Origin of the sequence: Staphylococcus sp. MI 10-1553, from assembly GCF_010365305.1 — a bacterium.
GTDB lineage: Bacteria > Bacillota > Bacilli > Staphylococcales > Staphylococcaceae > Staphylococcus.
Window position 1 is genome coordinate 2,768,227 of sequence record NZ_CP048279.1, and the last position, 57,671, is coordinate 2,825,897.

Sequence of the window (57,671 nt, forward strand, 5' to 3'; positions counted from 1 at the left end):
TTAATCAACTCATTTCTAACCAAGCCCATCATGGTAGTTTGTATGATGATTATGTTAATGTGTTGGCGTTAAATCTTGCCTTAGATCGGATGTCAGGTCATTAGATTTGAGGTGCTTATGTAGATAGAATTGAAATAGCATATGCCCAGCTCTGAAAAAGTCCTCAAAATTCATTTAATCGAATATTGAGGGCTTTTTTAGAGTGTTGCGCATTAATAATAGCTTAGAAAATGCCATTGTTCACCCCTTATTAAAGGATTGACTGGACTCGAATTGAAAACGATTCATTATTCTTTTGTTATTCCTTTGCCTTTACTTTTTCAATCTCTTTAACAAACTTTTCAAATAGTATCGCTTATCTAAAATTAAACATACTAAGATTAGCATTTCTATTCATTTTTTGAAACTTAAATCCCTTATTCCCATCCTATCTCCATTGATGAGGACAAGTTACGTCTTACAGTGACATTGAATCAGTCCTCGTTCACATCACCAAACCGCTATTTTTGTAAAATCTTTTCAATATAAAATGCGGATTCTTCAATGGAGCGATATTCTGTATTAATGACTGTCGCATTAAGCTGCTTAAAAACTTCTTCAGCGTAGGCAAGTTCTGCTTTAATGCGCTGTAAATCATTGTAATAGGCTTGTTTCCCTTTCATGCCGAGCACTTTAACACGCTCTGTTCGAATGCTCATAATGTATTCGGGGCTTGCGGTGAGACCGATGACTTTCATTTTTTTGTCTTTTATGATGTCATAAGAGATACCGATTTCAGGTACTAACGGAATATTGGCGACCCTATACCCCTTGTTCGCTAAATACATACTTAATGGTGTTTTAGACGTTCTGGAAACGCCGACGATGAGGACGTCCGCTTCTTCAATATCCGTGAAATGTTTGCCGTCATCATATTTGACTGCATATTCTATCGCATCAATCCGTTTGAAATAGTCTTCATCTAATTCACGGATTTTCCCTTTTTCCTTCACAGGCACGTGTCCTGTTGTGGCTTGAACATGCTGCATGAGCGGTGACATATAATCAATGTATGGAATTTGATGTTCTGCTGCGTACGCTTGCCCCAATGCATTGAAATGATCCGTCACTAACGTTGTCACGACAATCGCTTGCCGTTCTTTGGCGAGTTTTAACACGTTAAGAAGGGCTTCCTTGCTTTCAATCAATGAAAATTTCTTCATTTCTATCTGTGTCAGCTTCGGAAATTGACTCATCACCGCGTGCACCATACGTTGTGCGGTCTCACCTAATGAATCTGAAATGATATAAATGGTCAATTGCGGTGTTGCCATATTATCCCTCACTTTCAACGACACTTTGTGCTGCCGCTAACTTGGCACCTGGTACACGGAATGGCGAACATGACACATAATCAATCGCCATACGGTTAAAGTGATGGATTGATTTCGGATCCCCACCGAGCTCGCCACAGACACCAATTTTAATATTAGGGTTTGCGGCTTTTGCTTGTTCTGACGCATTTCGAACGAGTGCCCCCACACCGTCAACATCTAAAGTTTGGAATGGATCGGCTGCTAAAATATGTTGGTTCAAATAGTCATTAATAAATTTTCCGGCATCATCACGAGAAAAGCCGAAAGTGAGCTGTGTTAAATCATTCGTACCAAAGCTGAAAAAGTCGCATTCTTTCGCAAGGTCACCCGCAATAACACAAGCACGTGGTGTTTCAATCATCGTCCCTACTAAATAATGGAGTGATTGGTTCGTGTCTGTCTCAATTTGCTGAATCGCTTCAAGAATTTGTGCTTTTAACACTTTGAATTCTGCCACAGTAGAAACGAGAGGCACCATAATTTCTGGATGACATGCAATACCCTCAGTTTTCAATTGTGCCACACTCTTCATCATCGCCTCGACTTGCATAACATACAATTCTGGATATGTGATCGCGAGTCGGCAACCGCGGTGACCTAACATAGGGTTCGTTTCATGCAATTCTGCCATGCGTTGCTTCAGCTGTGCAGTAGAAATGTTTAACTGCTGTGCGACACTTTCAATTTCTTCTTCAGATTTAGGTAAAAACTCATGAAGAGGTGGATCGAGTAAACGCACAATCGTTGGACACTCTCCTGATAAACGGAAAATTTGTTCAAAGTCTTCTGTTTGATATGTGCGAATACGATTTAAAGCTTGTGTTCTCGTCTCATCGTCTGAGGATAAGATGAAACGACGCATTTCTACTAATCGTTCTGCACCGAAAAACATATGCTCTGTACGGACAAGGCCAATACCTTGCGCATTGAACTGATAACCTGCTTCAATATCAGGCGTTGTTTCGGCATTCATACGAACATCTAGACGCGCAATCTCTTCCGTCCACTGCATAAATTGTTCAAACGCCTCGCTATGTTCGGCACTTGTCGTCTCCACGATACCTGCATAAATATCCCCTTGTGCACCATCGACAGAAATTTCATCACCTTCAAATAACTGACCATCGGCATATGTCACTGTTTTCTCGCGTGTATTAATTTCAAGGTCCGCACAGCCTGTCACACAACATTTTCCCATACCACGCGCGACTACAGCGGCATGAGACGTCATTCCACCATGTGTTGTCACAATTGCTTCACTCGCAATCATCCCTTCAATATCTTCCGGTGACGTTTCTGGACGCATTAAAATGACTTTTTCGCCTGCCTCAGCTTGACGTTTCGCTTCTTCTGCAGAAAACACAATTTTACCCGTCGCTGCACCTGGACTCGCTGGTAAACCTGCCTTTGAAATGACTGTCGCCGCTTCTAACGCTTGTGCTTCAAACGTTGGATGTAATAACGTGTCGATTGATTTCACGTCCACTTTGGTCATCGCATCTTTTTTCAAAATGACACCCTCTTCTACTAAATCAACAGCAATTTGCATCGCCGCTGTCGCTGTACGTTTACCGTTACGCGTTTGTAGAATATAAAGCTTTTCATTTTCAATCGTAAATTCAATATCTTGCATATCTTGATAATGTTGTTCGAGTTGTTCTGCAACAGAGACAAATTGTTCATGGACATGCGGCATTTGCTCATGTAATGTCGCAATATCTTGAGGCGTGCGAATCCCTGCCACCACATCTTCACCTTGTGCATTTAACAAATATTCACCAAACAATTTTGCTTCACCTGTGACAGGATTACGTGTAAAGGCAACCCCCGTTCCACTTTGCGACCCACTATTACCGAACACCATTTCTTGTACATTCACAGCTGTTCCAATGTTGTGTGGAATGTCATTCAGGTCACGATACACGCGTGCACGGTCATTATCCCAAGATTTAAATACCGCCTCAATCGCTTCTAATAACTGATCAAGTGGATTTTGTGGGAAGGGTTTGTACACTTCTTCAATATAAACCGTTTTAAAGTGCTCACATATCTCTTTCAAACCTTCTGCTGGGATATCTGCATCATTTTGATAATCGTGCGTCTCTTTGTAATTATCGAAGTATGTATCGAAAGCAGACATCGGAATGTGATATACAACTTCACCAAACATTTGTAATAGACGACGATAACAATCGTATGAAAAACGTGCATCATTCGTTTTACGTGCGAGCTTTTCAACATTCTCATCGTTCAACCCCAAATTTAAAATCGTATCCATCATACCCGGCATCGAGATTTTAGCCCCACTCCGCACTGAAACGAGCAGCAGATTTTCATCCGAAGAGAACGCCTTATTCGTGCGCGCTGAAAATGCCTCTAACTGTGCTTGTAATTGGGTTTTCACTTCATCAGACAACTGCTCACCACGCTCTAAATATTCAATACATGCCGCTGTCGTTAATGTGAAACCATCAGGAACAGGCAAACCTAAACGCTTCATTTCTGATAAATTGGCCCCTTTTCCGCCAAGTAAATCTTTCATATTTTTCTGACCTTCATCAAATGCATAAACATATTTTGTCATACTGCGCACCTCTTTCTTTTTAATATGTCATACTAATTAAATAAAAGTATGTCATAATAATTCGAAATTGACAATTAAAAATAGGTTCGTCCATTAATTTTTTTATTTATTGTCAATAATTCGTCATAAAAAATTGCAGTTGTTCCATTTGATGTCAGTTTGACAGAGGAACATGAGAAAGATTCTGAAGTAAAAAATAAACTTAGAGAAGATGCTAAAAAGGCTAAAGAAGACAAAAAATTAAGACACCCTAGAGCATTGAAACAACAGTACATACACCAATGACTGCTGCATCACAAATGACAGAGGAAACAACATTCGAAGTATTTCAAGGGCGTAACACTAAACCTTCAGTAACTGGCAATGATGAACAAACACCTGAAACAGTGACAGCACCAAAGGAAAATGTCCAGGAGAAACCTGAACAAGTCGAGGCACGTGTTTTACAACAAGAACAGTCAGCGTCACACTCGTCAGAGGCACCTCAACAAGTAGCTGAAGAAACTTAAACGATCTGCACAGAAAGCCTTGTTATTGATATTGATGAATCGACAACTTTCCAAAAGTCAGGCTATTTGTATGGTTTAAGTAAAAGTGATACATCTAGTTACACAGAAAGAGAAAAACGGGCTATTCGACGTAATCATGTCAGAGAAGCCGAATCATTAGTGAACCCATATGTTGACACGCATCGTTATCAAGACCGAGTTGCGGCTCAACAAACTCAAGTTCAACTTTCATTAGTAGGAAGCGACTTATCTATATATACGGAGAAAGAAAAACCGTATTCAAATTTAGACCTTTTTGTAGTGCCAGAGGAAACAGATAGAAGCGCCGTGACGAAATCAATTGGTGGCGCTACAAAAACGAATTGACTTACATACCACGATGATGTGAAAAGACCTAACATCGTAATTAATAGAAACAGTGGTGAGTTAAACTTCAAGTATTCACACAAACGACCTTTCTATAAACAAAGAAGAAGTGTCTTTAAAAGACTTAGACTTTAAACTTCGAAAAATGCTTATCAAAGATTATGGCTTATACCAAAACGACTCAAATAACGGTAAAATTGTCATCAAAATAGGCGATAGTGATAAAGACATCATGACTTTAGAGTTAAATAAAAAACTACAAGAACACCGTATGAGCGACACGGCAGATGTCAATAAAATTCAACAAATTACGATAGATCTATAAAAAGTTCTATTTGATATAGATATACGAGATAATCCTATGCGGTTGCCTCTTTTTATGTAATATCATCCAATAAAACAGGCTAGGAATAACGTTATCCTAGCCCTGTTTCTTGCTTTATATTTAAAGAATGATTGTATCTTCTTTTTCTTGAATCATTTCTACAATTTCATTATGCGCATTCATCACTGCCACTTTAGGGGAATGTGATTTTAACTCAGTCTCATCCAACTGCGCATACGTCATAATAATCACGACATCGCCTACTTGGACGAGACGCGCTGCTGCACCGTTCAAACAAATTTTGCCACTGCCGCGTTCACCCGCAATGACATATGTTTCTAAACGTGCACCGTTATTATTGTTAACAATCGCTACTTTTTCGTTCGGCAAAATATCAACTGCATCTAAAATGTCTTGATCAATCGTAATACTACCGACATAGTTCAAATTGGCTTCTGTGACACGTGCACGATGAATTTTCGCGTTCATCATGGTTCTTATCATTTCTCTGTTTCATCTCCAATAATAATGTTATCGATTAACCGTGCTTGGCTAAACTTCACTGCTAATGATATAAAAATACGTCCTTCTATGTGTGCTTGCTCTCTTAATTCGGGGTAACTGTAAACTGCAACTTCTTGAACTTGACCGCTTGTATGGGTCTCTAAATATTGTGTCACTTTATTAATAATGACGCTACTTTCGCGCTCACCCTCATCATATAACGATTGTGCGAGTGCTAAACTTTGACGTAAATGGACTGCTTCTTGTCGTTCTTCAGCTGTCAGATAAACATTTCTTGAGCTTTTCGCCAATCCATCCGCTTCACGCACAATATCGACACCGACAATTTTAACGAGGTGATTAAAATCGCGGACCATTTGTTCTACGATTGCGAGTTGTTGGGCGTCTTTTTTGCCAAAGTATGCGACATCAGGTTGAACAATGTTAAATAACTTATTCACTACTGTCACAACACCATCAAAATGACCTGGACGTAGCGCGCCTTCTAATACTTCTGCTAAACGTCCAACTGTTACATGAATACCGATTTCACCTGGATACATTTCTTCTACTGTTGGATAAAAGACATAATCCACACCGATTTGACTGACCATCGCCTCATCTTCATCAATTTGACGTGGATAGGCATCAAAATCTTCATTTGGACCGAATTGTAATGGGTTGACAAAGACACTGATCACGGTGATGTCATTGTCTTCAGTCGATTGACGCATCATCGTTAAATGACCATCATGTAACGCCCCCATCGTCGGCACAAAACCGATTGACTTGCCTTCACGATGAAATTGTCTTGCGAGTTGTTGCATTTCTTGAATTGATGTTATACGTTGTGTCATGCGTCTACCTCATCCATAATTTGCTTTTTATATGTGAATTCTTCAGACGGAAATACACCTGTTTTAACTTCTTCATTATATTTTTCTAACGCAGCGATACCAATTGAGAGGTCACAGTACTGTTTCACGAATTTCGCATGACGATCCACGCCATAATTCAGCATATCGTGATATACCAACACTTGGCCATCTGTCCCTTTACCTGCGCCGATACCAATCACTGGAATTGTTAATTTTTTTGAAATGACTTGGGCGAGATCACTCGGAATCGCTTCAAGTACTAATGCAATCGCGCCTGCACGTTCAACTGCTTGAGCATCTTCAATCAGCTGTTGTGCCGCTTCTTTCGTTGTGCCTTGCATTTTATAACCTAACACACCAACACTTTGAGGTGTCAAACCGAGATGTGCGACAATCGGAATCCCTATTTGTGTTGCTTGTGTCATAAAGTCAGTCAAATGTGCACCTTCTACTTTTAAAGCATTTCCGCGACTTTCTCTATAAAGACGAATCGCATTTTCAATATCTGTTTTGGCATCGATACCTACTGAACCAAATGGCATATCGACGACAACAAATGTATTGGGCGCACCACGACGAACAGCACGGCTATGATGCAACATATCTTCAAGTGTCACATCGACTGTGCTTTCATATCCTAATACCGTCATGCCTAGTGAATCTCCTACTAGAATCATATCGATATTGGCCTCTTCAACTTGTTTCGCACTTGGGTAATCATAAGCGGTCACCATTGAAATTTTTTCACCGTCACGCTTCATTTGTTGAATATGATTTAAAGTTTTCAATTCTTTCACCCTTTATTTTTATTATATCAATAGTAAATCAAGTCACCTGAATTTTCCATTGATTTTTTGATTTTTATAGAATAGTTCTCATGATTATGAATAGTCTTTGACAAAACTTCACTGAATCATTCGTAATTCTAAATCATTCCACATTACATACTTTACAACTTTTCTAAAACATAATAAATTAAAGCTTATTCATATGTGAAACAAAAATTCTTAAATTAAAAACAGAAGAAAGGTGATATCCAATGACTCGAATTGCTGTTATCGGCCCTGGTGCAGTGGGTACTTCTATCGCGGTTGCCTTATCTCATCAATACGAAGTCACACTACTCGGACGTCGTCATCAAACTTTAACATTTGAAGATTATGCTGATCAGACAACTCGCACACTCATCGTGAATGCACTCCAAGAAGCAACACAACCGTTTGATTTAGTTTTTATCGCCGTGAAGACACATCAATTGGCGAGTGTTATTTCCAAACTACCCGAACTCACACACGACAAAACAACCCTCATTCTTGCACAAAATGGCTATGGTATGCTCGAGCAATTGAAAGATTATCGCGCCTATCAAGCAGTCGTTTATGTAAGTGGTCAGAAAAAAGACAACCATGTGACACACTTTAGAGATTACAAGCTTCACCTCCAATCTGATGCGGTCACAGAGCAACTCGCACAAGCATTCTCAGCGACAAAATTAGAACTCGTGTTGGAGCCTCATATTCAACAAGCGATTTGGTATAAATTAATTGTCAATCTTGGCATCAATACTGTCACTGCACTCGGACGCGATACTGCCCGTGTACTTAAAGATGAACAGATGGCTGAACTTTGCCGTCAATTGTTATTAGAGGGAGAACAAGTAGCACGTGCGGAAGGGATACATTTCGATGCAGATTTCGTCACATCAATCATGAATATTTATGCAGGTTATCCTGATGAAATGGGGACAAGTATGTATTACGATACGATGAATCAATACCCTTTAGAAGTAGAAGCGATACAAGGTTACATTTATCGACGTGCCGAAGCTCATCAGTTGGACACACCGCATTTGGAGACCATTTACACCTTGCTCGCCTATCAAAATCAAAGCAGGCTTAGTGAAATGTAGGTAGTTACAACACTTGGATTGGAATATTTGAATGAGGAAGTCTGAGAAAATTGACGCTCCCAGACTTCCTTATTTTTGCTTATTTCAATTCTGGCCAGTAGGCTTTGTTCGCTTCAATTAAATCATCTAAAATCGCTTTCGCTACTGCCGCATTTGGTACTGTTTTTGATAATGTGATTGCTTGCCATAGTTTTTGATACGATGCTTCTTCATATGCTTCTACAACGAGTTTTTCAACACCGACTTGTTGTTCCATTAACGCTTTTTGGAAACGTGGAATTTCGCCAACGACTAACTTTTCTGGACCATTGCTACCTACAATACAAGGCACTTCTACCATTGCGGTCGGATCAAAGTTAATAATTGCACCTTGGTTTTCAACGATCATTAACATACGTTCTTTCGTATTGTATGCGATCGCTTTTGCAAGATCTACAATGTATGACGCGTGCTCATCAACCGTTAATTCCGTATCTTTCGCTGTGCCTTTGTCGATGATATTTTGACATTGCGTAAAGATAAACTTTTCACGTCCATCCATGACTTCATTCGCACGTGTATATTCTGGATTCGAATGTTCTACTTCTTGTGTTGGGAAGAAGTAATATTTCAAATACGTATTCGGTACTGTTTGTGCATCTAACGCTTGGACGTCACGCGCTTTTTTAAGTGTATTGTTCCAGCTCTCTTGCTTTTCTAATTCAGAACTACCATCTGTTGCATAACCATGCTCACTGACATGACGAATCACTTCAGACATTAAAGAATTGCCTTTTTTATCGCGAATGTCTGTCCACCATCCAAAGTGGTTTAAACCATAATAATTCACTTCAAATGCTTTACGTGATTCAAGTCCTAAATTTTTCCATCTCGCATTCGATATGATTTTGAGAAAATACAGCACTTGGAAGTTAAAGCAACCACATTAATTTAAATGCTGCAGTAGCCAAACCTATGCTATCATTTGCGATTTTAACAATGTTAGTGCTGTTTGAATTCATTTAAAAACAAGGGTATGCCGCCACAGAGGACGCATTACCCTTGCACATATCAAACTATTCTTTTGTATTTAAATTTTCTGGTTGGATAAATTGTAATTCATAAACGGAGCTTTCATCGTAACGGTTGAAGCTATCAATATGTCCTTGTAAGTAAAGCGTTTGTACTTTACGGCTCACGTTATGTTGATATTGTATTTTAATTTGGAGATTGGATTCGTAGCCATTATTCTCAATGGTGCTGTCTAATTCGTCAAATACGTCCTTGTTAATAGGGAGAAGATAACTTTCTTTGCTCGGTAAAATACTGACATACTTACGCTGTAACACGTCTTCTTCGTCCAAGTACACTTCTATCTTGATTTGTTTAGCCGCACCCGCACCAAGGTTAAATAATTTCAAATAATCATCGCCCCACTGGTCATTTTCTTTCTCATGTGATGATGTATTTCTAAGTTTTAGCTTTTCTCCATCACGTGTCATCAAAATTTGGTTAAATCCGAGTGCAGGCAAAAAGCTCATTTTCATTTGATACAATTGCACGGTGACGGAAATAAAATAGAACAGCGCCATAATAAACGTACCAATCGAACCTATCGCAGAAATGATATTGATCATCTCGATACTCCTTTCTCTTTATCATCGTTTTAATCTTGTCTCTTTTCCACTTCTGTATGCTAATTAAACGCACATGTTATGTTTGATTGGCTCGACACGACAAAAGTCCAGTAACATGAGGTCACATTTTTCAATAACTGCTTTCTCAAATTGATTTCCCTGTTGCATTACTTTTCGACTTACCGAAACTAATTATATTAAAACTTGTTGCAAATGGGTTGTATTGGCAAAATGGCATGTGTATAATCACCGTTATGAAAATAAATGAAAACAGGAGGGATCCATTATGAAGAAATATCCTATTGCAATTTGGATGTTAGCGATTGGGGCATTTGCGATTGGAATGACTGAATTCGTCATCATGGGCTTACTTCCTAACGTGGCTAATGATTTAAATGTGTCTGTGAGCCAGGCAGGACAATTGATTACTGGTTACGCTTTAGGTGTCGCGATTGGAGGCCCTATCGTCGTGATGCTCACTTTCCGTCTTAACCGTAAAGCGTTATTGATGTTACTGATGGTCATTTTTATTCTAGGTAACATTCTCGGCGGTCTTAGTCCGAATTACACAACACTCATGCTCAGTCGTATCGTCACATCACTTGCGCATGGCTCATTTTTCGGCATTGGCTCTATTTTAGCTGCAAGTATGGTCGCAAGCCAATATCGTGCAAGTGCGATGGCATTAATGTTTATGGGTCTCAGCCTGAGCAATATTCTCGGCGTGCCATTCGGTACATTAATCGGACAAAAATTCGGTTGGCACATGACATTTTTAATCATTGCTATCATTGGCGTCATTGCACTCATCGGCATTATGATTTTTGTCCCGATGCAAAAAGAAACTCGTACCGCTTCAATTAAAGATGAACTACGCATTTTAAAAGAAAAAAGACTATGGTTAACTCTCGGTGTGACATTGTTCGGTTTTAGTAGTGTGTTCGCCTACTTTACTTATATTTCATCTGTACTCATTGATGTGACCCACATTCCTGAACAATTCATTTCATCTATTCTGATTGTATTTGGTGTCGGCGTGACAATTGGTAATATTGTAGGTGGAAAGCTTGCAGATTGGAATTTAAACAAAGCTTTAATGAGCATTTTTATTATTTTTGCTGTTTACTTTGGACTGCTCTACTTCATTCAGTTCCATCCATTAATCATGGTGATCGGCGTCTTTCTTTTCGGTTTTATTGGCTTTAGCATGAGCCCTTCATTACAATACAAAAGTACGCTCATTTCCCAAGAAGCACCGACACTTTCCAGTACACTCAATCAATCTGCCTTTAATATCGGTAATGCATTAGGTGCCTTTATCGGTGGACTTGTTGTCAGCACACTCCCAATCGCCAGTCTAAGTTTAATTGCGCCATTGCTCACATTAATTGGACTCGTTTTTCTATTATGGAGTATTGCTGTCGAACGAAAAGAACAGACAAGTGCGCATTCAAATTAAAGATTAGCTCATAAAATGTGACATTTAAAAAATTTTTTAATCATATGCCATCTCCTTATACTTTTCATATGATGTTGATTCACCGCTACATGCCGGCATGTAGCGGTTTTAATTTAATATTTGTTTTTTAAATTTTACATTTAATTTAGAAAATTGTAAAATTTAATTTTCGATAAATTTAATTTATGCAATTAAAATGTGAAATAACGGGTATTTGTTAATATGTATAAGGAGGTATAAAGCATGATACTCTCTCATAAAGATCTTCTTTATCAAATTGAAGAAGATGGGACGACAGTGACCATATATAAAAATAATGATGCCAAAACATATACTGCTATAGAAGCAACAGGCGAACTGACACCGCATCATTTTTGTGTCTTAAATTATATTAAAGTAAATCTGAATCAAAGTGAAATATTTGAGGAACACTTTCTAAGTCGCACAGCTTATTTGAATGATGTACATGGCTTCATATCGCTACGTGTTTTGAGACCCTTGGACCCACAAAATCATTATGTCGTGATTTCATTATGGGATGACCGTGAAAGTTTTGAAGTGTGGCAAGCTTCTGAGCAACCATTGAATTACCATAATCAATGGAATGGCGCACTGGATAAAGATATCGTGGATTCTGAGTTATCTTATAATATTAAATTTGATACACAGTAATACTTGCAGAGAATTTTTCGAATTTTCGATAACTGATTAGGTGTATTTCTGAAAAATAAAAAACAGGCCAGGGAAACTTGAAATGCTCCCTCCAAAGTTTTCATTTTTTCAATGTCCACTTTGGAGGGAGCATATCATGACATCCTAGCCTGTTTATTTTTTGCATTATTTTTCTATAAACTGCGGTCTTCTTTCAATACTCATAAGTGTAATGAATGCCATCAAAATACCACAAATGAGATACATATTCGCATAGCCGACCATATCTGCTATAGGACCCATTAATGCAGCCCCGAGTGAGACACCTAAGTCAGCTGTTGCGATAAAGAGACCGAGTAACATATTCCGTCCAACTTTCGGTAATTTAAAGCTTAAAAATGACGTTAACGTCGGATAAACCATCGCTTGTGTCAGGCCAATCATGACTGCACTTATATAAAGTATCCATGCGCCAACATAAGGACCTACTGCAATGAATAACAGCGCTACAGTTAATAATCCGAGGACACCTGACATAAAACGAACGTGCCAGCGTCCATCTGAAGGAATGTATTGACGTAAAAAGAAACGTGCAAATACGACCGTAATCGCTTGTACAGCTAGAAATAGACTCGCGTGACCGACTTGATACGTATTAACGTACAACACGATAAACGTCGCCACTGCGCCAAATCCGATTGAGGCAACGAGCATAATCGTCCCTGCTTTCAATAAAAACGGATTTTTAAATAACTGTAAGAACACTGTCATCGCACCATATGGCATCTTTTCTTGTTGCGCAGGCGTCGTGTCTGTATCATCTTGTCCATGAAGCGTCGCACTAAAACCGACCACACCTGTCGTAATCGCGATAATGATCATCGTCAATGCGAAGTAGCTCAAGTTATCCAATTGCCATATCCCGACTGCAATCATTGGTCCGATAATGCCTGGTATGTAAGAAAAGAGTGAGTATAAGGAAATACCTTGTGAACGATCTTCTTCAGGTAACGCATCGATAATCCCGATTTGTAATGACATGGAGAAAAAGGCTGTACATATCCCTTGCATCACACGTGCAACAAAGTACCCTTCTAAACCTGTAAAACCATATAAAATCAGTGCAAAACCGTTTATGATTAAAATCCATCTTAATATTTTGATTGGACCGACTTTGGCGATGACCTGCCCTGCCCATGGACGAAAAAGCATGGCAGTCAACATGTAGGCACCCATGACGATACCGATTGTCGCATTGGTTGCACCTAAATCATGTCCGCGCAACGGAATCATGACGTTCAAAATAGCATTGGCACTAAAGAAAAAAAGTGCGAGAATATACAATCTCAAAAAAGGCCAAGCGAGTGCACCTTTCATACGATAGCCTCCTAGTTCATAAATTGTTTTTCAAAAAGTTCACGCGTATAGTCATTTTGAAGGTCTTTCAGCTGGTGTCTATTTAAACGTTCTTGAATTTGACCGTCATTAAAAATCATCAAATCTTCACATAAATAGACCGCCGCTTGAATATCATGTGTAATAAATATTAAACTGAGCTGATATTTATCTCTCAGTGTCGTTAATAAATCTAGAATTTGCGACTGAATCGACATGTCGAGCGCACTAATCGCTTCATCTAATACAATATAGTCTGGATTCGTGATGACTGCTCTTGCAATGGCGACACGTTGCGCTTCTCCTCCTGACATCATTTGAGGGTATTTATTTAAAAAGGCTGCACTTAACCCAACACGTTCGAGTAACGCAGTCATGTGCGCCTCTTTATCGTCAATAGGTGTATCGCATTGACTAAGTGCTTCGTTTAGAATTTGACGCACATTGAAATAGGGATGCAGTGAGGATTTGTAATCTTGAAACACGACGCTCATTTTGCCAAGACGGGCGTGACGTTGATAGACCGGTTGACCATCCAACATCACTGTCCCTGAATCTGGCTTTTCAATACCTAATATCATGCGCGCCAATGTGGATTTACCACTCCCACTTTCTCCAATAATCGCAATACTTTGTCCTTTACTACATTGAAAACTGACTTGTTTCACGATTTGTCGTTTTTGCCTTTTTACACCACTACGATAGGATTTCGTGACGTTTTGGATTTCTAACATGACGCATCACCTCGCAATGATTTGTAATAACGCGTCACACGATCTCGTGCTGCAATCAAAAATTGTGTATACGCATGTTGTGGTTGTATAAACAATTGATGCGCTGAGCCTGACTCCACGACATCACCATTGCGCATCACTATGACTTGGTCCGCAATCGACTTCACTACCGCTAAGTCATGTGAGACAAACAGCATGGCACAACCGATTTTTTCTTTTACCTCACGCAATTCTTCAATCACTTCATACTGAGTAATTGCATCGAGCGCGGTGGTCGGCTCATCCGCAATAATGATGTCCGGTTGGAGTGCTAGTGCTAATATAATCATTAACCGTTGCAACATCCCCCCTGACAATTGATGTGGATATGACTTTAAAATACGCTCAAAATCTCGTAAACCGAGCATGTCAAAATAATGTTGTAACGTCGCTTTCTGTTGTTGTGACGACATGGGACGGTGTTGCTTCAACATCATCGTCAACTGTGCGCCAACTGTAAACGAAGGGTTAAAAGCTGTCGCACCTTGTTGCATAATCATCGCAATACGTCGTCCTCTAATTTTTCGAAAGTCCGCTTCAGACGCATCATGAAGTGCTTTTCCTTGGAACCAAATTTCACCGCTCATCTGAATATTACGGTCGTTCAGTCCCAGTAATGCTTTACACGTCATCGATTTACCGCTGCCACTTTCACCGATAATCGCAATGACCTCACCACGATGTAACGTTAAATTAAAGTGATGGACGAGGACATGATTCGTATGACCGTCAATGAGCGTTAAATCTTCCACACGCATGACTTGTTCTGCCATTATATCCACCCTTTCTTAATACGTTGTTTCATTTGTTGTTGCGACAATTTCGGATCGATTGCAATTTGGAGAGCATCGGATAAAAAGTTCACCGCTAAAACAATGACGATAATCGCTATACCTGGCGCAAACATCAACTCAGGGTGACTGAACATCACTTTACGTGCTTCATTCATCATCATCCCCCATTCTGCTGTCGGTGCTTTAACGCCTAATCCTAAAAATGAAAAGCCTGAAATTTGTAAAATCATCGACACCATTGAACTCGTTGAAATAATCGCAATATCCGCTAAAGTTCGCGGCAAAATGTGTGTCATAATAATCCGTGCATGTGACAGGCCTATCGTACGTGCAAATTTCACATCATCTGAGTTGCGATATTGCATCACACTTGTGCGGATAATTCGGCAAAACCATGCCCAGCGCGTAATGATGAGTGCAACGATAATACTTTTTAGCCCAATGCCGAGTACACCGATTAAAGCTAGCGTCATCACATATGTAGGAAAAGATAACATCACATCGCAAATACGCATCACAAGTGCATCGACCCAGCGTCCAAAGTAGCCAGAAATAAAGCCTAATAGCGTCCCAATCAACACTGAACATGCCAATGCGAATAAAATGAGTAAAAAGCTCGGCCGTAACGCAAAAATTAAGCGTGTTAAAATATCTCGTCCTAAATGATCCGTCCCGAACCAGTGTGCAAATGACATGCCGGCAAATTTGTCATCGATATTCACAGCATTTGGATCATAAGGCGTCACAATTGGTGCACAAATACCGAGTAAAATATAAACAGCAATGATTGCCAATGCCCATTTTGCGCCTGTATCTTTTAATAACCTTTGAAAGACAATCATATTAGCCTTCCTCCCTTAATTTCAGGTTCAGCCACATATTAATGACGTCTGCCAACGTATTAAACAAAATAAACAACACCGAAACGATGAGTACGTACGCTTGAATCATTGGAAAATCTTGTTCTAACACTGCTTTAACACTCAGTTGACCCATACCCGGCCACGCAAATACGTTTTCGATGACGACAGAACCACCTAAAATAATAGGAATCGACATACAAAAAATCGAAACGACGACTTGCATCGCATTACGCGCGACATAAATGAGAAGTTGCGACATCGGAACGCCCATCGCACGCATATACAGCACATAATCTTGATCAAGTTGCTGAATGACTGCACTTCTAACATTTCTAAAATAAATACCCGTATAACCGAGTGTAATGACCGCAACAGGTAAAATATAACTTTCAGGACCTGTTAAGCCAGACGTCGGTAATGCATTCAATTTAACCGATAGAAAAATAATTAATATCGCCGCAAGCCAATAAGATGGTATAGCGGTTAATACGAAAGCAGTCGTCCGTGTCATACGATCAAACCACGTTCCACGCAACAATGCCGTCAAAATACCGAACAATAACGACAACACAATAATCGCCACACTTGAAACCAGCGTTAACTTCAATGTGTTAAAAAATGCTGGCCATAGTCTTAAGCCGACATCTTCGCCGGTTACGAAACTATGTCCAAATTGTAGTTGTACCGCGGATTGCAGCCATTCCCAGTATTGTACGAGGAATGGCGCATCCAAATGGTACTTAGCACGCGTTTGTTCGATTAAACTTTGCGTAATGTCAGGAACTTCTTGTGCATGTAGAATGACGACAGCCGGATCTTCACTGGATAAATGCGTTAATGCAAAAGTCAAAAAACTAATGACAATCAACAACGGTATCATCAGTAACAAACGTTTCATCACACTATATGCCATCGATGAACCACCCTATTTGTAATCCATTTGTTCGAATGGCAATTCGTATTGTGATTGTTTAAACGAAATGTGTTCTAAATCTTTCGGCGCGACAACTGTCATACCCCCATGAGAAATCGGGATAAAGATCGCTTCATCATGTACTGTTGTTAAAATGTCTTTATATTTTTGTTCTTGCTCTTTTGCGTCTTGTGTTTGTAAAGCGGTATCGATATCATCAAACAGTTGGTCTTTTTCTTTGATACCTGAAACGGCCGCTTTATAACCTGTATCTGCTTTAAATCCAGAAATCGTACTTTGTGGGTCGTATTGAAGGCCCCATGTTTGGTTGAACAGTAAATCATAGTCACCAGATGTACGACGTTCTGCCACTTTATCAGATGTTTCGCCTACAATTTTCAACGCCATGCCCACTTCTTTCGCTTTCGCTTGAATAAATTCGGCTTCTTGCTTTTGCGAGCTTGAATGGTTGTCATAATATAACGTCATTTCAAGCTTTTGACCATCTTTTTCACGCACTTCACCTTTGTCAGTTTGCTTCCATCCCGCTTCGTCTAATAACGCCGCTGCTTTTTTCAAATCAAAATCACGTTTCGGTAAATCAATGTTCGCATGTGGAACGTTTTTCGAGAACAATTGTGACGCTGGCTTTTCAGTACCGTCTAAAATTTTGTCCGCAATACGTTTTTGATCGACACTATGCCATAATGCTTCACGCACCGCTTTATCTTGTGCAGGACTGTCTTTTTTACCAGAGTTTGCGACAATCATTTTGGTATTCATCGGCTGACTGCGCTTCAATTGGAAATCGCCATTGTCCGTTAATTTTTTCATCGCTTCATTGTCGATATTGTCTGTACCACGGTCATCCGTAAATGCAAAGTTCACTTCACCTTTTTGTAATGCTAAAAATGATGTTTCACCTGCAGGCAATACTTTAGCAACAATCGTTTTTAAATGTGGTTCGCCACCCCAGTAGTCCGTATTGCGTTCAAATGTCGCTTGCTCATCCTTGTCGTGAGATTTCAATTTGTATGGACCTGTACCGACATAAGATTTCAAGCCATCTTTCGTACCGCCATCTTTAAATGATTTTGGTGAGACAAAGACGTAAGGACGTGTCATTGCCAGTTCTTCCAATGTTGCGTTATAAGGTGCTTTCAACGTCATCACAAATGTATAATCGTCTTTCGCTTCTGTGCGATCGATTAATGTTGATAATTTAATCCATGAATGTAACTTTTGGTTCGCTTGAATCGCATCAAAGTTCTTTTTCACTGCATCTGCATTAAAAGGCGTCCCGTCTTGGAATTTCACACCTTTTCTCAAATGGAACGTATAAGTTTTACCATCTTCTGAAACATCCCATGACTCAGCTAATAACGGTTCAATCCCTTTTTGCGTATGGTCGACAAGTGACTCATAGACCATGCCTTGCGCTGACATCGAGCCACCATATACGTGTGGGTTCATATCTCCAATATCTTTAGATGTGGCATATGTAAGGTTTTTGTCTTCTTTTTTCTGTTCTAATGCTTTAGAGTTGCCACAAGCTGCGAGTACGAGTATAAAAACAACACAGATGGCAATCCACTTTAAATTTTTCATAATCATTCATATCCTCTCTTTATCTCATTTCAATTCGTCGTGCTGGCGTTTTGGTACAAATGAAAGCTTTTAGGGCAAGTGTTGCTGAACTTGCCCTCGTTTCTTACTTAGGACTCATCCTCATGAATCGCACCCATTTTCGAAATTTAATATGAAAGACTATATTTCAATGAGGGCGAGCCTTTGAAATGTAGAAAGTTCAAATTTTTTAGAACCCTTTAGATTGCAAGAACCACCCGAGACTCCCGAGGGAATAAAGTGAAGTCGAAAATCCGCCAATGCTACCTTGGTGTAACAGTCAAATCAAGCGTTGGCTAATTGAGACGAAACCCCTGGGAACGCGAGGGCAAGTTCAGCAATCTAAAAGTACGTTCTAAAATTTGAAGTTTCAGTACACACTTTACTCATCTTGGTTCAATAATACGGCAATGCGAGCGACATCTTCCTCAAACGACTGGATTTTGAATTGCGATGATAACGCGTCACCAGAATGCGTCTGTTGAAAAGCAGTCAGTTGCGCTTCATAACGTTCTATCAATGCATCCATCATCGGCGTGGCAATATCGAGTGTGCGTGCCATACCGCGCATCATTTGTGTCCGGTAATAATCTTCACTCGGCATCCTTGGAATGTGCCAAACCCCTTGCTCATTTTGAAATACGGGTTTGAAAGGCACTGCCGAAAAGTCGAAGTATTTTCCGCTTTCATCAGGTTCTGAAAATGGATCAATCAAAATGCCGGTATAACGGACGTATAATAAATATTCTTGTTCAATGGGTGACAACGTTTCAAACCCTTCAATGCGCGCTTCATCCATCGTTTCAGGACGAAGTGGGTAGTTTTCTTTCACCATAAATTTCAATAAATTCAACGTATCGATATTCAAACGTTTCAATATCGCCATGACTTCTTGCCACATTTGACGCATTTCCGTTATGAGACGCATCGTTATCGGTCCTTCTGGAAATAATTTGTATACGTAAAATGGTATGGTCATCCCTTCAAACACAGCTTTCAATGCATGTTCATTCATAAATAACGCTGGATGAACATACAATGAACTGTTGCGTGACTCAGCCATAAGCGGGTGTGATACGGATGTCACAGGGATTTGAACTTCAGACATAAGTGTTACTATTTCCCGGGAAAAGTCCGATTGCGCATGTGTCGTTCCTAAATACAAATGTTTCTTTACACCTTTCGTCAGTACACGATGCGGTGTTTCTGGATTTAGCACACACGTATCGCCTAAATACGTCGAAAATGACACGACTTCGATTTGCGGTTGGTCGACACTCAATTGTTGTTGCACAATCATATGCGAACCGAACGTTGGCGAGACGAGAACGACATGTTTAAGACGTTGACGTACGGCTGATGACAATTGTTGAATGACTTGACTATACGCATCCGCTGTACAAGCCAACACTAACACATCGTATAGTGGCAAGACCGCTTCATAACTGTCATACAACTGTCCAAGCGATGCTGTGCCTGCTAAAGAAGCATGCATCTCATTTTGTACGCGGACTTCCAATTCAGGTGCCGCTTGATACGCTGTCCAAAACTGTCGCGAGTTCTCTGTCTCGCGCCCTCGCCCGACCATATCGACATTGTGTGGTGTATGGCGTTTGAATAATACCGCGAGTTGTACCGCTACAGGGCCCGTGCCCGCAATCAATACAGATTTTGCCATATTACGCACGCCCTTCTGATCGTTTTTGGTAAAGTGCAATATCAAAAATTTGGTCCGAACGCGTAATATCATCGACACACGTCCAATATTGTGGATGCGTTTCTTGTTTTGGATAATTGAAAATCGACTTCAAGCCATCACCGTAACGCATTGACACGACAATATCATGATCCGTTAAATCATACAGTTCTGCTAAAATGTCATATTTCATTTCCACCGTCGAACTGAAAATCACGTGCGTCACTTCTCGAATCGCTTCTAGTTCTGCCACTGTTTTTTGATGAATTTCAATCTGGGCGTCTGGCGCTAAAATGTCAATCACTTGTCGGCCATAACGCACCGCTTCTTCATCAATATCAATACCAATCACACGTGCACCTGTTTCTTGAGCAATTTGAACAAGGGTCATCGGATACGCACCTGAACCTACAAGAAGCACCGTATCTTCTGGCGTAATCTCGAACTGTCCAAATTCCTCTGAAATGCAATGCTCGATATTATCAAAGTATCCCGTCGAACCGAGTTGTCCGTGAATCAATCGACGTGCACGTGTCGACTCCATTAGCTTTACACAACGCGCCGTAATATCTGCTAATGGCTTGATGAGCAGTTGCTGTTCAGAAGTAGATGTACGCCAATGCTCATATTGTTGCGTCGGCTGGTCGTCAAGGATGTAGCCACTGTATTCATCAATCAATTGCTCTAAATCATCCAGTGCACGCTCTCCTTGCTGAATCGTCTCGTATAAATGCTCAAACTGTTGCTGATAATGCTTCAAACGTGTTTCAAATTCGTTCGTATTCTGTTGCATTTTAATCATCCCGAGCTCCTATTCTATGTATGCTAAACCTGTGGCCACCGTTGAAACTTGTCCTTTAATCGCAATCGTATAACCTGTTTCTTTTCGATCGACAATGACAGACAATGCGCCTCCAGGTTGTGCAAATTCTTTTTCTACGTGATCTAGCTGATGGCGATACGCTTCATAAATGCCTACCGATCCTGTGCCCGAACCACAACTTTGTTCCCAAATGATACTGTCGACTTGTGGTACGTAAATAAGCGGATACAAACGTTGATGCAACGTATCATAGAGCATCATGCCCACTGCCGTCAGATGTTCAGGCCATGGTTGTGTTCTTACAAACGCCTCAACTGACGTCGCGAGTTTGTCTGACCAAACAGTAATCGGACAAACAAAATGTTGGTATGTATCATATTGAATTTCTAAACCTTCAAACAAAACATCATCAATCACATAATGTTGCGCTTCAATCGCATGTGGCTCTGGCAAAGTCGTTTCGTACAGGTGACGTTCTTCATCCACTGCACACGCCACAGGTTCATCCAATCCTGACACCTTCAAATGAAAAGAGGACTCCGAAAGTAATTTTCTGTCCTTTAAATAATGGATAAATGACAACGTGCCATTACCACAAAATTCTTGTCCGCTCATTACAAGTTGATGTGACATGTCACCTTCACTATGTACAATAAAGCCTACTTGTTCACATCCTACATGCGATGTTTGCATCAGTTGTTGTGCAATCCTCGCATAATCGGCAGGATCGTGTTGTGAGTCGACTAATACGGTCATATTTCCAGATGGATTAAATTTTGAAAAATGCACAATTTCCAATGTTATTCCATCTCCTTTAAAAATAAATATTAATTTTTGCAAATCGTAATCATACCGATTTAAAAATATCCTACTCCCTAATTTTTGAATTGTCAACAATGATAATCATTATCAACTTTATGATTTTCCTTTTTCAAGCTGTTGTTATCTTATTTCATTCATTTTTATTTCTTATATTTAATAAATGCGAGTTCAAAAAACATATTTTGCTCACAAAAAAACAGACACTGTTGTCACATTTACAGCATCTGCTTTTAAATATTTCTATTTATACTTGCTCAATGATTTGAATCAAGTTGCCACATGTATCATCAAAGACGGCTAATTTCACTTCTCCCATAGTCGTTGGTGTTTGCGTAAACTTGATTCCTTTCGCGGTTAAATCTTGATAAATTGCGTCAAGATCATCAACCCCGAACATCGTCGCTGGTATACCACTGTCAAATAGACGTGTTTGGTAATCTTGCGCAATCGGATTTTGATTCGGCTCGAGCACAACTTCAACAGGATTGTCTGAGTCACGTTCCACTACCGTTAACCAGCGTGCTCCACCTAAATCAATGTCATGTTTTAATTCAAAACCAAGTTGTGTTGTATAAAACTGCTTTGCTTTCTCTTGGTCATTTACAAATAAGCTTGTCGCAATAATTTTCATTATTTTTTCCTCTCTTTTTAAAGTTATGATGATTTCGTTTGTTTATATGCATATACACGTTAACTTATTCCCTCGATATACGAGCCTCACGCATAAAGAATGGCGCATCCTTACTGAGACACGCCATGATATGCTATTAGTTTGTAATTTGAATTTTATTCGAAATCGTTGTTAACGCCGGGTCATTTTTGTGCGCTTGATATAAACTTTGTGCGTTCATCTCTTTACCCGTTGTTAATAGTTTTTGATAATCCACGAGTGCACCTTGCGTACCACCGACAAACACTTTGTTGTCATTCACACCGATAATTGTCGCAAAGTTTCCTTTAGCAGGCATAACAGTATAAAACTTCATCCCTTGTGGTGCGTTAGGTATCGCTGGCATACGTTTCAACGTTAATTGGTTGACCTGTCTTGTCGATGTCATACCCGGGCCTTGATATTCGTACACACCTTTCATAATTTCAGACTGCGTTAAGCTGTAATGGTCGATGTCATTGCCGAAAAATGCCAATGCAATTTTAGACGTTTCGCCCACATCTTGGTGTGCTGGAAATTGTTGAGTGTTGACAGTAGCTTGATTTCCACTTTTTTGATTTTGTGCCTGATTGCCTTGCTGTTGTGTCTGCTGCTGACTGTTCATCTCATCTTTGTTGTTATCTGTATCTGCTGCTTGCTCCGACTGTTTCTCTTTTTCTGATGTTGCTTTTTCTTTCTGATCTTTTTCTGATTGGTTGTCTTTCTGATCTGCTGTTTTTTCTGTCTTGTTGTTTTGAGTCGATGCTTGTTCTTCTTTTTTAGAGTCTTTGTCACCGCATCCAGCTAACAAAAGCAATAAGGCAAAAAGTGTAAAAGCTATTCTTTTCATGTTCAACACCTCACTGGCGTATATTTGGTACTATCTACTTATAAATATATCAAATAAATTTAGATATACAATAGGACTGAAGTATGAGCCGCACATTTTTTTATTCATTTTCATAAAAAAAAGAGAGAACGAATCTCTTACACTCATCCTTTCCTTTATTTATATGAAACTGCTTGTGATTAAGACTGGCGACGACGTCTATACCCTAACAATGCTGCCCCTGAAGCAAGCATCAATACTGACCATAACGATACATTTGTCTTGAACCTCTCATGACTAAAGTCGCGCGTATTCTCGGCTTTTGATAAAACCAGTACTTGGCAATTATTCTGCTTTTGCTACTTTTACTGTCGTTGGTTTCACTACTTTTTCTTGTGCCACAACTTTATTTACATCTGCCATTCATTGCAACAACGTACGATTCAAACCATCGCAGCACATTTCTCTTTGAATACAACGCTTTGAACAGATACAATCATCATAGAGGGACAAATTAACGAAAGTAGGCGATGCGCGATGTATTTATTAGAATTACAACAATATGACACACGGCAAGTCGTAGGTATTTTCAAAACGGAAGAAGAAGTCAAATCATGGTTAGAGGCAGTCGACAGCATGAAGTTACATAAAGAAACAGTAGAAGAGGCCCAGTTCGAAACGTATTATCTAGAATATGCGGACTTACCTGATTATCAAGAGGTGCACTGGCAAAACAGTCAATATATTTTAAGTCGCTATTCATTCTCGCCTGATGAAGGAGACATTATTGCCGTTTACAATCCAGTAGCGGTCCTTCCTGATACAACAGGCCTCGTCCCTGGTCAAACGAAAGTCAGTTCCTACAGCATTACAAACGAAGAGGCCCACGATTACATTACCGCATTCAATGAGATGAAGTCCTTTTTGCGCAATCACTTTAAGGAAGCGCATCAAGACGTCGCGATACTCGGTCAAGGTTCCGAAGACGGCGAATATTTAATGGTCGACGGTCGCTTCATTTGTCACGTCGAAGGTGCATTAGTCGATCAATGGCTAGAAAAAAGTTCATCCGAGGCCTTTCTCAAAGCAAATCCCTTTCTATCATTGTAAGTATACTTTTAATGAAACCTGTCATATTCGACTTCACGTGTTCATTTGTCACTTTTTTAAACTTACGGTATATCCACTTATTTTACGCCAATTTATCAGACAAATTAATGAAATCCACTCGTACGTCTTTGCTCATTTATCATTATTCTTTGTTAGATATTTGCAGAGCACTTATAAAGAGCGAATATAGGAATTATGTGTTCAACTCATAAACTAAATAGTTTTTCTAAAATTTTGATTCTATATTTACTCACTTAAGTAATCAGATAATATATAAAAATAATTAATTTTATAAATTTTTTAACCTCTAGTTCAAAAGACCACAGACTCTCACAACTACATTAACGATTAAATTATGTTTCATTTTTAATATTGTTGTTGACATCATTGATGCTTTTTATTATTTTATAGCTATAAGGAGGTGAAAAATATGAATTTTCTTAAGCATTTGTTCTCATTTAATGAAATCAACATTTGGATCTTCAAATTCGGCAGAAGAGGCAAACATTGGTATTTCTAGAGATTTTTAACTATTTAATTTCAGTAAAAATTAAGGTATGATTAGTTTTTATTATTTCCTTAGTTTTTACTGAAATAAATTTTGAGGTATACAATGAAAAAGTTTGAATGTATATTGCTATCATGTGCAATAATCATAGTCGCTAGTTTTTTCTTTAATATTGGAATTATGCTAATGTCTCTTTTAAATGACAATAGCTTTTTACATTTTTATTTATATTTGTTTTCTATAAATTTCATAATATCTTTTGTAATAATACCAACAATTTTTATGAAATTAATACTTGATACCAGTTTAGTTTCTTTATTCCAGGACGTTTTCGAATTTAAAAGGTTAGGGGTACTTTTTACAATCACCTCCTTTATATCTTTATATCTAGTTAAATTAGATGCCACAGTAGAATATGCTGTTGTTGCTTTGGGAGAAGAATTTTTATTTCGTCATTTAATATTCATTTTATTAATGAAGTCTTTCAATAATAAAGAATCTATTATAATAGGATCTTTATTATTTGCCTTGATACTGCATCTAAATGGCAATTTATTTATTAATTTACTAACAAAATTTCCTTTCAGCATCTTTTTGTATTGCCTAACAAATAAATATAGACTACAGGATGCTGTTATAGTTCATTGGTTATACAATGTATTAGTCTATAAATTTTCTTAAATATCTTTTTATTGGGGTTGTTTTTATTGTTTTCAAAACGAAAAGTTCTCTTACTTTCTCTCATATCGAATATTTTGTTATCTATTCTGATGTCTGTCATCAACGTAAACTTAGGCATTATTACAATGATTTTTGGAATTATTCTTATTCCTGTATTACTCAACTTTACACTTTTATGCTTTAGCAACAAAGTTTATAATATAGCAAGTATTCTTTGTATGAGCTTCTTTAACTTGATTTATTACATAATTTCCGCTAAATCTATACAGAACAATCCAAATTTTTTTAAGCTTGCCTCTACATATACACATCAAAGCAACGGTTTTTATGTTGAAATGAATACCAATCTATTATCATTTACTCAAATTGTTTTTATAATTCTTTTCTATTTTACGTTAACTTTTCTATCTATGATATTTTTTAAGAAGAGAGTTGATCGCCATGCTAAAACTAAATAATATTTATAAAATATATAAAAAGAGTGATAAAATAATATTAAATGATATTAATTTAACCGTTTCAGAAGGGGAAATAGTTGGTTTACTAGGTAAGAATGGTGCTGGTAAAACAACACTTATGAAAATAATTGCAAAATCCAAAAAACCCACTTCTGGCACAGTATATATTAACAATATTAATATCTTTAATGAATCTAATATTCTCGATAATGTTGGAATTATGATTGACACCGTTTATTATGACCACTTATCTGCAGAAAAAAACTTACGCTACTTCTTGAATGTTAATAATAAAACAGAGTATATAAAGAATATCAATCAAGTACTTGATATGGTTGGACTGTTAAGTGCAAGTAATAAAAAAGTTAAACATTTCTCGTTTGGAATGAAACAAAGATTATCTTTAGCAATGTGTCTTATTATTGAACCAAAATTAGCAATAATGGATGAACCTTTTGTTGGATTGGATCCTAACGGTGTCCAAAGCTTAATATTATCACTTAAGAAATGGGTGAAAATTAAAAACATCTCTCTTTTAATATCTAGTCACCAACTCAACGAGCTAGAAGCTGTTTGTGATCGATTTGTTTTTTTGAAAGAAGGCCAGTTGCATGAAATTCAATTGGATGAATTTCAATTTCTCAAGATTATAGTTGATAAAGAAATCGAAAATGAGCACATACTTTTATTCAAAAGAGAGTTCCCAATAATTAGTAAAATAGAAAAAAATGTTATATACATTCCAAATGACGCTCGTCATTACAATGCATTATTAAAATCTGTACTTTCACACTATAATCTTGTTCATATTGATACACCAAAACAAGGATTATATAGTGCATTCGATTACTTTGAAAGAAATGAGGAATAATATGTTACAAAAAAGTATATTTAACAATATGCTATCACTTACTTCATCTAAAATTTTCCTTGCACTTTCTTTATATCCTTTTCTTTACCTAATCACTTTATTCCTTCCAACTAATTTCATGCAAATTGGTGGTATTGACAATGGTCTATCTGGATTAGATTTTTATTATGGTATAGTAATTGCACAATCACAATTTGCAATACCACTAATAATGATGTCTTACTTTGTTAGTAAGCTTTTTTATGAGGAACACAATACTGGTAAACTCATTATTTATAAAGATATCAAGAGATCTCGTTTATTGAACGCAAAATTGCATACTTTACTTTCATTTTATGGTTTATATTTAATCTTATTATTTATTTCATCTGAAATTCTATATTTTAGTTTTATCAAAAATTTTAATTACGCGTCAGGGAATTTCTTACCCGCAGATAAAATTATAATTTATAATGATTTACTAAATATAATTGGACTTTTTGAAATTTCATTTATCGCTATTTTTTTTGCTATATTGTTATCTATGAGATTTTCATCTGGATTTACCATTTTAGGTGTCATCCTCTTGTTTATGATTATCTCTATCGCTCCATTAATAAAGGGGATGCAGTATATTTTTCCAAACGGCTATAACAACGCTGTTGATTTAAACGATTTTTTTATTAAACTATTTTTTTCATTTCTTATAACTTCCTTTTACTCGTTTTTGTTTTACATTTTGAGTTTGCGAATTTTTAATAATCTAGAATATTGAATTGAAAACGAATAATTGGAACTAAATGATTGTAGAAAAATACTATCTATCAATATAAAGTGGCTGAAAAAGCTACTTTATATTGACACATCTAAACTAATATTTAATCATCAACTAAAATTTGAAGATTGTCTCATCTAAATTTTTAGGTGTATATGCAACACATTAATATGAGTCTAGTGCCCTATTTTTCTTTAATGCCAAATAAGCACCGAAACAAGCTAAAACAATGCCTAAAACTAAACTGATACTCAATTGGGATTCACCCAATAATACACTCGCGATTCCCCCAATAGCCGGAAACATCGCCACCATGTAACTACTCTCCGAAGCGCCGATATTTTTAATCAATTTCAAATAAAATAGCCACGCAAGAAAAGAGGCTAAAACTGATAAATAGAGAAGACCTATCCAAAAATTCACGTCTGTAGGTAAAGTATAATGGCGATCTTGGATTAACGTGAAAAGCAGTAAAAATAGAACAGCTCCCACCATACCAAGCGCATTTGCAAGAACCGGGTGCGTCCCTCTGTTACTATTGAACAAGGATAAAACATCCCCTACAGAAGTGGTGATGGTTCCAAAAATTGCCATCACAATACCTATAATGAACTCGCTGGACAAATGGTTCAAATCAGGATACAAAATCACCATGACGCTGAGAATCCCTAACAAACCTCCGATATAAATTTTAGGAGCGATAGATTTTTTAAATACAACGCTGATGAGAATAGGCGTCAAAATAGACTTCATTGAAAATATGAGTGTGACTATTGCCGCTGTACTATAAAATGTCCCGTAATAGAGCAACAAATAACTCACGGTAAAATTGCAAAGACCGAAGCCTATTACTGTTAACCATTTTACATTATTTAATGCAACACGTTGACGTAGTCCCCATAGCAACACACCAATTGAACCTCTCATGACTAAAGTCACGAGATTCTTGGGAATAGAGCATACTTGTAAGTATATTTCTTTACTAACAGCGGTGTCTCTTATTTACCAAGCTATCCCCGTAGTTCCTACGGTTATTGTTTATTTAATTTAAGCTAGTCTCATAGAATGTAGTCTTAAACCTTCGTTCAAAATATTAATACTAGCATTGATGTCTCGATCATGATGAGTATGACAAATAGGACATGTCCATTCTCGAATTTCGAGTGGTTTCTTACCATCATTGTGTCCACATTCCGAACAAATTTGACTAGATGGAAACCATTTATCTATTTTGATAATTTCTTTGCCATACCAATCAGCCTTATACTCTAATTTCGTTACAAAATTAGACCAAGAAACATCAGAAATACTTTTTGCTAGTTTATGATTGCGCAACATGCCTTTTATATTTAAGTCTTCAATACAAATCATATCGTGGTTTTTGATAATTTCTGTACTCATCTTATTTAAAAAATCTTCACGTTGGTTCATAACTTTCTCATATAATCTAGCAACTTTAATCTTCTGTTTTTGATAATTTTTAGCGTCAAGGAGTTTGGTACCTTTCTGTTTAGCTCGTAATCGTCTCCTTGACAATTTTCTTTGCTCACGTTTAAGTTTCTGTTCCATTTTGTAAGTAAATTTGTTGTTATTATAAATAACTCCATTGTCTAAAATAGCAAAGTTATTAATTCCCAAGTCAATCCCAACACTACTATTAGTCTTAGGTAAAATATTAATTTCTTCTTCAACTAACACTGAAACAAAAAATTTACCACTAGGTCGCTTACTGATTGTGGCTCGTAATATTCTACCTTTAACTTCTCTACTGTTAGCAAACCTTACCCATCTTAATTTAGGCAACTTAATTTTATTATCAATGATTTGAATACCCTTACTTACATTCTTAGTAGTATAGCTTTGATTAGGATTTTTCTTACTTTTAAATTTAGGCTTCATATTTTGTTTTTTAAAGAAGCGTTTAAAACTCTCTTCTAAATTTTTAATACTTGATTGTAAAGCAATACTATCGACTTCTTTTAGCCACGAATATTCTTCAGACTTTTTCATGTGTGGTAACATGGCAGAGCAAGAATTATAAGATAATCCTTTCCCAGTAGTCATATATTCTTGATTCCACAAACTCAAAAAATGATTATAGACAAATCTTGAACAACCTATAGTTTTGATAATTAAGATTTCTTGTTCTTGATTGGGATAGATTCTAAATTTATAGGATTTATGTTGCAGTATGGGGATTCACCTCATTTCTTTTTCTGATTTTGTATATATTTTCTAATTTGTTCTTCTGTATTATTATCCATAGCAATTTGTTTCAATAACTGTTTAACATCAATATCGACATGACCATACAAAATATCACATCGATATTTTACACACCAAACAAGATGATAATGAATAGAGTAGACGTATCCACGTCCATAATGGATTTCTGACATACAAAAAATACCGCTCAATAATTTTAACACACGTCTATGTTAAAAAGCGTATTTATAGGTGTTTTAAATATAGATTTAACATATGTCACTTGATTAGTATAGTTAAAGCTATATCTCAAGCGAAACCGATTCATCTACACGGCTAAAGTCGCGAGTATTCTCGGCTTTTGATAAAGGGGTGCTGAAATCATAGGTTTTTATTTTTGTAAAGAAGACACATCATAAAAATGGACCTTCATTTAACGCCCAAAATAAATATTCTTTCAAAAGAAAAAAATCATTCCTATTTTCTCTTATTTTGTGGAAAATCATCTTAATTTGCATTAAAGTTTCTTCATCTACTGAAGGATCGGATATTTTTATTCCAGTTAAAATCCATTCCTCATGTTTACTTAAATATTCCATTATCCCAATCATTAGAAATGAGTTAATAATGATTTGTGTAAAGCCCTTTTTCATACTTTTCTTTCATGAGGTTTGGATATGAACCAAATTGACTTAAATCCGATAATTCAAATGCTTCAATATGATAAACTCCATTTTCAAAAGACTTCATTAACTATGAATGATTTGACATAACATACCTTCCTTACATTTATAATTAAATATAATATACATCATCAAAACTACTGAAGGCAACATAATATATTTCCAAACGTAATTCATCCTGTAAACGCTATGCTTGAGTTATGATATAAAAATCACTATAGAATCAAAAGGTTGCATATTTTCTAAATTGATGAAGGAATAAGTTGATAAACTTTACATTTGTAATTCCTAATATTTTTAACCGCTTCAAAACACTCTACATTCTCCTCAAATTGTAAGATTATAGACTTATTAAAATACCACTCTTTGCTCTCCCCTCATTCGAACTTTAGCCAATTTTTAATTTTCCGAGCAAAATACATAATATTATATCAAAAAATGTTTACACAAACATAATTTCTCATCATAATAAAAAGAAAAGGGAAAGGATGAGGGAAAAGGTGTTAGGAAATATTGTTATGTTTCTATTATTGCTCGTTTGGATTTATAATGTTTATTTGTTTGTCAAAATGATTGTGAATTACTTTAAAAAGCTGCCTGTAAAACCTGTCGCAAAGAGATACGCAATCAGTTTCATTCCACTTCTGATTCTTTTTATTTTAGTTGGTTTAACTAATGATACGACTAAAGATAAAAATGCATCCCATGATACGAAAACCCATCAAGTAGATAAAGATAAAAAAGAGACAGATAAGAAAGATAAAAACAAGGAAGAGAAAGACAAAAAGGATGCGGAAACTCATAAAAAAGCTGAAGAAAAGCAATCAAAAAGTGAGAATAACTCTGACAATGATGAAAATCAACATAAAACGTCAGAGAATCTAGTTGCTGCAATATTTATTAAACATATTGATGGGGATACGTCCAAGTTTAATATTGAAGGCAAAGAAAAAACAGTTCGTTATTTATTAATTGATACACCTGAAACGAAGCATCCACGATTAGGTGTTCAACCTTTTGGCAGAGAAGCATCTGAACGAACGAGATCTCTGCTGAGTAGTGCACAAAAGATTGAAATTGAATATGATGTCGGTCCTAAAACAGATAAATACGGTAGAGATTTAGCTTATGTATTTGTAGATGGTAAAATGGTCAATGAAATCTTGGTTAGAGAAGGATTGGCAAAGGTGGCTTATGTATACCCGCCTAATACTAAATATTTAGATCGATTGAAAGCGGCTGAAGCGTTGGCAAAACAAGAAAAGTTAGGCATATGGTCTGAACAAACGGATTCTGTTGCACAAGATGCGGCACCGGTTCAAACACCTGCTAACAATACAGTCAACACACCGTCAAATCAAAATAGTGCGCCTCAACAAACATCGTTCAGAAACTGTGATGAACTCACTAAAGTTTATCCTGCCGGTGTTCCAGCTAGCCACCCTGCCTATCAACTCCGATTAGATAGAGACCGTGATGGAAAAGCATGTGAAGCGCATTAATACATTACACATATACATGATATATAAAATTAGATTTTAATTACAAAAGCGACTACAACAGCTTTGTATCATTTCAGAGTACAAGCTGTAGTCGCTTTTTACATTTCCCTATATCTCTTTTATTAATTTAATACCTAATAACTGCATCGCTTCTTCAATATTTTTAGAAACAACCTCTAGTAACATCATTTTTGACGCTTCATTTGCACTGCCTAATATTCTTTCAACATTGTAATAGCTATTGAAATGGCGACATAACTGCAATGTATATCGACAAATTGAAGATGGTGTATAGTTAACCGCAGCAATCTCTAGAACTTCATTATAAGATTTCAAATGCTTCAAAATCGCCCACATGTTCTCTTCAAATCGAAAACTATCCTTGCCGTTATTCGCATATCCACTCTTTCTTAAAATAGATTGCATTCTTGCATACGTATACATAATATATAGCGCTGTGTCACCCTCGAACGCTAACATCTCATCAATTTTAAAATCATAGATACTCAAACGATCATTTTTCAAATCGTAAAACTTAACAGATGCAATGGCAATTTCACTCGCTGTTTCTTGTTTATTCGTTAATTGAGATTGCTTTTCTTCTAAAGTTTTGAGAACTGCCGCTTCCACTTCAGCAATGATGTCTTCAAGCAATACAACCTTCCCTTGTCTTGTGGACATTTTTTTGCCACCTTTTAAAATCAAACCGAACGGAACATGCTCTATGACAGTTTTTAATCCCAACAAATGCGTCACTTGTTCGAGCTGCTTAAAATGAATAGATTGCTCTTGGCCAACGACATATAAAATACGTGATGGGTCAAAAGTTGCTGTACGATATAAAACAGCAGATAAATCACGTGTAATATAGAGGGAAGCGCCATCACTCTTTTTGATCAGTGCTGGTGGCAAATCCTCTAATTCCACAATATAGGCACCGTCATCACGCTTTAATAAATCTTTTTGCTCCAATAATGTGACAGTATCTTTTAATTTGTCATTATAAAAAGCTTCACCTTGTATGTAATCAAAATGAATATCCAAAAGTTTGTAGAGTGCATTAAAGGACGTCATTGACACTTCACGGAACCAATACCATAACGCTTCGTACTCATCGTTCCCACTTTCAAGAAGTCTAAAAACTTCTCTCGCCTCTGCATCAATTTGTGGATTATCTTCACTCACTCCTTGAAAACAATAATAATAAAAAGTCAGAGCATAATAAAAATTTAGAGTTTAATTATAATCTTAAATTTAAAAAGTATCTAGCTACATGGCCAATGCGAAAATCAGAGTATTTCAATCTTAATCGAGAAGAAAAAGAGGATATATTATTTATCAGAAAAGAAAATGACAAAGTAATAGCCATTACCAATGTTTTATGAATAAGTGCAGTCCATTCAGATTAACGATGGACTATATTGACAACAACTTACATCCTTACTGCTTTAACAATGAATTGATATAGCGCTTACTATTTAAAAACTTTAACTAAATAATTGAAAGCAATGATGATTTTAAAAATACCCACTACTAAGGTAATTGTAGGTGGCGTTTAGCTCTTCAATTTGTTATCTCACGCTAGTCGTACTTATGCCTAAAAACCTAATAACATTTTCAAATCACTATTTCTATAACATTCTAAAATATCAATCACTTGTTGATGTGGAAGTTGTGGGGCCTCCCTAATCTCGCATAACTTTTATTTAAATTCTTTCAATGTTACAGTCAAATCATTCACTGTGAGTTCAAACAAATTTTGGTCTTACTTTTTAATCTCATTAACTCGGTAGCCTTAGTACAGTAAAGACAAATCTTTAGTTTATAAATTTGGTGCCAACTCTTCTAAAAAGCATCAATTGACTGCTTAATTAATAAAAGTTGCGATTCTAATTCTTTGTTATCCAACAAAATCCACTTCTTTTTATATCATCTACTTATAAAAACGTAATATAAAATTTTCATAGAATTCAATGATTTCGATATTAATCAACAATATCTAGATACAAAAAGAGGCTTTCTATACGTCATTATGCGTATATCAAACCTCCACTGTTGACCGCTATTATTGCCTATTAACGATTTAAGGGGCAATGTTGATTATCATTTCCCATCACTAATACTCAACCTATTTTTTTGAAGTCTCGGCCGAATCGATTAATTTATTTGCTTTTATCCACAATATAGTTTTGCATATTTCTAATATCGTGTTCTAAACTTGCTATCAGTTCACTTCCGTCTCTCTGTATACCATATCTCGTTGATCTACTATCTCCGTATTTTGATACTATTCTTTTTTCTATCAATTTTTTTATTCTCGTTTTCGCAATATGTTCAGTTAATCCTTCTAAAGATTGTAACTCTTTCATCGTAACAAGACCATTTTTTTCTATATAACTAATAATTGTTTTTTCTTCCTTACTTAAATCCACATAGCTATCAATCAAATCTATTTTCCAAATTTTTAAAATTGTTTTCCCTTCATTACTTTGTACCTCAGGCATCCTGAATTTATTCTGTGTTGCTACCTGAAATATTTTCATTCCACCTGAGCCTGCTCGTTCACTATACCCCGCTTTTCTAAACAACGTAACTATAGTGGTGTTCCTTGCTTTGGTCTCTCCACCTCTTGCAAATTCTTCTTTTGTAACCAACATTTCTCCCGGATTACTAAACACATAATGATTTTTAAATGCCTCTATTTTAATTGTTACATTATCTTCATAATCTGCATGAATCAACGCATTAGCTAAAGCTTCCCTTAATGAAATCTCTACATCTCTTTTTGCGCTTTCTCTTCTTTTGGTATCTTCATTAAGTTGAAAATTTTCAAGCACAGTATTCACTAATTTCTCTAAAACAACATTATAAAAATTGAATAAATTCAGTTCTATATTATTTAATTCTCCAGAAGAAACCCGGTCAATCCATCTCGTATCTAATGTTTCTTGTATTCTATTTCTATAATCTAAATGATAGTTAGGATATAGAGCTAATATTGACTCTTCTTTCCCAAAGAATAATAGGGCACCCTTTTTTAATTTGTATTCTCCCGTATTTTTGTCCATACCGATAGCCCCATATTTCTTTAAAAACTCCCAATTGTCCATCTCTAGGATATTCAGTTCTTCGTTACGGTCTTGAATTAATTCTTTATATTTTCTTATCGTTTTAACATCTAAATGTTCTATGTTAAAAAAGTCAATTAATTCTGCGTCGTTATTTGGATTGGCATCTCTTAAATATCTCCTAATTTCTTCCCCAGTCATTTTCTGGTCACTATCATTTCTTCTTATAAATGAATTATTTATATTACCTCTAACATGCACTGGCTTACTAAACGTAGGAGCTTCAGGAATGTATACTTCTACATATTCAACTTCTCCATCCTTTAGAATTCTAATATTGTCTTCCTTAATATTGTTATAATTAGTGTAATCGCGATCATTAGCTTGATTTGTTAAATCTTTTAAAATCTTATCAATATTTTTTACTCCTGTTATTTTTAAGGCTTCTTTTTCTTCACTAATTCCTAAATAGATGTATCCACCTTTAGAATTTGAGAATGATGAATAAGTTTCCCAAAAAGATTTAGGTAATTTATCCTCTGATTTTTTATATTCAATTTCAATCCCTTCTCTCTTCAGTTCTTGTCTCATTGAATCAACTCCTTTGTATTTTCTAGAGGTTTTCTAGAGGTTTTCGCTTAACTTCTTGATTATATCCCAATATTTCTAGAGGTTTTCTAGAGGTTTTCTAGAGGTTTTCGCTTAACTTCTTGATTATATCCCAATATTTCTAGAGGTTTTCTGGAGGTTAGAAAATTGGAAAAACATATTCTTTAAGCTTGTAGCAACCTACATTCTCAATCTTATTAATAGTCATTTGGTTGTTATTACTTATTATACCTCTATCAATAAGCAAATCAGCTTGTTGCTGTAAGTTAAGATGTTTGGGTTCCTTTGCATTGCCTAATTATGTAGAAAATAACCTCACATCAGAACGTATCTGCCTAAAAAGAAGTGAGGGCGTTGTCGTTTGTAATCGAATAATAGTTTATAACAAAAATCATGTCAATTCTTCTTGAGCATATCCTTGTACACCTCTATTACTTTTCTAGTATACATTCATACAAAAGGAAGTGAGAATTGTGTTCCAGACTCTTGAGTTATTAAAATTAGAGAACGACCTCAACATTTACAGCATAAAGATGTCACTTTACGGTCGTTCTTTCATTTTTCTTCTGCTTTTCACACCCCCATAACACACTGTAATTTGCATTGAGACATACAACTATAAGCAATTGCTATTGTATGGTTCTCAATGTAAAGCAAGGTATAATATAAACATCTTTCACAGGCTCTTAGTTATTAGTTTTGAAAAACCTAACGTTCCATTATTATAGCCGTTACGCTTGTAAAAATTATGGGCACTTTTCCTGTCCATTGTGATACCACTATTCAGTGTTATCGCCTTACAATTTAAACTTGAAGCTAATTCTTCTGATTTATTTAACAATAATTTACCATATCCTCGTTTTCTATATTTTGAACTAACTACAAATGCTAATATTCTCATGTATTCTCCATCATATTCATAAAAATACATTTTACACATACCACTGAATCCAATAATTTTATCATCCTTGATGAGTAGGAGTATGTAATAATCATTATGCCTATAAATTGAATTCAATCGATTTTCTAACTTGTCTTCAATGACTGGATAACCTAAATCACTATATAACTCTTTTAATTGACTTAATTTTTCGAAGTCACTTTTATCAAACTTGAACATTAAGTTTAAAGCAACTAGAGATGAAACTTCGTCAAAAAACTCAACCATTTTATACAAGGATTTTTTAATTTCTATTTCGTTTAATCTATAAGTATCATTATGATTAATGTAGCTGATATATGTCAAACTAACTTCCCACAGCATTCTCCTACCATACACAAAAAGGGGCTGGGACATAGACTTCAGCTCCTTTAAGAAAAAGACGTCAAAATTCATTTTTTTAGAATTTGACGGCTTTTTTCTTATTAACGAACGAAAACGAACACTTATTTTAGCTAGTTTTCGTATATTCACTGCCATGAGTGCGATGCCAAGTTCACACTCAACCTTTGATTTTGTGCGAACCGATAATCTTTGGAAACCCAAATTAGCCTTCAGATTTCCAAAAGTTGATTCAACATCTATCTTTCTCTTTTGATAAATGTGTTTCGTCTTTGGATCTGAAAGCTGTTGATTTGTGAAGGCTTTAAAATAGTCCCAAGTTAAATTTTTAAATAAGCGTTTATTTGTGTTGGGGTTCGTACTTTGCTTCATACATTGACTTCGTAATGGACAGCCCACACACGCTTCACATGCATATAATTTAAAATCTCTTTGAATACCGTATCCGTCTCTTTTCTTTCTGTAACTTTGGAAATGTAATTCCTTTTTGTTAGGACATATATAGTAATCATCTATCTCACGGTATTCCCAGTTAGCAGTAATAAATGGATTGTTTTTATATTTGCGTTGCTTCTCTTTGAGATACATACTATAAGTGATTAAAGGTGTTTTCTCAAATTCATCGAGTATCATGGTATAGTTGTATTCACTTCCGTAACCCGCATCTGCCACAATATACTCTGGAATGTCACCATATAAATTGTGGATGGATTTTAAAAATGGTTCGAGCGTTCTTGTATCACCTGGATAACTGTAAACACCAAAAGCTAAAACGAATTGATTATGGGTTGCGATTTGTAGGTTATAACCCGGTTTCAATTGGCCGTTTCTCATATGATCATCTTTCATTCTCATGAAGGTCGCATCGTGGTCGGTCTTTGAATAACTTTTTCTGTCACCATAAATTTCCATTTGCTTGTCATATTTGATTTTACGGTCTTTAAAATCTTGGATGGCTTTCTTACTTTGTCTCACCTTACTTCTTTCTTTTCTAAGGGTTTTTCTTGTCTCTACATCTTGAGTCGTTTCAATTTCAGACGTGAGCGCATCATTTTTATGACCTAAATGCGTCTCTATTTGATTCAGTTCTTCACTTGTTAATTCATGCCCAGATTCACGTTTGATTTCAGGAATAATCTCTTCAGAAACGAGTTGCTCATATAAAGCCGTTGATTTTTCAATGACAGACTGACTAAAACGCTTCGTATTAGCCAGCCACTGGAATGTGTACTTATTCGCATTTGCTTCTATTTTTGTGCCATCAATATAAATGACATCCTCTGTAATGAGTTTATCTTCTAATAATTGGGCTCTTAAACCGACAAATAAAATATGTAGAAATTCCATCATGTGGGGATTCACTCTAAAGCGATTGATGGTTCTATAAGTTGGCGTTTGACCTTGCGCAAGCCACATCATTCGACAACTATCTTTTAACAGATGCTCGATTCTTCGTCCTGAAAAAACAGAATGGGCATAACTATACAGTATGATTTTTAACATCATTTTTGGGTGATAAGATGAAGGACCTCTTTGGCTATAATATGGATTAAAAGCTTCTTGGGGAACAGATTCTACAAGTTTGTTAATAATGAATACAATATCATTTTCAGGAAAAGACATCTCAGTTTCTATTGGAAGTGTAAGTTGAAACATGTTATAATTTTTATACATATAAAGTTCCTCCGTATTTATGTTTGTGGTTATTCAATATTATACGCGAGGACTTTATTTTTTTTAAATAATATCTAAAAAAGAATCGATTAAGTAAATGATTTCTTACTTAGTCGATTCTTTATTTGAGCCGGGATTTATGTCCCAGCCCCTTTCCTACGATTTGTCAAGGGTTCAATAAGTGAAATTGACATTACTGAACTAGACCGTCCAATTTTTACTTTTTTGAATAAGGTGTTATGATGTATATGATTATGTGGTTTCGTTAGTGTGGTGCTTTCTGATAATCATATAATTTATCATTGACTATCAAGTAGTGAATGGTCTTTAATAAGCGATTGATACTCGCTATTACGGCAGTCTTGTGGGGTTTCCCATGAGGCTGCTCTCTTAATTTATAATAATAATCCACAATATGGCTTTGATAATGATTTCTTCCCCTAAGAATGTTCATAGTGATTAAATACAATAAACGCCTTGCTTTTTTATTTCCTCTTTTATTAATCGTATCTCGACTCTTTGAAGTTCCTGATTGGTAACGTTTAATATCAATGCCTACAAATGCATTCAGTTGTTTATTTGTTTTGAATTCTCTAATATCTCCAAGTTCCCCAATAAGCAATGTAGCTGTGAGTTCTCCGATGCCAGGAATTGAAATAATATTTTCAAACTCAGTTGTATTTTTAGCTAAATCAATCATTTCCTGATTAAATGCTTTCATTTCTTCTATCCCAATAAGCAGTTTGTCGCATAAGTATTGGACTTTTTGTAGGAGGAAAGAAGACTTGCGCACATTCGGAAAACTATTATTCTTTATTTCAATTAATTTTTTGGCATACTTGTGCGCTTTTTTAATTGAAATGCCTTTATCAGTTGAATGAAGTACTTTTTCCACCAATTCATCATGAGTCAAAATACTTACATAATCAGGATGAGGAAATGCTTTAGCTATATTTAATGCGATTTTTGAATATCTGTTAGTAAATAACTTTTCTAACCCTGGAAATGTTTGATGTAGTGTTTCGACTAACTCAACTTTGAGACAATTTTGGTTGATCTCCATTTCTAAGTGAAAGCGCGCACGTTCTCTCAGTTCAAAGTAGATCTCTTCAGGATGACGTTGTACCTTTGAATCTTTCATTCTAAAGGCAAGAAGTGCGAGTTTATGTGCGTCTGACTTATCTGTTTTCCATGATCTTAACGAATTTGTTTTAAACTTGGCTTCTAGGGGGTTCATTTCTAAGTAATTTATTTTGTGAATTTCACAAAAGTGTTTCATACCTCTTGAATAAACACCTGTTGATTCAAAGAGGATAAACAGGGAATCAAGATGCTTGATATAATTTTTAAGATAACGATAGCCATTTTGATTATTTTGAATGACCAATTCTTTAACGAAAACTTCATCCTTATAATGTGCGACCACACTTTCTGACTTACTGATATCAATACCAAAACAGTTAATAAAAATCATACCTTTCTCTATTGAATTGAGAAGATTTTAACTTTACTTAGCCTTTTTCATTTCATTTTCCTATACACGGTTTCTAAAACCCAACATACTTCAATCGAATTTCAAAAGGAGAGTAAAGCTGATCAGTTTACATTACGGATTCAAAGATCCAAGGGACTGCGCGATCTACTTCTCTCTACAACTATAAAAAATAGCTGTGAAGAAATCTATCGTCATAAATTTCTTCACAGCTAATCTTAGTATGTTTTTTTCTACACGATTACTCCCACTCGATGAAATGAGTGTTTTTCGTTAATTTGCATTAACCTATAATAATTGATATATCAGTGTTTTGATATGTGTGTACTTCCTATCAATTTACATTACTTATTAAATAACGTATTCAAATACGTATTCAATGCCTGCATGCGTGAGATTATAATCTGTTACTTTCATCAAGAAATATATTTTAAATATAAATAATACATACACAAAAACTCAGCCCTACATCTTACGACGCAGGGCCTACAAACATATAGTTTATTTCCTTAATAACAATAATAGAGTAAAAATTAGTAATTAGCAAGTGCTTCACTAAAAAAATTATATACTGACTTAAAGCGTTCATCGTATATATGTTTATTCTTTCGAGCATACTCCATGAAGGCATTGAGTTCATCAATTCTACGTGCTCTCATATTTTTGTTCACAACTATTTTATCGTAAACATAAAGCATTGCTAAAATATCATGAATATTGTAATTACTAAGCCTTTTATCTAAAGATTGTTTACGAATACCTAAACTTTTCGCATATTGTGTTATTAACACGCTTTTATTATTGCCAATAATTTGGTTTTTCAAAACAATATTATTTAATATAGGGGTATTATGTGCAGCTTTATTTCTGATATTTTTTACAAATCGTACCGTTTTGCTCAATTCTTTAAACTCATCGATTTTATACGTATTATAATAAAATTCAATGAACCAACACAAGTTGCCAAACTGTATATGCTCAATTAAAAACCATATAGGCGTGTTTTGTTCATACTTATCATAATCTAGCTTTCTATATGTATCATAGCTCAAATATTCCATCATTTTTTTATATGGATCTTTTATTTTTGACGTCTGTCTCACATAACTAAAAAAGCGTTGTACAACCTTATAGCCATCTTCGTTTTCTAAATATGTAATTGATCTCATAATATTTAACTTGATTGAGTGCTCAATGTCCAAACAAAATTTTATTATAATATAACGTAACCTCATATCTAAACTTGCTAAATCAACTAAATTTTTAAAATCCACTTCTTGATATCTTTCAACTAACTGACTTTGATGCCTAACTATTTGTTTTGGGTAGTTATCAACATAACTATTGAGCTTGTAATAATAATTTTTAAATTCTAATATTCTCATGGCTTCTATTTCATTAATATAGATAAATTTTACACCTTTAAACTTCATGTAAAATATAAGAGATTTGAATGATAATGACATTGTACAACCTTACCTTTTTTAGGATATTACACACATTATACATTAAAAACTACAAAATAGTGCTAGGTAATTTTAATGTTTTTATCCACTTTCTTATTTCCACTATTGGAATCCCATCCTTTAACCTTCAAAAAAATTGTAAAGTTGTATTTTATGCTATGTTTTGCTAGGGTTTCGCTTGTGAATATATCGCATAGTTTAACAATCACAACAAGACACTTTTGTCTACTTGTCCAAGTATGGTAGGTAACTCACAGACCCCCGCACAAAATGACGGGCGTGATGAACAAAGGGCTGGAGAACGGGGCAGAGTTTTCTTCTCAAAGATTTCCCAATATTATTTAATATCCGAATTGCCACAATAGCAATATGGTTGATGTAACCACGCATGACGTCGTGATTTACGCCCCCTCACCTTATACAAACCACACTGTGGCTTTCCTATGCCTTTCCCATTATGTTGGGAATGATAGCTTAGAACTCACCATTTTGAAGCGGTAACATTCCCCAGCACGGTCATTAACTTGCCGTAAATAAAATTGTGCTATGTACTGGCTGACTACTCAATTTTGAGGGGCACAAAGAACGCCAATATTTTAGTTTCCCCAAATGTGGAGAATGACAAAAGGGGGGCGCTTATTTAACGACCCCTTTGTTGAAATAAAAGCTATTACTCATTTTTTCGCTAGATCTATATTAATCATTTTTGATTATTATGAAACCAAAGTACGTACTCAAATTGAGTACGCAGGTAAATATGTGTTGTTTATATTAGCTGTCGTCCATTTTTGGACAATAGACATATAGACAATTTTATCCGTTTGCTGTTAGGCATTTTAGGATAATAGTAAGCGCCTTTTTTTGACCGTATACTTTTGCACAATCCAATTTTGGTTTCTGCGTATCCAATTGTCAGTACTCAAATTTGAGCTGTGTAATTTTGCAAACCTCCTGTAAACTTTAATTTTTCAGCACTTTTCTTATGGCTCATTTACCCCTAGAACATCATGTTTATCACTTTTGGTTGTTTAAAGAATACTTTTCAAATCATCTCAAAATTAAAGAATATTAAATGTACTGGTATGTAGTTTTTCAAAGCTCAAAATTGCGTTCTGAGAATGCACCAACTTAGTGCATCAGGTAGAAATGAATTGGTTAGACTTTTTTGACTATCCAATTTTGGATTGTCTAACGTCGTGTTTTACGACTTTTACGACGGAACGAATCATTACCCCCTTTACTCTTCTGAAACTTAGTATTTCTTAACATTTTAAAAAGCTTCATCACTCTTCAACATTTACATATTACTGAGTATCAACCTAAACACATTACATTTGTTCCAAACCTGTCATATTCATTCAAATTACGTTCATTTTAGGCGTCTAAATAAAAATTAACGGTATTTATCCTTTTTTATTATCGTGCTTATACGAGCGTTTATGAATCCCTGACAGATATGTAGTATTTTGTAGTAGCATGAAGCTGGTAATACTCATTTTTGAGTAGGTACAGAATTGTGCTTATCTGTTTCCGATTAATGCAGTGTTTTATTTGCAATAATGTGCGTGCACTCAACTAAATCATAAATATTATGAGCGGTGGTATCTGTATTTTACCGACTCCTTTACCTAGCTTATTATTGACCTGATGTAACGATTCGTTCTGTCAGCTCATACGTATCACCACAATGTATAACCGTATAAGTTAATATCCTCTGATTCAAGTCAATCAAATAAAAAAAGCCCTAACCGTACAATATGGAAAGAGCATACATACACTTATAGTTTGACTAGAACAGGCGTATCTATAAATACACTTGTAACATCTTAATGATCGTGTCGCTTAATACATACCGCTACACACTCGAATTATTTCAATACACTTATTAACCTTTATGACTATATTCCTTAATCCTACTGGCACGTGTTCGTCTATCTTCCAATCGTTTCAAATTTCGCTTATTCTGGTACGCTACACGCCATTTATAATAAATCGGGTACAAATCTTCCTGTAACCTCTGAATCGCACCACACGCTTTGTATTTGCTTCCTGTGCGCATATATTTAATAATTTGCTTTCTATCTTCAAGACTGTATGTGGCAATCACTTTATTAAGCATTGCAATCATCACACTGTTCTTTTTCTTGTACCGCTTCATTGCCTCTTTTTATTCTACGATATATTCTGCTAGCTTATCGATAGGGTATGAAGCGGGTTGAATACCATACACAACATCGTAAGATACAATAGACGTATTCAAATGATACATCGATTCTATATAAGCGTTAATATTATCTATTTTATTACGTACATAAAAGGGGTTAAAGTCTGTGAGTATCTGCCATTCTGTTATTTTGGCCACACGATAAATAAGCGTTTTATTGATTCTTTTCAACCTCACCATATCACCATTTTCATTATTGCGCTTATAAAGTACACTTTTGACATATTCACATAGTTAGACCCCCTAATGTATCTTTTTCTCAAAAAATCTGCGGAGTAGACTCCTCTCCACCGGTTCCCCGCGCCGTTTTAATACCAAAACTTTAGGACGGGGGGGAGAAGCGAAGAACAAAACGCCACTATTTTTTTATCACTAGTTTTTCAACCGCTTCACGCCGTCTTATACTGCCCTCGATCAATCTGGTTAAACTTTTGATTGCCTGCGCTTTTTCCTCCTGCGTCGTAATCATGTAGTACCCTCTACGGTCAGATGAATAGTTGCAACCAATCGGATAAGCGTAAATTGTCGACAATTCACTTATAATGCGACGTATCCAACGTTCATTACTTGAAGTCTTTTCATATCCTAATTGATTAAGCATTTTTTCTTTAGTAATATATTTGTTCGGTGCATTAATTATCACATTGAGTACTTGGCGGTGTTCATCTGGTAATTCTTGCACCTTTTCTGTTATTTCTCCCATTTTGTCACTTCCTTGTTTTAATATTTGATAGTTTTGTAACATAAAGCCTCACGTTTTTATCGCATATTTATGTGAGTGGTTCCACATCGGTTCCCCTATTGTTCCACCATATTTTATAAAAGTGGAACCGCTTCGCTCTTACTCTCCCAATAGATTTACCCAAATGGTTCCCCAAGTTCCCTGTTTTTTTTCGAGCATATATATATATATATATAAAAGCTATATAGTAAATGTGTAACTTTCTGTATAGGTATATGTTTATAAATTATAGGGAACTTAGGGAACTAATAGCCTAAAACCATTGATATGACTGTATTTGTATGGTTCCCTATTATTAAAATTTACAGGGAACCGATAGGGAACTTAGGGAACTATATTCCGTTATATTCTGAATAGTATTGGTAAAAATCTAATCCAATATCATTGACAATTGAATGTCTGATTGCGTACCCTCGTGGCTTTTTACCTTTATGGCCTACTCTTTTGGTCAACTTCTCTTTATCAGTGACTAGGTAGCCACGTTCATCCCATTGTTTTGTAATGCTATGAAGTTCGTGACCTAAAAATTGCTTTAATGTTTCACCCATTATCAATAAGAAATCACGTTTATATATAACCTTAACATCACCTGAACTTACGTCATGGTAGCCCTCACCCTCAATGCTGTTTCTGTTAGCGTCTAAATACTGTAAGAGTTCCTCCAACAACTGTTTAGGCTTATCAACATTTCTGTTGGTCTCTAGCATGCTGTTATATGCTTGGTCTATTGTGACATAGGGGTCGTGTTCAAAACCCTCAATGTCGTTAATGATTTCACCAGCAACCTGTAATAAAGCAAAATTACGTCCGATACGTGCCATAATCTCATTGTCTCCCGCTTTCTCAATGAGGCGCTTCTCATGGCTTTTAAACGAACGATAGTAAACCTCTTTTTTTGCACGGTATTATTCCATGAATGCTATTCCTAACGTTCCGTACTGGCTGTTTATGCCTTTATATAAGTCAATAAAAGACACATCACTATTGAATGGATTATCTTGCAATGTGATAATCCTTGCACCAATGCCAGCCTTTTCTTTTCCATTATCGGCCAACGACGTCTCTCCTGTTGAAATCATGATATTTTGCCATGTGCGTTCAACTTCAATACTCGATTTATTGCCACGACCTTTTTCACGACCACCACTAAATTGATAAATCACATCGGGTAACATGTACGGGTTTGCTTTTCTTGAATCATCTAATAACAATGGAAAACTGTTCAAAAAAGCGGACTTACGTTCTATACTCACCCTTGTAGTATTCCATTCCCCGATAAGGTTAGATGTTCCCCACACACTGCTGGCGACCTTTAATGCTGTTGTTTTACCTCGTGAGCTTGCTCCACTTAAGTCAACGATGAAAGGTTCAACATCAAAATCATGCAGTAGTATTGACCCACAAGACGCATACAATAACATCATGGCTGGGTATGAGTTTGAAACGATAGAAAATACATTTTGCGCATAATCTTGTAGCGTACCTTTTGTTTTAAATTCCTTTGCGATATTCTTGTACCCTTGTTCATAAATAGCCAGCTCAACATCTTTAATTAAAGGGTGAATAAAGTATCGGTCTACATGACCTAAACGTGTGACAATTCTTGTTATCGGCAATGGATTAAGTCGCATATACATGCTGATATAATTAACTAAATCCACGCGGTTAGTCGTGTTCACATCAAAACCCCTGTCAGCCAAATTAATAATGTGTGTAGCGTCTGCTAAATCACGTGCCAATACTGTATGCTTGTTTTCTTTTTCAGCACTATTGAACTTGAGTTGATATGTGAATTCACCCGTTTCAATGTCTTTATATTTCTTGGTAATGTATGGCGTTGTTGAAGTGATTAACACCGGTATCACTTTTGCATTATCTCCCTTACCTTTCTCGACTTCCTTATACAACCACCCGTTACTTCCAATCAGAAAATTTTGGGGTATAGTATCATGTGTTGTTGTTGTATTGATTGTTTCTATCACCTCAGCGGGAAAATCAGCCATTCAATCACTCCTTTCTATTGTGTTTTTTATAAATGCTATTGAAAGTTTTTGTAATCTCTTTATCTTCTATCGGTGGTGTGCATTGCTTAGCCCAACCATACGCCAACCCATATACAAGACTAGGGTCGACATATCGGCGTAACAAATACCCAATGAGCTGTGTAAGTACGATATTACGTTCACCTGCAGCCACACCCATTGCGATAGATTGCCAATGTGACGGGTCTCTTTTCCTGAATGGTGAAGCGGGTTCCCCCTGTACCTCTTTGTAAATGTCAACTTTCTTCAACAATTCATCTGTATCAAATATGCTGGCGTCGTTTACCTTAAAGATAAACTTACTATCTTTATTCTTAACGACTGGTAACGCTTGTACTTGTGAAACAACCTTTGAAGATTCATCGTATTTAAGCCCTATATGCTCACCAAATAGCGCGATTGCGTCTTTATAGCACTTACTATCTAACGGCTTTGAAAGTGGTATAACGAGCCGATAACGTGGCTTCTCGTGTGTGTGGTTATACGTTGAATAAATACAGTAAGATAATTTACCGATACGCTCATAAATCACTTTGATAAAATCAATTGAACTGTCTAAATCATCATAATCAATCACTAGCATGTTTCTGTTGACCACATTGTCATTGTTACGACGCTTAATGACGTTATCATTTTCACCTGTCTTTACTTCACCGCATAACATTAACCCCCTTGCATATTTGTTATTAGGGTCAATCCGCTTCACACTCAACCAATTAAGGAACTCACTCCAACAATACTGATATTCTGTTTCAAAACTATCTGCGCTTAGATTCCTATAATATTGTACTTTCATCTTTTCAGTATCGTTTTTTATCTCATATTTGATATAATTCATATAGATAATCCTTTCTAAAGATTATTGCTTATTTCTGCGTTATCAGTTCTGTCGCCAAACTTCGCTGATGACGCTTTTTCTATTTCGTGGTACTGATCGATCTTCTTATTAAGCTCTTTAATGTACATATGCATCAAATCACCTAATTGTTCACAATGAATACGGTATTCATCGTATGCCCTCCCGTAACTATTTACTTCTTCCATTGTGTTTAACTGGGTATATGAAAAGGTGTCTGCAATAAACCAACCATGCGTGGTTTTCAAGTCCTCCAGTTTTTCTTTAATCACTTCAATTTCACAAAATAAATCATTTAATCTTAAGTTCATTCTTATTATTCCTCCACTTCAATATTTCCTACAATGTAATCCAATGCCCATTCCAGTATTCCAATGATATGACCTTTGCGGTCTGTTGTGTGCTTGTGCTCACCTTTGTCATCTATAATGTTGTAATGGTATATGTCTTTCGTTTCGTTCATAACATCATCTAGTGTCTGCACCACTTCATTAATGATTCCGTATTCTTCACTGTCAAACTTTAAATAGGACACAATTTTGAATAGCTCTTTATGAATCATCTTGAGTGCCTGCTCATAAAAACTTGTAGTACTTTTCACAACAATAGCCTTTTCCATTACTTTGACCACTTTATATAAATGCTTTCTCTGACTCAATTCCATTTATATTCACTCCTTACTTATGTGCTACTGCTTTGTATTCCGCTTCTAATACCACGACAATGGCACTAAACATATACAATGTTCCTGCTATATGAAAATCAAATGTGGTAAATAAGAAATATGCCGATAAAAACATTAGTGCAATACGTTTTACTCTCATGGTCTCACCACCTTTTAAAGCCTAAAAACATAGTACTGTTTGACTCTCTCACGCATGCGGGCGCTGTTAATTTACTATTGTTTCAAGCTATCCAATACCTGTTCAATGTCTCGTCTATCATAAATCCAGCTTTTACCTTTCCTAAACTTTTTGAGTCCTGCTTTCTCCCAATTGGTAATGTCCTTATGGGTACAACGGTATTCTTTCATCACTTCCGATTGATTAAGATACCGCTTTTGATTCTGTCTTGCCCTCTCTAATGCCAGCGCTTCTACAATCCTCACAATCTCAGTTACAAGGTGCTGACTGGCTTCATTGCTTAGTAGTGAATTTTCATACATTAATCAACCCTCCAATAAACATAGCAATTCATAGCATGGACGTTAAAAAAATATTTCATCAATAGTAATTGATGGAAACAAATTTTCACGAAGTAAATTTCTAAATTTTAACATTTCAGACTTATTAAAATTAACTTTTCCTTTTTCTTTCATACGAAATGCTTGTGCTGAAATTCCAAATTCTTTAGCCATTTTTTCTTGAGACATACCTAGCATTTTTCTATATCCCGCAATTTTATTCATGTTACCACCTCCTAAAAACATAGTAAAACATAACTCGATATTATATAATTGCTTCGAGGTGATATTTTTGAATAAGCAAGATATTGGGAAAAGAATCCATCAAATCCGTATTGATTTAGGTTTATCAATGACAGAATTTGGAAAAAATATAGATAAAAAATCTCCAGTTAAATCTGGAGTTATTTCCAATTGGGAAAATGGGAAACAATTACCTAATAAGAAAAGAATAAAAGCAATAGCCGACTTAGGCAACATAACTATAAACACACTACTGTACGGAGATAATATTACTTACGAAGATATAAAAAAGCATATTAAGACACCTAAAATAGAAAAATTAATCCACCAACAGTTAGAAAAATTCTTCCTTAATTATTTAAATCGCTCTAAATTCAACTATAAAAACGCTTCAAAAGTATTTGCTTTAACAGAATTATTACTAGAAGAACAAATTAGTGATTTTGATGAACTTATCAATAAATTGTATAAACTAATGTCCAATGACAATCTAGAATTTTACCATCATGGAGTATTCGTGTTGTTAAATGAGGATTTCAATAAATTACATGTCCAATTATATTTAACTGAGTACATTTATGATTTATTAATACAAATTTCATTAGATTCATCGATTTCATACTATAAAAATTTAATTTTACAGTTAGAAGCAATGAAAGAAATGATAAAAGAAGTTTCTTTTAAAAAAGTGGTATATAAAGATGACGAATCTGAGAAGACAATTGCTGAGTTTATTAACCGCCATGAGTACCAACAATTATTTAAAGAAATTGATAAGTTAAAAGAAAGAATAGAGACTAAAGATATCATTACCAATGAATAATTGTTTAACACTATTAATCATCACGCCAAGCGGTAGCCATTCCGTAACGGCGTGTCAATCCAATCTCACGCATGCGGGCATGATGAAAGGATTGATCTACATGATTAAGAAATACAAAAAGAAAGACGGTACGACAGCCTATATGTTTGCGGCTTACTTAGGTACCGACCCTATTACAGGTAAACAGAAGCGGACAACGAGACGGGGCTTCAAGACTGAAAGAGATGCAAAGATTGCTGAGGCAAGACTTCAAACAGAGGTGAGTCAAAACGGCTTTTTAAACAACGATATAACAACGTTTGAAGAAGTTTATAAACTGTGGCTTGAACAGTACGAAAATACTGTAAGAGAAAGCACATATCAGCGTGTGTTAACCCTATTTGATACTGCTATACTAGAACATTTTAAAGATATCCCAGTAAAAAAAATCACTGTGCCGTACTGTCAAAAAGTTATCAATAAATGGAATAAGCAATATTCTGATATGAAAGCAATTCGTATATATGCGTCTAACGTATTAAATTACGCTGTCAACCTTAAAATCATCGCTGATAATCCTTTTAAATATACGAAAGCACCACGAAAGAAAGAAACGAAACAAGATGCATCTATGAAGTATTATTCAAGTGATGAATTGAAGCAGTTTTTAACTTTTGTTGAAGATGACCCTTTATATTATGCAATGTTCCGTACATTAGCATTTACGGGTTTTAGACGTGGTGAATTAATGGCGTTAACATGGAATGACATAGATTTTAATAAGCAAACAATCACTATTAACAAAACTTATGCAAGAGGCTTGAACTATAAACTTGTTATACAAGAGCCTAAAACCAAGTCATCACTTAGAACAATTAGTATAGACGAAAAGACAACCGCTATATTAAAAGCATGGAGAACACACCAGCGTGTTGAATCGCTTAAATACGGACATAATACATCAGATAAACACCAGCCTGTATTTACTGATGTGACTAATAATAAGCCACTATATCCCGAACACACTAATAAAGTATTAAGTGCTGTGTGTAATAGGCATCATTTCAAACGTATTAAAGTTCATGGTTTTAGACATACTCATTGTTCACTTTTATTTGAAGCGGGGTTATCTATCCAAGAAGTTCAAGACCGTTTGGGACATGGCGATATTAAAACCACTATGGATATTTATGCTCACGTGACCGAAAAACAACGCGACCAAGTGGCTGAAAAGTTCGCAAATTATATCAATTTTTAGCATTAACGTATTCAAAACGTATTCAACGCAAAATAAAAAAGGCTAGAAACCGCATCACAACGGTATTTCTAGCCTGTTATTGGTACTACATCATTATTCCCACTCTACTGTACTTGGTGGCTTAGATGTGATGTCATACACGACTCTGTTCACGTGATCGACTTCATTGACGATACGTGTTGAGATTTTTTGTAAGACTTCCCAATCGATGCGGGCAAAGTCACTTGTCATACCGTCGATAGATGTCACTGCACGGATGCCGACTGTGTAATCATACGTACGGTAGTCACCCATCACGCCGACTGAACGGATGTCTGGTAACACTGTGAAGTATTGCCAAATTTCGCGTTCTAAGCCTTCTTCACGAATCACTTCACGTAAGATGGCATCTGATTCACGAACGATTTCCAATTTGTCTTCTGTAATTTCACCTAAAACACGGATACCTAATCCTGGTCCTGGGAAAGGTTGTCTCCATACTAAATGTTCTGGGATACCAAGTTCGATACCTAATGCACGGACTTCATCTTTAAATAATGTGTTGATAGGTTCAATTAATTCGAATTCCATATCTTCAGGTAAGCCGCCTACGTTATGGTGCGATTTAATAGTTTGCGCTGTTTTTGTACCTGATTCAATCACATCTGTATAAAGTGTCCCTTGTGCTAAGAAATCGACACCTTTTAATTTTGATGCTTCGTCGTCGAATACATAAACAAATTCGTTACCGATAATTTTACGTTTCTTCTCTGGATCTGAAACGCCTTCTAATTTAGACATGAAACGGTCTTTGGCGTTCACACGGATGATGTTCATGTTGAAACCTTCCGCGAACTGTTCCATTACCATGTCGCCTTCACCTTTACGTAATAAACCGTGGTCTACAAAGATACATGTCAATTGGTCACCAATCGCTTTGTGTAATAATACGGCTACAACTGATGAATCCACACCACCGCTCATGGCACAAAGGACACGACGATCGCCGACTTTTTCACGGATTTTTTCGATTTCGATATCGATAAAGTTTTCCATTGTCCATTCGCCTGTACATTCACAAACGCGGCGCACGAAGTTACGTAAAATGTCATTCCCATACTCTGTGTGACGGACTTCTGGGTGGAATTGTACGCCATAGATACGGCGTTTTTTATCTTCAATTGCAGCGTATTGTGTGCTTGGGCTGTCTGCAATGACTTCGAAGCCTTCTGGAATTTCGATGACTTTATCTGAGTGGCTCATCCAAACCGTTTGCTCTTCTGGTAAGCCGAAAAATAGTTCGTCTGACTTGGCGTTGATGATTGCTTTACCGTATTCACGTTGGTTCGCACGTTCCACTCTACCGCCTAATATTTTAGTTGTCAGTTGCATACCATAACAAATGCCTAATACCGGTACGCCTAAGTTGTAAATCTCAGGGTCAATCGTAAACGCATCATCTGCATATACTGAGTTTGGACCACCTGATAAAATGATACCTTTTGGGTTCATCTTTTTAATTTCTTCAATTGAAATCTCATGGTCATGTAATTCGCTGTATACGCCCATTTCACGAATACGACGTGTAATTAATTGGTTGTATTGACTACCAAAATCGAGGACAAGAATCAGCTCTTGTTCTTTTGCCATTTCCATACTCTGTGTACTCCTTTATCAATTAGAATGAGTAGTTCGGTGATTCTTTAGTAATTTGAACATCATGTGGGTGACTTTCTGCTAAACCTGCTGCACTCATTTTTGTAAATTGCGCTTCATCGCGTAATGCTTTCAAGTTCGCTGAGCCTGTGTAACCCATACCACTCTTCACACCACCGATAAGTTGATAAATTGTATCAGCTAATGGTCCTTTGTAGTCGATACGGCCTTCTACACCTTCTGGTACGTATTTTTTAGGTGTTTTATCTTCTTGGAAATAACGGTCGTTTGAACCACTTTCCATTGCACCTAATGAACCCATACCACGATAAACTTTATATTGACGGCCTTGGAACATTTCAACCATACCTGGGCTTTCTTCTGTACCTGCAAGCAAGCTACCTAACATGACTGCATGGCCACCTGCTGCTAATGCTTTCACGATATCGCCTGAGAATTTAATACCACCGTCTGCAATGATTGTTTTACCGTGATTGCGTGCTTCTGTCGCACAATCATAAATCGCTGTAATTTGAGGCACTCCTACACCTGCAACGACACGTGTTGTACAGATTGAACCTGGTCCGATACCCACTTTAACAACGTCTGCGCCTGCTTCAAACAACGCTTTTGTACCTGCTGCTGTCGCTACGTTACCCGCAACAACTGTAATTTCAGGGTATTTTTCTTTAATCGCTTTTACTTGATTGATCACGCCTTGTGAATGTCCGTGTGCTGTATCGATGACTAATGCATCCACACCCGCTTCCACTAATTTTTGTGCACGGATGTCAGTGTCTTTCGCAATACCAATCGCTGCAGCTACAAGTAAACGACCGTGTGCATCTTTTGCTGAGTATGGGTATTCGTGTACTTTTTCAATGTCTTTAATTGTGATTAATCCTTGTAATACACCATCTTCAACAAGCGGTAATTTTTCAATTTTGTGTGCTTGTAAAATTTCTTCCGCTTCTTGTAATGTTGTACCAACTGGAGCTGTGACTAAATCTTCTCGTGTCATGACATCAGAAATTTTAATTGAAAAGTCTTCAATAAATCTCAAGTCACGGTTTGTTAGGATACCAACAAGTTTACGTGATGTTTTATCGTCGACGATAGGCACACCTGAAATACGGTATTTGCCCATTAATGCTTCTGCTTCATAAACACTTTCTTCTGGTGTAAGGAAGAACGGATCTGTGATAACACCATTTTCTGAACGTTTAACTTTTTGTACTTCGTCTGCTTGGTGTTCGATGCTCATATTTTTATGAATCACACCTAAACCACCTTGTCTTGCCATTGCAATCGCCATTTTAGACTCTGTAACTGTGTCCATTCCCGCTGAAATCACAGGGATGTTTAACTTGATTTTGTCTGATAACTCTATGCTTAAGTCGACTTCTTTCGGTAACACATTTGATTCTGCTGGGATTAAAAGTACATCATCAAAAGTGAGTGCTTCTTTTACAAACTTGTTTTCCCACATCATTATTGACAGCCTCCATTCAATTTTATACCTATTATTATTTCACATTTTCTTTGCTTTGTTGATAGTTTATACCATTAAAAAATAAATTCAAAATAATTGCTGAAACCGTACCTAACACAATACCGTTTTGTGTAAACCATGCGAATTGATCTCCAAGACCTTTGAAAGCTTCTGGCACTGCTGTAATTCCTGCGCCCAAGCCAACTGAAATCGCGATAATCAATAAGTTGTTTTGGTTTTTAAAATTAATATCAATCAGAATACGTACACCATATGCCATCACCATACCAAACATTGCAAGCATTGCGCCACCGAGTACAGATAATGGAATAATGTTCGCTAGTGCGCCAAGTTTCGGAATACAGCCACAAATCACAAGTAAAATGACCATACCGTAAATGACGTCGTTCTTTTTAACACCAGATAATGACACTAAACCTACATTTTGAGAATAAGCCGTATAAGGAAAGGCATTAAAAATTGAACCTAATGTAATCGCAATCCCTTCAGCCATATAACCTTTTCTGAAATCTTTACGCTCGAGTTGCTTTCCTGTAATCTTACTCAAGGCGTGATAAACACCTGTAGATTCGATTAAACTGACTAATGCGACGATGAAAAAGACGATCGTTGCACCGACATCAAAGGAAAAACCTGTGAATCTGAATGGCTTCGGTAATTCAAACCAGTTCGCCTGACCGACTTGTGCGACATCAACGAGACCAAACACACTCGCCAAAATCGTACCGAATGCTAAGCCGAGTAAAATCGCAATCGACTTTAAAAATCCTTTTGCAAAACGTTGTAACACTAAAATAATCACGAGTGTCGCAAAACCGAGTAAAATATGTTTCGGATCACCATAATCTTTAGCGCCTTGCCCCCCTGCCATATAATTCATTGCAACGGGCATTAATGTAATCCCAATGATTGTCACGACACTCCCCGTAACGACTGGCGGGAACAGTTTAACTAATGATGCGAAAAACGGTGCGATGACAATGACCAATAGCCCTGATAAAAAGAGCGAACCATATAACACATCGATGCCTTTCGTTTGGCCGATTAAAATCATAGGGGCAACTGCTGTAAAAGTACATCCTAAAACAACTGGCAAGCCAATACCGATGCCGCGATAAACTTGAAGGAACGTCGCAACCCCACACATGAAAATATCCACTGTCACTAAGTACGCAATTTGTTCAGGAGTAAAGTTCAAACTTGTTCCTACTATTATAGGGACGAGAATGGCACCTGCATACATCGCGAGTAAATGTTGTAAACTTAATAAAAATCGCTTCATGATTCTGTATCTCCTACTAATGTCACTTTGTTGCCTGTTAATGAAGCGACTTGGCATAATGATGACACCGTTAAGCCTGCCTCTTCTATACGTGAGCGACCTTGTTGAAAACTTTTCTCTACTAAAATACCTACACCGACAGTTGTTGCGCCAGCTTGTTCAACTAAGCGATGTAATCCTAATACTGCTTCACCATTTGCTAAAAAGTCATCAATAATTAATACTTTGTCATCAGCAGACAAAAACTCTTCCGAAACGATGACTGTGTTCGTTTTGTTTTTAGTAAACGAGTGCACATCTGTTTGGTAATAACCAGCATTTAACGTGCTCGGTTTCGCTTTTTTAGCAAATAGACAAGGTACATCAAAACGATAAGCCGCCATGATTGCGGGTGCAATACCCGATGCCTCAATAGTCAGGATTTTTGTTACACCTTGATCCACAAATTGTTCGTAAAAGGTTTGACCAATATCATACATTAAAGCTGCATCAATCTGGTGGTTTAAAAATCCGTCAACTTTAAGAATCTTTTCATCAATCACGACGCCATCTTCAATGACCTTTCTTCTCAATGCGTCCACTCCAATTCCTCCTCGAAAAAGATATCAAAAAAACCCAAAACTAAAGAATAGCGTTTTAGGTATACGAGTAAGAGTCATACAATTGTAAAGTGGCACTATGTCACATCTAAAGACCTATCGTAGTGATGCGCGGAGAATATAGATACCGTACATATACAGGCATTGATACAGCGCGTTACATATTACATAGATGTCCCATTACTCATAGTCATGTCGTTTAAGGCAACATGGTAGAAACTTCTAAAGCCATATTCTTCAGATTATATGAGCGTGATAAATTATTACATGATGATAGCAAATTTAAGGTACTTACGCAATACTATCGTACTAAATCAAGTGTTTTCAGAAATTTATGTAAATTCTTGCTTATTCGCTTTGTAAAGGCCATAATAATAATGTAATCGTTTAACACGTTGAGAATACGGGTAGATAAATAGAAAACTTGAGCGGGAGGTTCATAGCATGACACTTTATAAAATCTCAAAATGCGAAGTGAAACGAACTGAAGATGAAGCAGTTCAATATGTAGATCAATTGTTAAAAGAGGGCGTTAAGGAAAATCAAATCGTCGTATTAAGCAAAGATAAACTTAACACAGATCGCTTTCATGATTCTCAAATTCAACATAAAACAACAACTGGTACGATTAGTGAGAAATTCATGCACTTTTTCATTGGCGAGGATGGCGAAGAAGCTGCGTTAACAAAATTTGGTTTCTCTAACGAACAAAAAGAAGATCTTAAACAAGACATTTTAAATAACAAAATTGTGGTTATGGTTCAAGAACTGAAATATGGTCAAGATGAATATGAAAAACATAATGCTGCGAACCAAAAACTGCAAGATAAACATGCACCATCTGAACATTACGGCGATATTGAGTAATCATTCATGTGTATCTATAGTCCTTACTACTTCACCCAAGATTTAATTTAACTTTCGTACACGTCATTGTATTGAAAGGATTAGGTCTTGGGTGAAGTATTTATTTCTATAGATTGTGCTTCGTATCTCCCCCATTAATTGTGCTATTTCTCGCTCTATATATGCTATACTATAGCCATTAAGAGAGGTGAAGTGACATGCATTTTGTACATATTCAATCAACCCAAGATCCATGGTATGTCCCAGCATTAGAATTTTATATGGATAAACTAGACCCCCTCGTAACAGAAGACGAGTCTGTATTTGAACAATCCTTAAAAACCGAAAAAACACAATATGATTTCGTATTTCTCGTAGGTATAGAAAACGATGAGGTCGTAAGTTTTGCGACAGCGCATTACGAAGCAACGACGAATGTGGGTTTTTTAGTCTATCTCTTGAGTCAGCCCGGTGACAATTGTGAGCAGTACCTTAAAGCGATACTTGAACAAATCGAAAAAGATGTGAATCAAATTTCTAATCAACTCCATGGCCGAGATGTGAATTTCTTCATGTTCGAGTCGACATTTGAATCACCCAACGTGGACACTGAAACGGCTGATAAAATTGCATTCCGTCGTCGCTTTTTATTGCAACAAGGTTATGAAAAACAAAACGATATTGCTTATTTACAACCTTCATTAGATCGCAATGGCAAACCAGTACCTATGGCGTTGTATATTA

At 36.3% G+C, this 57,671-nt stretch carries 58 protein-coding genes, 2 pseudogenes and 1 riboswitch (2 of these 61 only partly in view); of the genes and pseudogenes, 17 read left to right on the plus strand and 43 right to left on the minus strand.

Annotated elements, in window-relative coordinates; all coding sequences use genetic code 11:
- A protein-coding gene (gene kdpC / locus GZH82_RS13165) for a potassium-transporting ATPase subunit KdpC (protein ID WP_162682850.1) crosses the window boundary here: on the plus strand, positions 1-104 show its 3' end. Its footprint begins 457 nt before the window's first position; 104 of the gene's 561 nt are visible here — the last part of the coding sequence; its start codon lies beyond the left edge, outside the window; the stop codon is at positions 102-104.
- Positions 105-500: 396 nt separating this feature from the next.
- Here the strand turns inward: kdpC and GZH82_RS13170 are convergent, their stop codons facing one another.
- Positions 501-1,325, minus strand: coding sequence for a pyruvate, water dikinase regulatory protein (locus tag GZH82_RS13170; RefSeq protein ID WP_457853124.1), 825 nt, complete (start codon positions 1,323-1,325; stop codon positions 501-503).
- Complete coding sequence (ppdK, locus tag GZH82_RS13175; RefSeq protein WP_162682852.1) at positions 1,315-3,939, minus strand: pyruvate, phosphate dikinase; 2,625 nt, start codon at positions 3,937-3,939, stop codon at positions 1,315-1,317. The genes GZH82_RS13170 and ppdK overlap by 11 nt, the downstream gene beginning before the upstream one ends.
- 281 nt (positions 3,940-4,220) lie before the next feature.
- Here ppdK and GZH82_RS13995 point away from each other — a divergent pair, with 281 nt between their 5' ends.
- The 3 genes from GZH82_RS13995 to GZH82_RS14465 all read left to right on the plus strand — a co-directional run bounded on the left by GZH82_RS13995 (position 4,221) and on the right by GZH82_RS14465 (position 5,139).
- Positions 4,221-4,448 (plus strand): hypothetical protein, encoded by a 228-nt coding sequence (locus GZH82_RS13995; protein ID WP_203232818.1) that lies wholly within the window; start codon positions 4,221-4,223, stop codon positions 4,446-4,448.
- A gap of 66 nt (positions 4,449-4,514) precedes the next feature.
- The gene (locus tag GZH82_RS14460) at positions 4,515-4,814 is read left to right on the plus strand and encodes a hypothetical protein (protein ID WP_275401859.1); all 300 of its coding nucleotides are present in this window, start codon (positions 4,515-4,517) and stop codon (positions 4,812-4,814) included.
- A gap of 109 nt (positions 4,815-4,923) precedes the next feature.
- The gene (locus GZH82_RS14465) at positions 4,924-5,139 is read left to right on the plus strand and encodes an exotoxin beta-grasp domain-containing protein (protein ID WP_162682853.1); all 216 of its coding nucleotides are present in this window, start codon (positions 4,924-4,926) and stop codon (positions 5,137-5,139) included.
- Positions 5,140-5,259: 120 nt separating this feature from the next.
- Here GZH82_RS14465 and panD read toward each other — a convergent pair whose 3' ends face one another.
- Genes panD through panB form a run of 3 tightly spaced genes read right to left on the minus strand, consistent with a single transcriptional unit; the run spans position 5,260 to position 7,282 of the window.
- Positions 5,260-5,643, minus strand: a complete 384-nt coding sequence (panD, locus tag GZH82_RS13190; RefSeq protein ID WP_162682854.1) for an aspartate 1-decarboxylase — start codon at positions 5,641-5,643, stop codon at positions 5,260-5,262.
- Positions 5,640-6,500, minus strand: a complete 861-nt coding sequence (gene panC, locus GZH82_RS13195; protein WP_162682855.1) for a pantoate--beta-alanine ligase — start codon at positions 6,498-6,500, stop codon at positions 5,640-5,642. The genes panD and panC overlap by 4 nt, the downstream gene beginning before the upstream one ends.
- Positions 6,497-7,282 carry a 3-methyl-2-oxobutanoate hydroxymethyltransferase gene (gene panB / locus GZH82_RS13200; protein ID WP_457853125.1) on the minus strand — a complete coding sequence of 262 codons (786 nt, stop codon included), beginning with the start codon at positions 7,280-7,282 and terminating at the stop codon, positions 6,497-6,499. The genes panC and panB overlap by 4 nt, the downstream gene beginning before the upstream one ends.
- 278 nt (positions 7,283-7,560) lie before the next feature.
- Here panB and GZH82_RS13205 point away from each other — a divergent pair, with 278 nt between their 5' ends.
- Positions 7,561-8,430 carry an oxidoreductase gene (locus tag GZH82_RS13205; protein ID WP_162682856.1) on the plus strand — a complete coding sequence of 290 codons (870 nt, stop codon included), beginning with the start codon at positions 7,561-7,563 and terminating at the stop codon, positions 8,428-8,430.
- Between the two features lie 79 nt (positions 8,431-8,509).
- Here the strand turns inward: GZH82_RS13205 and GZH82_RS13210 are convergent.
- Positions 8,510-9,295: pseudogene (locus GZH82_RS13210) on the minus strand (family 4 glycosyl hydrolase); the annotation flags it as partial.
- Positions 9,296-9,485: 190 nt separating this feature from the next.
- A complete protein-coding gene (locus GZH82_RS13215; RefSeq protein ID WP_162682857.1) occupies positions 9,486-10,046 on the minus strand; it encodes a hypothetical protein in 561 nt (186 codons plus the stop codon).
- A 286-nt stretch (positions 10,047-10,332) separates the two neighbouring features.
- On the opposite strand from GZH82_RS13215, the gene GZH82_RS13220 reads away from it, so the two are divergent.
- Together GZH82_RS13220 and GZH82_RS13225 are read left to right on the plus strand one after the other, a co-directional pair.
- The gene (locus tag GZH82_RS13220) at positions 10,333-11,505 is read left to right on the plus strand and encodes an MFS transporter (protein WP_162682858.1); all 1,173 of its coding nucleotides are present in this window, start codon (positions 10,333-10,335) and stop codon (positions 11,503-11,505) included.
- 243 nt (positions 11,506-11,748) lie between these two features.
- Positions 11,749-12,177 carry an antibiotic biosynthesis monooxygenase family protein gene (locus GZH82_RS13225; protein WP_162682859.1) on the plus strand — a complete coding sequence of 143 codons (429 nt, stop codon included), beginning with the start codon at positions 11,749-11,751 and terminating at the stop codon, positions 12,175-12,177.
- Between the two features lie 165 nt (positions 12,178-12,342).
- On the opposite strand, the gene cntE is transcribed toward GZH82_RS13225, so the two are convergent.
- The 11 genes from cntE to GZH82_RS13280 all read right to left on the minus strand — a co-directional run bounded on the left by cntE (position 12,343) and on the right by GZH82_RS13280 (position 23,360).
- Positions 12,343-13,533 carry a staphylopine family metallophore export MFS transporter CntE gene (gene cntE / locus GZH82_RS13230; protein ID WP_162682860.1) on the minus strand — a complete coding sequence of 397 codons (1,191 nt, stop codon included), beginning with the start codon at positions 13,531-13,533 and terminating at the stop codon, positions 12,343-12,345.
- A gap of 11 nt (positions 13,534-13,544) precedes the next feature.
- Positions 13,545-14,285 carry an ABC transporter ATP-binding protein gene (locus tag GZH82_RS13235; protein WP_162682861.1) on the minus strand — a complete coding sequence of 247 codons (741 nt, stop codon included), beginning with the start codon at positions 14,283-14,285 and terminating at the stop codon, positions 13,545-13,547.
- Entirely contained in the window at positions 14,279-15,097 is an 819-nt protein-coding gene (gene cntD, locus GZH82_RS13240; RefSeq protein WP_162682862.1) for a staphylopine uptake ABC transporter ATP-binding protein CntD, read from the minus strand. Before cntD ends, GZH82_RS13235 begins: the two co-directional genes overlap by 7 nt.
- Positions 15,097-15,960, minus strand: a complete 864-nt coding sequence (gene cntC, locus GZH82_RS13245; RefSeq protein WP_162682863.1) for a staphylopine uptake ABC transporter permease subunit CntC — start codon at positions 15,958-15,960, stop codon at positions 15,097-15,099. The genes cntD and cntC overlap by 1 nt, the downstream gene beginning before the upstream one ends.
- Position 15,961: 1 nt before the next feature.
- Positions 15,962-16,894 (minus strand): nickel/cobalt ABC transporter permease, encoded by a 933-nt coding sequence (gene opp1B / locus GZH82_RS13250; RefSeq protein WP_162682864.1) that lies wholly within the window; start codon positions 16,892-16,894, stop codon positions 15,962-15,964.
- A 12-nt stretch (positions 16,895-16,906) separates the two neighbouring features.
- Positions 16,907-18,505 (minus strand): staphylopine-dependent metal ABC transporter substrate-binding lipoprotein, encoded by a 1,599-nt coding sequence (gene cntA, locus GZH82_RS13255; RefSeq protein WP_457853126.1) that lies wholly within the window; start codon positions 18,503-18,505, stop codon positions 16,907-16,909.
- A 397-nt stretch (positions 18,506-18,902) separates the two neighbouring features.
- Positions 18,903-20,198: a staphylopine biosynthesis dehydrogenase gene (gene cntM / locus GZH82_RS13260; RefSeq protein ID WP_162682866.1), complete on the minus strand. Its 1,296-nt coding sequence runs from the start codon at positions 20,196-20,198 to the stop codon at positions 18,903-18,905.
- A gap of 1 nt (position 20,199) precedes the next feature.
- Positions 20,200-21,009: a staphylopine biosynthesis enzyme CntL gene (gene cntL / locus GZH82_RS13265; RefSeq protein ID WP_457853127.1), complete on the minus strand. Its 810-nt coding sequence runs from the start codon at positions 21,007-21,009 to the stop codon at positions 20,200-20,202.
- A gap of 18 nt (positions 21,010-21,027) precedes the next feature.
- A complete protein-coding gene (gene cntK / locus GZH82_RS13270; RefSeq protein ID WP_162682868.1) occupies positions 21,028-21,837 on the minus strand; it encodes a histidine racemase CntK in 810 nt (269 codons plus the stop codon).
- Positions 21,838-22,105: 268 nt separating this feature from the next.
- Positions 22,106-22,492: a VOC family protein gene (locus tag GZH82_RS13275; protein ID WP_162682869.1), complete on the minus strand. Its 387-nt coding sequence runs from the start codon at positions 22,490-22,492 to the stop codon at positions 22,106-22,108.
- 136 nt (positions 22,493-22,628) lie between these two features.
- Positions 22,629-23,360 (minus strand): hypothetical protein, encoded by a 732-nt coding sequence (locus GZH82_RS13280; protein WP_162682870.1) that lies wholly within the window; start codon positions 23,358-23,360, stop codon positions 22,629-22,631.
- Positions 23,361-23,876: 516 nt separating this feature from the next.
- Here GZH82_RS13280 and GZH82_RS13285 point away from each other — a divergent pair.
- The 5 genes from GZH82_RS13285 to GZH82_RS13300 all read left to right on the plus strand — a co-directional run bounded on the left by GZH82_RS13285 (position 23,877) and on the right by GZH82_RS13300 (position 27,721).
- Complete coding sequence (locus GZH82_RS13285) at positions 23,877-24,449, plus strand: hypothetical protein (RefSeq protein ID WP_162682871.1); 573 nt, start codon at positions 23,877-23,879, stop codon at positions 24,447-24,449.
- Between the two features lie 982 nt (positions 24,450-25,431).
- The gene (locus GZH82_RS14660; RefSeq protein WP_457853128.1) at positions 25,432-25,638 is read left to right on the plus strand and encodes a CPBP family glutamic-type intramembrane protease; all 207 of its coding nucleotides are present in this window, start codon (positions 25,432-25,434) and stop codon (positions 25,636-25,638) included.
- An 89-nt stretch (positions 25,639-25,727) separates the two neighbouring features.
- Entirely contained in the window at positions 25,728-26,096 is a 369-nt protein-coding gene (locus GZH82_RS14665) for an Msa family membrane protein (protein WP_457853051.1), read from the plus strand.
- Positions 26,080-26,967, plus strand: a complete 888-nt coding sequence (locus tag GZH82_RS13295) for an ABC transporter ATP-binding protein (RefSeq protein WP_162682873.1) — start codon at positions 26,080-26,082, stop codon at positions 26,965-26,967. The genes GZH82_RS14665 and GZH82_RS13295 overlap by 17 nt, the downstream gene beginning before the upstream one ends.
- Position 26,968: 1 nt before the next feature.
- Positions 26,969-27,721 carry an amino acid transporter gene (locus tag GZH82_RS13300; protein ID WP_162682874.1) on the plus strand — a complete coding sequence of 251 codons (753 nt, stop codon included), beginning with the start codon at positions 26,969-26,971 and terminating at the stop codon, positions 27,719-27,721.
- Positions 27,722-27,886: 165 nt separating this feature from the next.
- Here GZH82_RS13300 and GZH82_RS13305 read toward each other — a convergent pair whose 3' ends face one another.
- The 4 genes from GZH82_RS13305 to GZH82_RS13320 all read right to left on the minus strand — a co-directional run bounded on the left by GZH82_RS13305 (position 27,887) and on the right by GZH82_RS13320 (position 30,579).
- Positions 27,887-28,648, minus strand: a complete 762-nt coding sequence (locus GZH82_RS13305; RefSeq protein ID WP_162682875.1) for a DMT family transporter — start codon at positions 28,646-28,648, stop codon at positions 27,887-27,889.
- Between the two features lie 120 nt (positions 28,649-28,768).
- Positions 28,769-29,914 (minus strand): IS200/IS605 family element RNA-guided endonuclease TnpB, encoded by a 1,146-nt coding sequence (gene tnpB, locus GZH82_RS13310; protein ID WP_162683076.1) that lies wholly within the window; start codon positions 29,912-29,914, stop codon positions 28,769-28,771.
- An 11-nt stretch (positions 29,915-29,925) separates the two neighbouring features.
- Complete coding sequence (locus tag GZH82_RS13315; protein WP_162682876.1) at positions 29,926-30,120, minus strand: transposase; 195 nt, start codon at positions 30,118-30,120, stop codon at positions 29,926-29,928.
- A gap of 219 nt (positions 30,121-30,339) precedes the next feature.
- Positions 30,340-30,579, minus strand: a complete 240-nt coding sequence (locus GZH82_RS13320) for a hypothetical protein (RefSeq protein WP_162682877.1) — start codon at positions 30,577-30,579, stop codon at positions 30,340-30,342.
- A 530-nt stretch (positions 30,580-31,109) separates the two neighbouring features.
- Here GZH82_RS13320 and GZH82_RS13325 point away from each other — a divergent pair.
- Positions 31,110-32,111 (plus strand): thermonuclease family protein, encoded by a 1,002-nt coding sequence (locus tag GZH82_RS13325; protein WP_203232820.1) that lies wholly within the window; start codon positions 31,110-31,112, stop codon positions 32,109-32,111.
- A gap of 108 nt (positions 32,112-32,219) precedes the next feature.
- Here the strand turns inward: GZH82_RS13325 and argS are convergent, their stop codons facing one another.
- The 17 genes and pseudogenes from argS to GZH82_RS13400 all read right to left on the minus strand — a co-directional run bounded on the left by argS (position 32,220) and on the right by GZH82_RS13400 (position 48,974).
- On the minus strand, positions 32,220-33,296 hold the full coding sequence (gene argS, locus GZH82_RS13330; protein WP_162682878.1) for an arginine--tRNA ligase domain-containing protein: 1,077 nt from the start codon (positions 33,294-33,296) through the stop codon (positions 32,220-32,222).
- A 977-nt stretch (positions 33,297-34,273) separates the two neighbouring features.
- Positions 34,274-35,770 (minus strand): RNA-binding domain-containing protein, encoded by a 1,497-nt coding sequence (locus tag GZH82_RS13335; RefSeq protein WP_162682879.1) that lies wholly within the window; start codon positions 35,768-35,770, stop codon positions 34,274-34,276.
- A 694-nt stretch (positions 35,771-36,464) separates the two neighbouring features.
- Entirely contained in the window at positions 36,465-37,124 is a 660-nt protein-coding gene (locus GZH82_RS14670) for a GNAT family N-acetyltransferase (RefSeq protein ID WP_457853129.1), read from the minus strand.
- Positions 37,125-37,145: 21 nt separating this feature from the next.
- Positions 37,146-38,744, minus strand: a pseudogene (locus GZH82_RS13340) (IS1182 family transposase); the annotation flags it as partial.
- A gap of 265 nt (positions 38,745-39,009) precedes the next feature.
- Positions 39,010-40,209 carry an IS110 family RNA-guided transposase gene (locus GZH82_RS13345; protein WP_343236280.1) on the minus strand — a complete coding sequence of 400 codons (1,200 nt, stop codon included), beginning with the start codon at positions 40,207-40,209 and terminating at the stop codon, positions 39,010-39,012.
- 560 nt (positions 40,210-40,769) lie between these two features.
- Complete coding sequence (locus tag GZH82_RS13350) at positions 40,770-41,669, minus strand: Abi family protein (RefSeq protein ID WP_203232821.1); 900 nt, start codon at positions 41,667-41,669, stop codon at positions 40,770-40,772.
- Positions 41,670-43,587: 1,918 nt separating this feature from the next.
- A complete protein-coding gene (locus GZH82_RS13355) occupies positions 43,588-43,821 on the minus strand; it encodes a hypothetical protein (RefSeq protein WP_203232822.1) in 234 nt (77 codons plus the stop codon).
- A gap of 48 nt (positions 43,822-43,869) precedes the next feature.
- On the minus strand, positions 43,870-44,097 hold the full coding sequence (locus GZH82_RS13360; RefSeq protein WP_203232823.1) for a hypothetical protein: 228 nt from the start codon (positions 44,095-44,097) through the stop codon (positions 43,870-43,872).
- A gap of 187 nt (positions 44,098-44,284) precedes the next feature.
- Positions 44,285-44,629 (minus strand): hypothetical protein, encoded by a 345-nt coding sequence (locus GZH82_RS13365; RefSeq protein WP_019168684.1) that lies wholly within the window; start codon positions 44,627-44,629, stop codon positions 44,285-44,287.
- A 371-nt stretch (positions 44,630-45,000) separates the two neighbouring features.
- Positions 45,001-45,489, minus strand: a complete 489-nt coding sequence (locus GZH82_RS14390; RefSeq protein WP_238989584.1) for a hypothetical protein — start codon at positions 45,487-45,489, stop codon at positions 45,001-45,003.
- An 84-nt stretch (positions 45,490-45,573) separates the two neighbouring features.
- Positions 45,574-46,671 (minus strand): DUF927 domain-containing protein, encoded by a 1,098-nt coding sequence (locus GZH82_RS13370; RefSeq protein ID WP_238989585.1) that lies wholly within the window; start codon positions 46,669-46,671, stop codon positions 45,574-45,576.
- A 4-nt stretch (positions 46,672-46,675) separates the two neighbouring features.
- Positions 46,676-47,548, minus strand: coding sequence for a primase alpha helix C-terminal domain-containing protein (locus GZH82_RS13375; protein ID WP_162682884.1), 873 nt, complete (start codon positions 47,546-47,548; stop codon positions 46,676-46,678).
- A gap of 14 nt (positions 47,549-47,562) precedes the next feature.
- Entirely contained in the window at positions 47,563-47,877 is a 315-nt protein-coding gene (gene tscT / locus GZH82_RS13380; protein WP_162682885.1) for a type II toxin-antitoxin system toxin TscT, read from the minus strand.
- A 5-nt stretch (positions 47,878-47,882) separates the two neighbouring features.
- Positions 47,883-48,230 (minus strand): pathogenicity island protein, encoded by a 348-nt coding sequence (locus GZH82_RS13385; protein WP_162682886.1) that lies wholly within the window; start codon positions 48,228-48,230, stop codon positions 47,883-47,885.
- A 13-nt stretch (positions 48,231-48,243) separates the two neighbouring features.
- Positions 48,244-48,390, minus strand: coding sequence for a hypothetical protein (locus GZH82_RS13390; protein ID WP_162682887.1), 147 nt, complete (start codon positions 48,388-48,390; stop codon positions 48,244-48,246).
- Between the two features lie 74 nt (positions 48,391-48,464).
- A complete protein-coding gene (locus GZH82_RS13395) occupies positions 48,465-48,731 on the minus strand; it encodes a DNA-binding protein (protein ID WP_162682888.1) in 267 nt (88 codons plus the stop codon).
- A 42-nt stretch (positions 48,732-48,773) separates the two neighbouring features.
- Positions 48,774-48,974 (minus strand): helix-turn-helix transcriptional regulator, encoded by a 201-nt coding sequence (locus tag GZH82_RS13400; RefSeq protein ID WP_162682889.1) that lies wholly within the window; start codon positions 48,972-48,974, stop codon positions 48,774-48,776.
- Positions 48,975-49,041: 67 nt separating this feature from the next.
- Here GZH82_RS13400 and GZH82_RS13405 point away from each other — a divergent pair, with 67 nt between their 5' ends.
- Positions 49,042-49,815, plus strand: coding sequence for a helix-turn-helix domain-containing protein (locus GZH82_RS13405; RefSeq protein ID WP_238989586.1), 774 nt, complete (start codon positions 49,042-49,044; stop codon positions 49,813-49,815).
- Positions 49,816-49,915: 100 nt separating this feature from the next.
- Positions 49,916-51,052 (plus strand): site-specific integrase, encoded by a 1,137-nt coding sequence (locus tag GZH82_RS13410; protein WP_162682891.1) that lies wholly within the window; start codon positions 49,916-49,918, stop codon positions 51,050-51,052.
- Positions 51,053-51,145: 93 nt separating this feature from the next.
- Here GZH82_RS13410 and guaA read toward each other — a convergent pair whose 3' ends face one another.
- Genes guaA through xpt form a run of 4 tightly spaced genes read right to left on the minus strand, consistent with a single transcriptional unit; the run spans position 51,146 to position 56,063 of the window.
- Positions 51,146-52,687: a glutamine-hydrolyzing GMP synthase gene (gene guaA / locus GZH82_RS13415; RefSeq protein ID WP_162682892.1), complete on the minus strand. Its 1,542-nt coding sequence runs from the start codon at positions 52,685-52,687 to the stop codon at positions 51,146-51,148.
- A 22-nt stretch (positions 52,688-52,709) separates the two neighbouring features.
- Positions 52,710-54,176 carry an IMP dehydrogenase gene (gene guaB / locus GZH82_RS13420; RefSeq protein WP_162683078.1) on the minus strand — a complete coding sequence of 489 codons (1,467 nt, stop codon included), beginning with the start codon at positions 54,174-54,176 and terminating at the stop codon, positions 52,710-52,712.
- Between the two features lie 37 nt (positions 54,177-54,213).
- Entirely contained in the window at positions 54,214-55,482 is a 1,269-nt protein-coding gene (gene pbuX / locus GZH82_RS13425; protein ID WP_162682893.1) for a xanthine permease PbuX, read from the minus strand.
- Positions 55,479-56,063 (minus strand): xanthine phosphoribosyltransferase, encoded by a 585-nt coding sequence (gene xpt / locus GZH82_RS13430; protein WP_162682894.1) that lies wholly within the window; start codon positions 56,061-56,063, stop codon positions 55,479-55,481. Before xpt ends, pbuX begins: the two co-directional genes overlap by 4 nt.
- Before the next feature lie 185 nt (positions 56,064-56,248).
- Positions 56,249-56,351: riboswitch (purine riboswitch) on the minus strand.
- A 174-nt stretch (positions 56,352-56,525) separates the two neighbouring features.
- On the opposite strand from xpt, the gene GZH82_RS13435 reads away from it, so the two are divergent.
- Together GZH82_RS13435 and GZH82_RS13440 are read left to right on the plus strand one after the other, a co-directional pair.
- The gene (locus GZH82_RS13435) at positions 56,526-56,948 is read left to right on the plus strand and encodes a general stress protein (RefSeq protein WP_162682895.1); all 423 of its coding nucleotides are present in this window, start codon (positions 56,526-56,528) and stop codon (positions 56,946-56,948) included.
- Positions 56,949-57,145: 197 nt separating this feature from the next.
- Positions 57,146-57,671, plus strand: the 5' portion of a protein-coding gene (locus GZH82_RS13440) for a hypothetical protein (protein WP_162682896.1). 149 nt of this gene lie beyond the right edge of the window; the window shows 526 of its 675 coding nt (coding positions 1-526); the start codon lies at positions 57,146-57,148; its stop codon lies off the right edge, out of view.

What these genes read in the sequence shown, in the direction of transcription:
- GZH82_RS13410 (WP_162682891.1), top strand. Translation starts at nt 49,916, where the DNA reads ATGATTAAGAAATACAAAAAGAAAGACGGTACGACAGCCTATATGTTT.
- GZH82_RS13350 (WP_203232821.1), bottom strand. Translation starts at nt 41,669, where the DNA reads ATGAAGTTTAAAGGTGTAAAATTTATCTATATTAATGAAATAGAAGCC.
- GZH82_RS13225 (WP_162682859.1), top strand. Translation starts at nt 11,749, where the DNA reads ATGATACTCTCTCATAAAGATCTTCTTTATCAAATTGAAGAAGATGGG.
- cntD (WP_162682862.1), bottom strand. Translation starts at nt 15,097, where the DNA reads ATGGCAGAACAAGTCATGCGTGTGGAAGATTTAACGCTCATTGACGGT.
- guaA (WP_162682892.1), bottom strand. Translation starts at nt 52,687, where the DNA reads ATGGAAATGGCAAAAGAACAAGAGCTGATTCTTGTCCTCGATTTTGGT.
- GZH82_RS13400 (WP_162682889.1), bottom strand. Translation starts at nt 48,974, where the DNA reads ATGAATAAAATTGCGGGATATAGAAAAATGCTAGGTATGTCTCAAGAA.
- cntE (WP_162682860.1), bottom strand. Translation starts at nt 13,533, where the DNA reads ATGAAAGGTGCACTCGCTTGGCCTTTTTTGAGATTGTATATTCTCGCA.
- GZH82_RS13395 (WP_162682888.1), bottom strand. Translation starts at nt 48,731, where the DNA reads ATGTATGAAAATTCACTACTAAGCAATGAAGCCAGTCAGCACCTTGTA.
- GZH82_RS13375 (WP_162682884.1), bottom strand. Translation starts at nt 47,548, where the DNA reads ATGAATTATATCAAATATGAGATAAAAAACGATACTGAAAAGATGAAA.
- GZH82_RS13205 (WP_162682856.1), top strand. Translation starts at nt 7,561, where the DNA reads ATGACTCGAATTGCTGTTATCGGCCCTGGTGCAGTGGGTACTTCTATC.
- GZH82_RS13280 (WP_162682870.1), bottom strand. Translation starts at nt 23,360, where the DNA reads ATGAAAAGAATAGCTTTTACACTTTTTGCCTTATTGCTTTTGTTAGCT.
- cntC (WP_162682863.1), bottom strand. Translation starts at nt 15,960, where the DNA reads ATGATTGTCTTTCAAAGGTTATTAAAAGATACAGGCGCAAAATGGGCA.
- GZH82_RS14660 (WP_457853128.1), top strand. Translation starts at nt 25,432, where the DNA reads ATGAAGTCTTTCAATAATAAAGAATCTATTATAATAGGATCTTTATTA.
- GZH82_RS13220 (WP_162682858.1), top strand. Translation starts at nt 10,333, where the DNA reads ATGAAGAAATATCCTATTGCAATTTGGATGTTAGCGATTGGGGCATTT.
- GZH82_RS13295 (WP_162682873.1), top strand. Translation starts at nt 26,080, where the DNA reads ATGCTAAAACTAAATAATATTTATAAAATATATAAAAAGAGTGATAAA.
- cntM (WP_162682866.1), bottom strand. Translation starts at nt 20,198, where the DNA reads ATGGCAAAATCTGTATTGATTGCGGGCACGGGCCCTGTAGCGGTACAA.
- GZH82_RS13300 (WP_162682874.1), top strand. Translation starts at nt 26,969, where the DNA reads ATGTTACAAAAAAGTATATTTAACAATATGCTATCACTTACTTCATCT.
- panB (WP_457853125.1), bottom strand. Translation starts at nt 7,282, where the DNA reads ATGAAGCGTGACGGTGAAAAAATTTCAATGGTGACCGCTTATGATTAC.
- GZH82_RS13385 (WP_162682886.1), bottom strand. Translation starts at nt 48,230, where the DNA reads ATGGAATTGAGTCAGAGAAAGCATTTATATAAAGTGGTCAAAGTAATG.
- ppdK (WP_162682852.1), bottom strand. Translation starts at nt 3,939, where the DNA reads ATGACAAAATATGTTTATGCATTTGATGAAGGTCAGAAAAATATGAAA.
- GZH82_RS13390 (WP_162682887.1), bottom strand. Translation starts at nt 48,390, where the DNA reads ATGAGAGTAAAACGTATTGCACTAATGTTTTTATCGGCATATTTCTTA.
- GZH82_RS13995 (WP_203232818.1), top strand. Translation starts at nt 4,221, where the DNA reads ATGACTGCTGCATCACAAATGACAGAGGAAACAACATTCGAAGTATTT.
- GZH82_RS14670 (WP_457853129.1), bottom strand. Translation starts at nt 37,124, where the DNA reads ATGAATTTTGACGTCTTTTTCTTAAAGGAGCTGAAGTCTATGTCCCAG.
- panC (WP_162682855.1), bottom strand. Translation starts at nt 6,500, where the DNA reads ATGACACAACGTATAACATCAATTCAAGAAATGCAACAACTCGCAAGA.
- GZH82_RS13315 (WP_162682876.1), bottom strand. Translation starts at nt 30,120, where the DNA reads ATGTCAGAAATCCATTATGGACGTGGATACGTCTACTCTATTCATTAT.
- tscT (WP_162682885.1), bottom strand. Translation starts at nt 47,877, where the DNA reads ATGAACTTAAGATTAAATGATTTATTTTGTGAAATTGAAGTGATTAAA.
- GZH82_RS14665 (WP_457853051.1), top strand. Translation starts at nt 25,728, where the DNA reads ATGTCTGTCATCAACGTAAACTTAGGCATTATTACAATGATTTTTGGA.
- opp1B (WP_162682864.1), bottom strand. Translation starts at nt 16,894, where the DNA reads ATGGCATATAGTGTGATGAAACGTTTGTTACTGATGATACCGTTGTTG.
- GZH82_RS13305 (WP_162682875.1), bottom strand. Translation starts at nt 28,648, where the DNA reads ATGAGAGGTTCAATTGGTGTGTTGCTATGGGGACTACGTCAACGTGTT.
- GZH82_RS13215 (WP_162682857.1), bottom strand. Translation starts at nt 10,046, where the DNA reads ATGATCAATATCATTTCTGCGATAGGTTCGATTGGTACGTTTATTATG.
- GZH82_RS13275 (WP_162682869.1), bottom strand. Translation starts at nt 22,492, where the DNA reads ATGAAAATTATTGCGACAAGCTTATTTGTAAATGACCAAGAGAAAGCA.
- GZH82_RS13370 (WP_238989585.1), bottom strand. Translation starts at nt 46,671, where the DNA reads ATGGCTGATTTTCCCGCTGAGGTGATAGAAACAATCAATACAACAACA.
- GZH82_RS14390 (WP_238989584.1), bottom strand. Translation starts at nt 45,489, where the DNA reads ATGGCACGTATCGGACGTAATTTTGCTTTATTACAGGTTGCTGGTGAA.
- guaB (WP_162683078.1), bottom strand. Translation starts at nt 54,176, where the DNA reads ATGTGGGAAAACAAGTTTGTAAAAGAAGCACTCACTTTTGATGATGTA.
- GZH82_RS13435 (WP_162682895.1), top strand. Translation starts at nt 56,526, where the DNA reads ATGACACTTTATAAAATCTCAAAATGCGAAGTGAAACGAACTGAAGAT.
- GZH82_RS13355 (WP_203232822.1), bottom strand. Translation starts at nt 43,821, where the DNA reads ATGCTTAATAAAGTGATTGCCACATACAGTCTTGAAGATAGAAAGCAA.
- pbuX (WP_162682893.1), bottom strand. Translation starts at nt 55,482, where the DNA reads ATGAAGCGATTTTTATTAAGTTTACAACATTTACTCGCGATGTATGCA.
- GZH82_RS13335 (WP_162682879.1), bottom strand. Translation starts at nt 35,770, where the DNA reads ATGAGACAAGAACTGAAGAGAGAAGGGATTGAAATTGAATATAAAAAA.
- GZH82_RS13235 (WP_162682861.1), bottom strand. Translation starts at nt 14,285, where the DNA reads ATGTTAGAAATCCAAAACGTCACGAAATCCTATCGTAGTGGTGTAAAA.
- cntL (WP_457853127.1), bottom strand. Translation starts at nt 21,009, where the DNA reads ATGCAACAGAATACGAACGAATTTGAAACACGTTTGAAGCATTATCAG.
- panD (WP_162682854.1), bottom strand. Translation starts at nt 5,643, where the DNA reads ATGATAAGAACCATGATGAACGCGAAAATTCATCGTGCACGTGTCACA.
- GZH82_RS13320 (WP_162682877.1), bottom strand. Translation starts at nt 30,579, where the DNA reads ATGAAAAAGGGCTTTACACAAATCATTATTAACTCATTTCTAATGATT.
- GZH82_RS13285 (WP_162682871.1), top strand. Translation starts at nt 23,877, where the DNA reads ATGTATTTATTAGAATTACAACAATATGACACACGGCAAGTCGTAGGT.
- GZH82_RS13365 (WP_019168684.1), bottom strand. Translation starts at nt 44,629, where the DNA reads ATGGGAGAAATAACAGAAAAGGTGCAAGAATTACCAGATGAACACCGC.